Annotated in this window: 50 protein-coding genes and 1 pseudogene (2 of these 51 running past the window's edge); 17 read left to right on the plus strand and 34 right to left on the minus strand. The window is 72.3% G+C overall.

Features of this window, described 5'->3' with window-relative positions:
* Positions 1 to 706: the 5' portion of a lipid IV(A) 3-deoxy-D-manno-octulosonic acid transferase gene (waaA, locus tag K343_RS0105600; RefSeq protein WP_028007209.1), read on the minus strand. 575 nt of this gene lie to the left of the window's left edge; the window shows 706 of its 1281 coding nt (coding positions 1-706); its start codon is at positions 704 to 706; the stop codon falls past the left edge of the window.
* 64 nt (positions 707 to 770) lie between these two features.
* Here waaA and lpxL point away from each other — a divergent pair, with 64 nt between their 5' ends.
* From lpxL to K343_RS0105615, 3 genes are all read left to right on the plus strand, one after another.
* Entirely contained in the window at positions 771 to 1694 is a 924-nt protein-coding gene (gene lpxL, locus K343_RS0105605; RefSeq protein WP_028007210.1) for an LpxL/LpxP family Kdo(2)-lipid IV(A) lauroyl/palmitoleoyl acyltransferase, read from the plus strand.
* Positions 1695 to 1766: 72 nt separating this feature from the next.
* On the plus strand, positions 1767 to 2756 hold the full coding sequence (locus K343_RS0105610; RefSeq protein WP_028007211.1) for a L,D-transpeptidase Cds6 family protein: 990 nt from the start codon (positions 1767 to 1769) through the stop codon (positions 2754 to 2756).
* 40 nt (positions 2757 to 2796) lie between these two features.
* Positions 2797 to 3951 carry a L,D-transpeptidase family protein gene (locus K343_RS0105615; protein ID WP_245585130.1) on the plus strand — a complete coding sequence of 385 codons (1155 nt, stop codon included), beginning with the start codon at positions 2797 to 2799 and terminating at the stop codon, positions 3949 to 3951.
* 143 nt (positions 3952 to 4094) lie between these two features.
* Here the strand turns inward: K343_RS0105615 and K343_RS0105620 are convergent, their stop codons facing one another.
* The 3 genes from K343_RS0105620 to K343_RS0105630 are packed head-to-tail and all read right to left on the minus strand — an operon-like array spanning position 4095 to position 6313.
* Complete coding sequence (locus K343_RS0105620) at positions 4095 to 4982, minus strand: M14 family murein peptide amidase A (RefSeq protein ID WP_028007213.1); 888 nt, start codon at positions 4980 to 4982, stop codon at positions 4095 to 4097.
* A 16-nt stretch (positions 4983 to 4998) separates the two neighbouring features.
* Complete coding sequence (locus K343_RS0105625; RefSeq protein WP_043112197.1) at positions 4999 to 5655, minus strand: thiol:disulfide interchange protein DsbA/DsbL; 657 nt, start codon at positions 5653 to 5655, stop codon at positions 4999 to 5001.
* 22 nt (positions 5656 to 5677) lie between these two features.
* Positions 5678 to 6313: a c-type cytochrome gene (locus K343_RS0105630; protein ID WP_028007215.1), complete on the minus strand. Its 636-nt coding sequence runs from the start codon at positions 6311 to 6313 to the stop codon at positions 5678 to 5680.
* 180 nt (positions 6314 to 6493) lie between these two features.
* Here K343_RS0105630 and yihA point away from each other — a divergent pair, with 180 nt between their 5' ends.
* The 4 genes from yihA (at position 6494) to K343_RS0105650 (ending at position 13169) form a co-directional block, all read left to right on the plus strand.
* Positions 6494 to 7147, plus strand: a complete 654-nt coding sequence (gene yihA / locus K343_RS0105635) for a ribosome biogenesis GTP-binding protein YihA/YsxC (protein WP_028007216.1) — start codon at positions 6494 to 6496, stop codon at positions 7145 to 7147.
* Positions 7148 to 7465: 318 nt separating this feature from the next.
* Complete coding sequence (locus K343_RS0105640; protein WP_028007217.1) at positions 7466 to 8968, plus strand: efflux transporter outer membrane subunit; 1503 nt, start codon at positions 7466 to 7468, stop codon at positions 8966 to 8968.
* Positions 8965 to 10071, plus strand: a complete 1107-nt coding sequence (locus tag K343_RS21140) for an efflux RND transporter periplasmic adaptor subunit (RefSeq protein ID WP_051277990.1) — start codon at positions 8965 to 8967, stop codon at positions 10069 to 10071. Before K343_RS0105640 ends, K343_RS21140 begins: the two co-directional genes overlap by 4 nt.
* A gap of 2 nt (positions 10072 to 10073) precedes the next feature.
* On the plus strand, positions 10074 to 13169 hold the full coding sequence (locus tag K343_RS0105650; RefSeq protein WP_028007218.1) for an efflux RND transporter permease subunit: 3096 nt from the start codon (positions 10074 to 10076) through the stop codon (positions 13167 to 13169).
* Positions 13170 to 13742: 573 nt separating this feature from the next.
* On the opposite strand, the gene polA is transcribed toward K343_RS0105650, so the two are convergent.
* Genes polA through lptM form a run of 3 tightly spaced genes read right to left on the minus strand, consistent with a single transcriptional unit; the run spans position 13743 to position 18111 of the window.
* Entirely contained in the window at positions 13743 to 16568 is a 2826-nt protein-coding gene (gene polA / locus K343_RS0105655) for a DNA polymerase I (RefSeq protein ID WP_028007219.1), read from the minus strand.
* Positions 16565 to 17812, minus strand: a complete 1248-nt coding sequence (lysA, locus tag K343_RS0105660) for a diaminopimelate decarboxylase (protein WP_028007220.1) — start codon at positions 17810 to 17812, stop codon at positions 16565 to 16567. Before lysA ends, polA begins: the two co-directional genes overlap by 4 nt.
* A 59-nt stretch (positions 17813 to 17871) precedes the next feature.
* A complete protein-coding gene (lptM, locus tag K343_RS24750; protein WP_028007221.1) occupies positions 17872 to 18111 on the minus strand; it encodes an LPS translocon maturation chaperone LptM in 240 nt (79 codons plus the stop codon).
* 88 nt (positions 18112 to 18199) lie between these two features.
* Between lptM and K343_RS0105670 the strand changes: the two genes are divergently transcribed.
* Positions 18200 to 18874 (plus strand): alpha/beta hydrolase, encoded by a 675-nt coding sequence (locus tag K343_RS0105670; protein ID WP_028007222.1) that lies wholly within the window; start codon positions 18200 to 18202, stop codon positions 18872 to 18874.
* Positions 18875 to 18889: 15 nt separating this feature from the next.
* On the opposite strand, the gene K343_RS0105675 is transcribed toward K343_RS0105670, so the two are convergent.
* Entirely contained in the window at positions 18890 to 20350 is a 1461-nt protein-coding gene (locus K343_RS0105675; protein WP_043112199.1) for an aminotransferase-like domain-containing protein, read from the minus strand.
* Between the two features lie 148 nt (positions 20351 to 20498).
* Here K343_RS0105675 and K343_RS24350 point away from each other — a divergent pair, with 148 nt between their 5' ends.
* Positions 20499 to 20669: a hypothetical protein gene (locus K343_RS24350; protein WP_154662458.1), complete on the plus strand. Its 171-nt coding sequence runs from the start codon at positions 20499 to 20501 to the stop codon at positions 20667 to 20669.
* A gap of 13 nt (positions 20670 to 20682) precedes the next feature.
* On the opposite strand, the gene K343_RS0105685 is transcribed toward K343_RS24350, so the two are convergent.
* Together K343_RS0105685 and K343_RS0105690 are read right to left on the minus strand one after the other, a co-directional pair.
* Positions 20683 to 24081, minus strand: a complete 3399-nt coding sequence (locus K343_RS0105685; protein ID WP_028007224.1) for a translocation/assembly module TamB domain-containing protein — start codon at positions 24079 to 24081, stop codon at positions 20683 to 20685.
* Positions 24078 to 25814: an autotransporter assembly complex protein TamA gene (locus K343_RS0105690; RefSeq protein WP_154662459.1), complete on the minus strand. Its 1737-nt coding sequence runs from the start codon at positions 25812 to 25814 to the stop codon at positions 24078 to 24080. Before K343_RS0105690 ends, K343_RS0105685 begins: the two co-directional genes overlap by 4 nt.
* Positions 25815 to 25941: 127 nt before the next feature.
* Here K343_RS0105690 and K343_RS0105695 point away from each other — a divergent pair, with 127 nt between their 5' ends.
* From K343_RS0105695 to K343_RS0105705, 3 genes are all read left to right on the plus strand, one after another.
* Positions 25942 to 26736 (plus strand): glutathione S-transferase family protein, encoded by a 795-nt coding sequence (locus K343_RS0105695; RefSeq protein WP_028007226.1) that lies wholly within the window; start codon positions 25942 to 25944, stop codon positions 26734 to 26736.
* A 32-nt stretch (positions 26737 to 26768) separates the two neighbouring features.
* Positions 26769 to 27593: an AraC family transcriptional regulator gene (locus K343_RS0105700; protein WP_028007227.1), complete on the plus strand. Its 825-nt coding sequence runs from the start codon at positions 26769 to 26771 to the stop codon at positions 27591 to 27593.
* A gap of 62 nt (positions 27594 to 27655) precedes the next feature.
* On the plus strand, positions 27656 to 28630 hold the full coding sequence (locus K343_RS0105705) for a DMT family transporter (protein ID WP_028007228.1): 975 nt from the start codon (positions 27656 to 27658) through the stop codon (positions 28628 to 28630).
* A 16-nt stretch (positions 28631 to 28646) separates the two neighbouring features.
* Here K343_RS0105705 and K343_RS0105710 read toward each other — a convergent pair whose 3' ends face one another.
* Both K343_RS0105710 and ttcA read right to left on the minus strand, forming a co-directional pair.
* Positions 28647 to 29675, minus strand: coding sequence for a TraB/GumN family protein (locus tag K343_RS0105710; RefSeq protein ID WP_028007229.1), 1029 nt, complete (start codon positions 29673 to 29675; stop codon positions 28647 to 28649).
* A complete protein-coding gene (gene ttcA, locus K343_RS0105715; protein WP_028007230.1) occupies positions 29672 to 30544 on the minus strand; it encodes a tRNA 2-thiocytidine(32) synthetase TtcA in 873 nt (290 codons plus the stop codon). The genes K343_RS0105710 and ttcA overlap by 4 nt, the downstream gene beginning before the upstream one ends.
* Positions 30545 to 30696: 152 nt before the next feature.
* Here ttcA and K343_RS0105720 point away from each other — a divergent pair, with 152 nt between their 5' ends.
* Both K343_RS0105720 and K343_RS0105725 read left to right on the plus strand, forming a co-directional pair.
* Positions 30697 to 32352 carry a protein kinase domain-containing protein gene (locus K343_RS0105720; RefSeq protein WP_028007231.1) on the plus strand — a complete coding sequence of 552 codons (1656 nt, stop codon included), beginning with the start codon at positions 30697 to 30699 and terminating at the stop codon, positions 32350 to 32352.
* 114 nt (positions 32353 to 32466) lie between these two features.
* Positions 32467 to 34092, plus strand: a complete 1626-nt coding sequence (locus K343_RS0105725; RefSeq protein ID WP_028007232.1) for an OpgD/OpgG family glucan biosynthesis protein — start codon at positions 32467 to 32469, stop codon at positions 34090 to 34092.
* Positions 34093 to 34114: 22 nt separating this feature from the next.
* On the opposite strand, the gene K343_RS0105730 is transcribed toward K343_RS0105725, so the two are convergent.
* Complete coding sequence (locus K343_RS0105730; RefSeq protein ID WP_028007233.1) at positions 34115 to 34528, minus strand: amidase; 414 nt, start codon at positions 34526 to 34528, stop codon at positions 34115 to 34117.
* A gap of 191 nt (positions 34529 to 34719) precedes the next feature.
* Here K343_RS0105730 and K343_RS24355 point away from each other — a divergent pair, with 191 nt between their 5' ends.
* Both K343_RS24355 and K343_RS0105740 read left to right on the plus strand, forming a co-directional pair.
* Positions 34720 to 35088 (plus strand): hypothetical protein, encoded by a 369-nt coding sequence (locus tag K343_RS24355; RefSeq protein WP_028007234.1) that lies wholly within the window; start codon positions 34720 to 34722, stop codon positions 35086 to 35088.
* Positions 35088 to 36413: an aminotransferase class V-fold PLP-dependent enzyme gene (locus K343_RS0105740; RefSeq protein WP_028007235.1), complete on the plus strand. Its 1326-nt coding sequence runs from the start codon at positions 35088 to 35090 to the stop codon at positions 36411 to 36413. Before K343_RS24355 ends, K343_RS0105740 begins: the two co-directional genes overlap by 1 nt.
* A 7-nt stretch (positions 36414 to 36420) precedes the next feature.
* Here the strand turns inward: K343_RS0105740 and K343_RS0105745 are convergent, their stop codons facing one another.
* Both K343_RS0105745 and K343_RS0105750 read right to left on the minus strand, forming a co-directional pair.
* Positions 36421 to 36690: a DUF167 domain-containing protein gene (locus tag K343_RS0105745; protein ID WP_028007236.1), complete on the minus strand. Its 270-nt coding sequence runs from the start codon at positions 36688 to 36690 to the stop codon at positions 36421 to 36423.
* The gene (locus K343_RS0105750; protein ID WP_281169378.1) at positions 36690 to 38174 is read right to left on the minus strand and encodes a M20 family peptidase; all 1485 of its coding nucleotides are present in this window, start codon (positions 38172 to 38174) and stop codon (positions 36690 to 36692) included. The genes K343_RS0105745 and K343_RS0105750 overlap by 1 nt, the downstream gene beginning before the upstream one ends.
* Positions 38175 to 38264: 90 nt before the next feature.
* Between K343_RS0105750 and K343_RS0105755 the strand changes: the two genes are divergently transcribed.
* Entirely contained in the window at positions 38265 to 39635 is a 1371-nt protein-coding gene (locus K343_RS0105755; RefSeq protein WP_028007238.1) for a sensor histidine kinase, read from the plus strand.
* Positions 39636 to 39768: 133 nt separating this feature from the next.
* Here K343_RS0105755 and K343_RS0105760 read toward each other — a convergent pair whose 3' ends face one another.
* The 19 genes and pseudogenes from K343_RS0105760 to K343_RS0105850 all read right to left on the minus strand — a co-directional run.
* Complete coding sequence (locus K343_RS0105760) at positions 39769 to 41235, minus strand: nickel-dependent hydrogenase large subunit (RefSeq protein ID WP_020647948.1); 1467 nt, start codon at positions 41233 to 41235, stop codon at positions 39769 to 39771.
* A complete protein-coding gene (locus tag K343_RS0105765; protein ID WP_028007239.1) occupies positions 41232 to 42239 on the minus strand; it encodes an NADH-quinone oxidoreductase subunit B family protein in 1008 nt (335 codons plus the stop codon). Before K343_RS0105765 ends, K343_RS0105760 begins: the two co-directional genes overlap by 4 nt.
* Complete coding sequence (locus K343_RS0105770) at positions 42236 to 43705, minus strand: sigma-54-dependent transcriptional regulator (RefSeq protein ID WP_028007240.1); 1470 nt, start codon at positions 43703 to 43705, stop codon at positions 42236 to 42238. The genes K343_RS0105765 and K343_RS0105770 overlap by 4 nt, the downstream gene beginning before the upstream one ends.
* A gap of 78 nt (positions 43706 to 43783) precedes the next feature.
* Positions 43784 to 44833: a hydrogenase expression/formation protein HypE gene (gene hypE / locus K343_RS0105775; RefSeq protein ID WP_028007241.1), complete on the minus strand. Its 1050-nt coding sequence runs from the start codon at positions 44831 to 44833 to the stop codon at positions 43784 to 43786.
* 34 nt (positions 44834 to 44867) lie between these two features.
* A complete protein-coding gene (gene hypD, locus K343_RS0105780) occupies positions 44868 to 46007 on the minus strand; it encodes a hydrogenase formation protein HypD (protein ID WP_028007242.1) in 1140 nt (379 codons plus the stop codon).
* On the minus strand, positions 46004 to 46237 hold the full coding sequence (locus K343_RS0105785; RefSeq protein WP_020647943.1) for a HypC/HybG/HupF family hydrogenase formation chaperone: 234 nt from the start codon (positions 46235 to 46237) through the stop codon (positions 46004 to 46006). The genes hypD and K343_RS0105785 overlap by 4 nt, the downstream gene beginning before the upstream one ends.
* 2 nt (positions 46238 to 46239) lie before the next feature.
* Entirely contained in the window at positions 46240 to 48627 is a 2388-nt protein-coding gene (gene hypF / locus K343_RS0105790; protein ID WP_051277991.1) for a carbamoyltransferase HypF, read from the minus strand.
* 7 nt (positions 48628 to 48634) lie between these two features.
* Positions 48635 to 49483 (minus strand): hydrogenase nickel incorporation protein HypB, encoded by an 849-nt coding sequence (gene hypB, locus K343_RS0105795; protein ID WP_028007244.1) that lies wholly within the window; start codon positions 49481 to 49483, stop codon positions 48635 to 48637.
* Between the two features lie 44 nt (positions 49484 to 49527).
* A pseudogene (locus tag K343_RS0105800) lies at positions 49528 to 49869 on the minus strand (hydrogenase maturation nickel metallochaperone HypA/HybF); the annotation flags it as partial.
* Entirely contained in the window at positions 49862 to 50911 is a 1050-nt protein-coding gene (locus tag K343_RS0105805) for a hypothetical protein (protein ID WP_028007246.1), read from the minus strand. The pseudogene K343_RS0105800 and the gene K343_RS0105805, both read right to left, overlap by 8 nt.
* Complete coding sequence (hybE, locus tag K343_RS0105810; RefSeq protein ID WP_028007247.1) at positions 50908 to 51402, minus strand: [NiFe]-hydrogenase assembly chaperone HybE; 495 nt, start codon at positions 51400 to 51402, stop codon at positions 50908 to 50910. Before hybE ends, K343_RS0105805 begins: the two co-directional genes overlap by 4 nt.
* A complete protein-coding gene (locus K343_RS0105815) occupies positions 51389 to 51622 on the minus strand; it encodes a rubredoxin (protein ID WP_028007248.1) in 234 nt (77 codons plus the stop codon). Before K343_RS0105815 ends, hybE begins: the two co-directional genes overlap by 14 nt.
* Positions 51619 to 52497, minus strand: coding sequence for a hydrogenase expression/formation protein (locus K343_RS0105820; protein ID WP_043112200.1), 879 nt, complete (start codon positions 52495 to 52497; stop codon positions 51619 to 51621). The genes K343_RS0105815 and K343_RS0105820 overlap by 4 nt, the downstream gene beginning before the upstream one ends.
* 23 nt (positions 52498 to 52520) lie before the next feature.
* The gene (locus K343_RS0105825) at positions 52521 to 52997 is read right to left on the minus strand and encodes a thioredoxin domain-containing protein (RefSeq protein ID WP_028007250.1); all 477 of its coding nucleotides are present in this window, start codon (positions 52995 to 52997) and stop codon (positions 52521 to 52523) included.
* Entirely contained in the window at positions 52994 to 53320 is a 327-nt protein-coding gene (locus tag K343_RS0105830; protein WP_028007251.1) for a HypC/HybG/HupF family hydrogenase formation chaperone, read from the minus strand. The genes K343_RS0105825 and K343_RS0105830 overlap by 4 nt, the downstream gene beginning before the upstream one ends.
* Positions 53320 to 53973, minus strand: a complete 654-nt coding sequence (locus tag K343_RS0105835; RefSeq protein WP_028007252.1) for a HyaD/HybD family hydrogenase maturation endopeptidase — start codon at positions 53971 to 53973, stop codon at positions 53320 to 53322. Before K343_RS0105835 ends, K343_RS0105830 begins: the two co-directional genes overlap by 1 nt.
* 20 nt (positions 53974 to 53993) lie before the next feature.
* Positions 53994 to 54329 (minus strand): HigA family addiction module antitoxin, encoded by a 336-nt coding sequence (locus K343_RS23280; protein WP_028007253.1) that lies wholly within the window; start codon positions 54327 to 54329, stop codon positions 53994 to 53996.
* An 8-nt stretch (positions 54330 to 54337) separates the two neighbouring features.
* Positions 54338 to 55066 carry a Ni/Fe-hydrogenase, b-type cytochrome subunit gene (gene cybH, locus K343_RS0105845; RefSeq protein WP_028007254.1) on the minus strand — a complete coding sequence of 243 codons (729 nt, stop codon included), beginning with the start codon at positions 55064 to 55066 and terminating at the stop codon, positions 54338 to 54340.
* 29 nt (positions 55067 to 55095) lie between these two features.
* Positions 55096 to 55392, minus strand: partial view of a HupE/UreJ family protein gene (locus K343_RS0105850; protein WP_028007255.1) — the 3' portion only. Its footprint extends 285 nt past the window's final position; 297 of the gene's 582 nt are visible here — the last part of the coding sequence; the start codon falls outside the window, past its right edge — the gene reads right to left on this strand; it ends in the stop codon at positions 55096 to 55098.

The raw sequence follows: 55392 nt of genomic DNA on the forward strand, positions 1-55392 counted from the left end.
AGCGCGTGCCCGCGGGCCGGCCGCCGCAGCGCTCGCGCAGCCAGGCGCCGAGCGCCAGCTGCGCCTCGGGAATCGTCTGGTCGAACTTGATGTTGCCCATCACGCTGACGCGCGCCTCCGGCGCGCCGAGCGCGCGGAAGCGCTGCGCGTCGGCCTCGCTCTGCGCGGCGATGTGGGCGACGTCGGCCAGCGTCGCGCGGGCGAAGCCGGCGACGCGCGAATAGCCGCGGAACGAACGCGGCGACAGGCGCGCGTTGGCGATCGTCAGGGCGATGCCGCGCGCGGCGGTCGCGCGCAGCAGGTTCGGCCACAGCTCGGTTTCCATGACGACGACCTTGGCCGGCCGCACGCGCGCGAGGAAGCGCGCCACCACGTCCGGCAGATCGTACGGCGCATAGGAGTGGCGCACCTGCGCACCGAGTGCGGTGCGCACGCGCTCGGAACCGGTCGGCGTGGTCGTCGTCACCCAGACGCGACCCTCACCGTGGCGCGCGACCAGCGCGCGGATCAGCGGCAGCGCCGCCAGCGTCTCGCCGACCGAGACGGCATGCACCCAGACCGCGATCGGCTCGGCCGGCGCCGCCACGAAGCCGAAGCGCTCGCCCCAGCGTTGCCGGTAGGCCTGCAGCTCGCGGCTGCGCCAGAGCAGGCGCAGCAGCACGAAAGGCGTGAGCAGATAGAGAAGAACGGTGTAGAGGGCACGCATGGGTCGCAAGCCTAACGGCCGACCATGACCGCTACAATGCACGTTCTTTCCGGCATCGCTCCGCATGGCCGCCCCCACGCTCGAACCCCGCCATTTCCACCCGCGCTACTGGCCGACCTGGATCGGCATCGGCCTGATCTGGCTGTTGAGCTGGCTGCCGATCCCGCTGCTGCTGGCGCTCGGGTCCGGGCTCGGCTGGCTCGCCGGACACGTGCTGCGCGGTCGCCGCCGCGTCGTGCGCGTCAATCTCGAACTGTGCTTTCCCGAGCTGAGTCCGGCGGCGCGCGCAAAGATGGTCGACGCGCATTTCCGCGCGGTCGGCGCCGGGCTGTTCGAAGCGGCGATCGCCTGGTTCGCGCCGGACTGGCGGCTGCGCCGGCGCGGCGAGGTCGTCGGCCTCGAACACCTCGACGCCGCGCAGGCCGACGGCTCCGGCGTGCTGCTGCTGACCGGTCACTTCACGACGCTGGAGATCGGCGCGCGCTACCTGTGCCTTGCCGGCCGGCCGTTCCACGCCATGTACCGGCCCTACAACAACGCCGTGCTCGATTACTTCATGCATCACTGGCGCGAGGGCCGCTCCGGCCTGCCGGCGCTGCCGCGCGACGATCTGCGCGGCCTGGTCAAGGCGCTGCGCCAGGGCCATGCGATCTGGTACGCGCCGGACCAGACGCTGGACCGCCGCATCAGCGTGTTCGCGCCGTTCTTCGGCGTGCCGGTCGGCACCATCACGGCGACCGCGCGCCTCGCGCAAATGGGCCGCGCCAAGGTCGTGCCCTATTTCCCGCAGCGCGTCGGCGGCCGTTACCGCATCGTGTTCCTGCCGGCGCTCGAAGACTTTCCGAGCGGCGACGAGCTGGCCGACGCCACGCGCGTCAACCGCGCGCTGGAGGAAGGCGTGCGCCTGGCGCCGGCGCAGTACTTCTGGATCCATCGCCGTTTCAAGCGCGTGCCGCCGGGCACGCCGAATCCCTACAAGCGTCGCTGACGATCACACGAAAACGGACGGAATCGGCTGTTATAGTTGCGTGGATCGAGAATCAAGGGGATCGGGATACGCATGGACAGGTTTCGGCGGGCCGCCTGGGCGGCCGTACTCGCGGGCGGCCTGACGCTGGCCCCGGCGGCGTTCGCCGCCAACGTCGCGCAGGATGCGCAGGCGCTGATCGACGCCGGCAAGGCCGATGAAGCGCTCGGCAAGCTCAACGATCACCTCGCCAAGAATCCGCAGGACGCCGAAGCCCGCTTCACGAAGGGCCTCGCGCTGGTCAAGCTCGGCCGCAGCAAGGACGCGATTCGCGTCTTCGCCGACCTGACGCGCGACTATCCGCAGCTGCCCGAGCCGTACAACAACCTCGCGGTGCTCTACGCCGCGCAGGGCGACTACGACAAGGCGCGCGACGCGCTGCAGGCCGCGGTCGCCAAGCATCCGAGCTACGCCACCGCGCACGAGAACCTCGGCGACATCTACGCCGCGCTGGCCGGTGCCGCCTACGGCAAGGCCGCCGCGCTCGACAGCGGCAGCCCGAGCGCGCGGCGCAAGCTCGCCGTCATCAACCAGCTCGACACCGGCTATGACCTCGCCGCGGCGCCGCAGCCGGTGGCCGCCGCACCGGTCAGCGCCGCGCCGGCGCCGGTCGCGATCGCCCCGGCGCCGGCGGCCAGGCCGGCCGCCGCGCCCGAGCCGCCGCGGAGCGCCGAAAGCAGCGCGCGCCACGAAGCGGCGCTGGCGCAGGTTGCGGCCTGGGCCAAGGCCTGGGCGAGCAAGGATCTCGACACCTATTTCTCGCTGTACGCACCGGAGTTCACGCCCGAAGGCGGCATCTCGCGCGCCAGCTGGGAAGCGCAGCGCCGCGATCGCATCGGCAAGCCACAGCACATCGCCGTGCGCGTCATCAATCCGCAGGCCAGCGACATCGAGGACGGCGCCGTGCGCGTCAGCTTCCGCCAGGCCTACGAATCCGATTCGTTCTCCGACACGGTCAACAAGGTCATCGAGCTGATTCCGGCCGACGGCACCTGGAAGATCGTGCGCGAGTACACGCGCTGAGCACAGACCGGCGGGCAACGCTTTGCGGGGGCAGCGGGACTTGAAACGTCTGAGCACACGCGTGCGGCCGGCGCTGCTGGCCGCCGGCCTGTTCGCCGGTGCCGCGGCGGCGGCGCCGAGCGCGCCCGATCAGCAGTTCGGCGCCGTCATCGGCCTGCTCGACGCCGGCAAGGCCGAAGACGCGCTGCACAGCCTCGAGCAGCTCACACAGCGCGCGCCCGACTACCGCCTCGCACAGCAGTTCTACGGCGAGCTCAAGAGCCGGCTCGCCAGCGACGCGCGCGCGCCGCAGCTCCAGTCGCTCGCCGAGGAAGCCCGCCTGCGCCTGGCCAGCGAGCGCGCCGTACCGCAGGCGGGCACGATGCCCGACGCCGTGCTGCGGCTCGCGGCCAGTTTCAAGCATCTGATCGTCGTCGATCTGCCGCGCGCGCGGCTGTACCTGCTGCAGAACGATCACGGCCAGCTCAAGCTGCTGCGCAACCATTACGCGGCGATGGGCAAGAACGGCTGGGGCAAGCAGGCCGCCGGCGACAACCGCACGCCGATCGGGCTGTACCACATCACCGGCTGGATCGACGGCAAGAAGCTGCCGGATTTCTACGGCGCCGGCGCCTTTCCGCTGAACTATCCGAACCTCTGGGACCAGTTCAAGCGGCGCACCGGCTACGGCATCTGGCTGCACGGCGTGCCGAGCAGCACCGACACGCGACCGCCGCTGTCGAGCGAGGGCTGCGTGACGATGGCCAACGCCGATCTGGTCGCGCTCAAGCCGTACATCGAGCTCGGCCAGACGCCGGTGCTGCTCAGCGACGCGCTGAGCTGGCAGACGCCGGCGCAGACGCAGAAGGAGCGCGACGCCTTCATGGCGCGCATCGAGCGCTGGCGTCATGCATGGTCGAGCCTGGATACCGGCGCCTATCTCGCCTTCTACGGCAGCGAGTTCACGACCGAGGGCATGAAACGGCGCGACTTCGTCGCGCACAAGCGCCGCGTCAACGCGCAGAAGAAGTTCATCGACGTGCAGCTGTCCGACATCAGCCTGTACCGCTACCCGGGCAGCGACGGCGAGCTGATGCTCGCCGAATTCACGCAGCACTACCGCTCCGACAATTTCCGCATGGAATCGCGCAAGCAGCAGTTCTGGAAGCGCGAGGCCGACGGCCAGTGGAAGATCTTCCGCGAGGAAAGCCGCTAGGAAGCGCTGGAGAAGCGCCTGCATCGTCCTGGCGAGGGAGCCGCAGGCGACGGAACAGTCCGGCGGCGCACGACGCAGGCGGCGTAATTCGGACCTTCCCTGGTGGGCGCCGGCTTTAGGTCAGCGCCGGGCGAAGCGCCCGCTCACTCGCTCTTCCACGACTGGTCGTTGAGGCGCATGTACATCGGCGCCTGCTTCGGCAGGTTGTGCTGCAGCCAGCCGAGCATGTCGCCCCACACGCGCTGCGACTGCTGCGCGGTCGGCATGATGCCGGCGTGCGGCAGTTCGAGCGTGATCACCGGCAGGCCGAGATTGACGCCGGCGAAGTTGCCGAGCGAACCGGGATAGGTGCCGAGCTGGTGCAGGCGCAGATAGCCGAAGCGCGCCGGCGGCTCGTCGGGACCGTCGTAGTCGAGCACGCCGTACGGCGCATGCACGGACACGATCGCGTCCGGGCGGAACTGCTCGATCTGCTGCAGCAGCCAGCGCGTCTCCGGCTCCGACAGCGCCTTCGGGCCCGGGTAGCGGCGCGGATCGCGGCGCGTCTTCTGCTCCCAGTAGCGCAGCGCCTCGGCCTTCCAGTCGGCGGTCGGGAAATTGCGATTGAGATCGACGCCGCGCGCGTTGACGCGCGTCGCCGGCTGCGCCAGCAGGCCGTCGGGATTCGCGCAGGGAATGACGCGCCAGTGGAACGGCTGGAAGCGCTCGCCCTGGAGGCGCTGCATCCACTGGAACACGACGCTCACCGACGAGAACTCGTCGCCGTGGATACCGCCGATCAGCAGCACGCGCAGCGGCGGCGCGCGGCGCGATTTCGGCAGGTAGTCGCGGATCATCAGCGGCTGGCCGTTGACGCTGGCGCCCTGCGTCAGCTGCAGCCCGGCGTTCAGGCAGGTCTGCGCGTCGAGGCTGCCGAGCCGGCTGCCGAGCGCGCGGCAGGCGCCGTCGACGGTCGCCAGCGGCGCGGCCGGCGCGGACGGGGAGAGGCTGGCTGCCGCAACAAAAAGCCCGGCGACGAGCCGGGCCGGCACCCTGAAGCCAGGGCGCTTACTTCTTGATGCCACGTTCCTTGCGAACCTTGTCGATGAGGAAATTCACGACCTGGATCGTCGGATCGAGCCCGCCCGCCATCGCCGGGCCGGTCATGTACTTGCCGCCGATCACCAGCGTCGGCGTGCTGGTGACGCCGTAGGCGCGCGCCAGATTCTCGGCATTGCGGACCTGGGCGTCGACGACGAAGCCGTTGAAGGTGCCCGAGAATGCCTCCGGCGTGGTGCCGGCCGCACGCTGGAACAGCGCGGCGATCTGCGCTTCCGAGGCGAGCGGGATGTTGTCCTTGTGGAGCGCGTCGAACAGCACCGTGTGCATCGTCGGCAGCACGTTCAGCGCCTCGGCGGTGTAGTAGGCCTTGGAGTGCAGCAGGCCCAGCGGATGGCCGAGCGTGTTCGGGTAGCGCACGAAGGCGACGTCGGCCGGCTTGCGCTTCTCCCAGGCGGCGAGCGTCGGCTCGAACGCGTAGCAGTGCGGGCAGCCGTACCAGAAGAACTCGGCGACTTCGATCCGCTTCGGATCGGCCGGCGCCTGCACGGTGCGGACTTCCTTGTACTGCTTGCCCTCCTCGAACTTCGGCGGCTCGGCGCCCGAGCAGGCGAAGGCGGACAGCGAAAGGGCGACGGCGATCAGGCCGCGAAACGCGTGGCGCATGGATATTCCCGAAAAGGCGGATTTACTGGAGACCGTTGACGTACGAGGCCAGCGCAGCGATGTCTTCGTCCGTCAGCTTGGCTGCGACCGCCGCCATGATCTTCTGGTTCCCTTCCGCCGCATCGGCCTTGCCCGCTTCCTCGCGATAGAGCTTGAGGCGGGCGGTGACGTAGACCGAATGCTGGCCGCCGATGCGCGGATAGGCGGCGGTCGACACGCCGGCACCGGTCGGGCCGTGGCAGGCGGCGCAGGCCGGAATGCCGCGCGTCGCGTCGCCGGCGCGATACAGACGCTGGGCGACCGGAATCGCATCCTTGCTGGCGACGCCCGGCGACGCCGGCTGCGCCGCGAAGTAGGCGGCCAGATCCTTCATGTCGGCGTCGGCCAGCATTGCCGCCTGCGCGGACATCAGCGGATTCTGGCGCTTGCCGCTCTTGAACAGCTGCAGCTGTTCGAGGATGAAACGCGAGCTCTGCCCGGCGAGCTTCGGCCATTCCGGGTTGGCACTGTTGCCGCCGGGACCGTGGCAGGCGGTGCAGACCGCCGCCTTGCCGGCGCCGGCTTCGGCGCTGCCTTGAGTGTAGGGATCACGGGCGGCGCCTTCAGCGAAGACCGACAGCGGGGCGCACAGGACGGCAGCCAGCAAAACGCGCTTCATGCGACTCACTCCCCAGAAAGACGCAGCGGTCGGCCCGAGCGGCTGCCGCCGTAGCGATGTGGATAAGACGAAAAGTCCGAGGATTCTACAGGGTCTGCGCCGCGCTTTTCACGCCGCGCCGTGCGCCGCGGGACCGCCGTCGTTATGCTCCTGCCCCATTCTTCGCACACAGGCGATCCGATGCCGTCGTCGAGCAAAAAACCACCCGCGTCGCCGGCCGGCGATCGCGGGCAGCGCAATCCGTTCGCCGGCGCGCAGTTCCTGCTGTCCTGCGCCAAGCTGACCCAGCTGCCCGCCGACGGCCTGCCGGAGATCGCCTTCGCCGGCCGCTCGAACGCCGGCAAGTCGAGCGCGATGAACGCGCTCTGCGGCCAGAAGCAGCTGGCGCGCGTCAGCAAGACGCCGGGCCGCACACAGCTGATCAACCTGTTCAACGTCCCCGGCGGGCGCTTCGTCGACCTGCCCGGCTACGGCTTCGCCGAGGTGCCGAAGGACGTCCGCCACGGCTGGGGCCGCCTGATCGGCGATTACCTCGAAGGGCGCGCCAATCTGCGCGCGGTCGTGCAGATCATGGACATCCGCCACCCGCTGACGCCGTTCGACGTGCAGATGCTGGAATGGGCTGCGCACCGCGGCCTGCGCTGCCTGCTGCTGCTGACCAAGGCCGACAAGCTCAGCTTCGGCGCCGCCAAGTCGACGCTGCTGCAGGTCCAGAAGGCGGTTGCCGAACTGCCTGACACCGAGGTTCGGCTGTTCTCGTCGACGTCCAATCTTGGCCTCGATGAGGTCCGCATGCTGCTGCAGAGCTGGCTGAGCGCCGCCCCGCAGGACTGAATCTCGCGCGGCGGGCGCGCCTGCGCCGCCGCGACTGAGGACTTGCACCGGTTGCCAAGCCGCGCGCGGATCGCCAAAGCTAGCCGGCGGCACCGGAGTGGGTCGGCGCACCGTCGCTTCCTGTGAAAAGAGGCGAAGACGTGGCGAGATTCGCCACACCCGTCGCCATCACAACGTCGCCGTGTTGTTCCAAGCTCTTGAAAGGATTCAGGACTCATGCGACGGAACGATCTGGCATCGGCTGTGCTCAGCGATTCCATCCCAAACCACCCCGTCGCGCATCTAAGTGGCTGGATTCATCTCCTCGACTTCATGAACATGCAGATCCGCTCCGGCAGCCGATGGCTGCTGGCCAGTACGACCGCGCTGCTCTGCGCGTGCGCCGTCGGTCCCGATTATCGGGAACCGCCACGCGACCCCGCCGTCCCCGAGACCTGGCACGCGCGCCTGCCGCATGGCGGCGAGCGTGCGGCGATGACGCAATGGTGGCGGCAGTTCGACGACCCGCTGCTCGCCGAACTGGTCGAGACCGCGGAAACCCGCCACCCGACGATCGATGCCGCGCTCGGCGCGGTGCGCGAAGCGCGCGCCGCGGTGACCACTTCGCGCGCCGGCCTGCTGCCCGGCGTGCGCGCCAACGGCACGATGACGCGCAGCTCCGGCGCCGGCGACACCGGCGGCTCGGACGGCGCGCCGTTCACGCTGTTCAACGGCTCGCTCGATGCCAGCTGGGAGCTCGATCTGTTCGGCGGCACGCGACGCAACCTCGAAGCCAGTGAAGCCCGGCTGCAGGCGGCGCAGGCCGACTGGCACGAGGCGCGCGTGACGCTCGCCGCCGAAGTCGCCGACGCCTACGTGCAGCGCCGCTACTGCGAGCGCCTCGTCGCGCTGTACCGCGACACGCTGGCTTCGCGCCGCGAAACCGAGCGGCTGACCGCGCTCAAGCTGAAATCCGGCTTCGTCGCGCCTGCCGACGAGGCCCAGGCCCGCGCCGGCCGCTACGACAGCGAGAACCAGCTGATCGCGCAGGAAGGCGTCTGCCAGCAGAACCTGAACCGCCTCGCGCAGCTGACGGCACTGCCGGCCGCGCAGCTCGACGCGCGGCTGGCGCGCGCGCCGGCCGCCGACGGCACAGCGGCGGCGTACGGCGATCCGATCCCGGTGCCGCTGCACCCGGCGGTGCCGGACGTGCCGGCGGCGCTGCTGTCGCAGCGGCCGGACGTGATGTCGGCGGAACGCTCGCTGGCCGCGGCCAGCGCCGGCATCGGCGTCGCCGTCGCCAGCCGCCTGCCGTCGCTGAGCCTCGGCGGCTCGATCGGCATCAACCATCTCGCGCACAGCGGCGACGAAGTGCACAGCTGGTCGTGGTCGCCGCAGATCAGCCTGCCGATCTTCGAAGGCGGCGCCGGCCGCGCCCGCGTCGAAACGGCGCGCGCCCGCTACGACCAGGCGCTCGCGCAGTACCGCAGCAAGGTGCTGGTCGCGGTGCAGGAAGTCGAGGACGCGCTGACCCGCGTCGACGCCTCGGTGCGCCGCGCCGACGCCGCGCGCCAGGCCGAGACCAACTACAGCGTGCTGCTGGCCTCGCAGGAAAACCGCTACCGGCTCGGCGCGACCTCGCTGCTCGATCTCGAAGAGACGCGCCGGCTCGCACTGGCCAGCCGCGAAACGCTCGCCGCCGTCGAAGCCGAGATCAGCCAGTCGTGGATCGCGCTGTACAAGGCCGCCGGCGGCGGCTGGCGCGACGACGCCAACACATCCCCCACCGATTCGCGCGGCCCATCCGACGCCGCGCCGACCCCAGCAGGAGCTGGAGCATGAACGCCCGCAAGAAGGCCTGTCCCGCCCCCCGCCATTTCGCCCCGCGCCTGGCCATCGCACTGTCGCTGGCCGTCACGCTCGGCGCCTGCCACAAGCAGGAGACGGCAGCCGAGGCGCCGAAGCCGGTGATGACCGTCGAACTGGTGACGCCGCAGGCCCAGCAGTGGCCGCAGCAGCTGCCGGCCAGCGGCAACATCGCCGCCTGGCAGGAGGCGATCGTCGGCGCCGAAGTCGGCGGCGCACGTCTGCTCGAGGTCAAGGTCAATGTCGGCGACGTCGTCAGGAAAGGCGACGTGCTCGCGAGCCTCGATCCGGCGACGCTGCGCGCGCAGGTCGCGCAGCAGGACGCCAACGTCGCGCAGGCGATCGCCAACCTCGCCAAGGCGCGCGCCGACGCCAAGCGCGCCGAGGAACTCGACAAGACCGGCTCGATCAGCCAGCAGGAGATCGACCAGTACCGCACCGCCGCGGCGACCGCCGACGCCCAGCTCAAGCTGGCGCGCGCGCAGTACGACGTCGCCAGCCTGCAGCTGCGCTATGCGCGCGTCGTCGCGCCGGACGACGGCGTGATTTCCTCGCGCACGGCGACGGTCGGCGCCGTGGTCGGTGCCGGCACCGAGCTGTTCCGCCTGATTCGCGGCCAGCGCCTCGAATGGCGCGCCGAAGTGCCGGGCGACTGGCTCGGCCGGCTGCGGCCGGGCATGCGCGCCGACATCCGCCGCCCCGGCGACGGCACGGCGGTCGCCGGCACGATCCGCCAGATCGCGCCGACCGTCGACCTGAAGACGCGCAACGCACTGGTTTACGTCGACCTGCCGAAGAACGCCGGCCTCAGCGCCGGCCAGTTCGCCGAAGGCGGCTTCGAGCTCGCCGCGCAACCGGTGCTGAGCCTGCCGGAATCGGCGATCGTGCTGCGCGACGGTCACCGCTACGTGATGACGGTCGATGACCACAACATCGTCCACCAGCTGAAGATCGAGACCGGCGCGCGTCAGGGCGAGGCGATCGCCGTCAGCGGCGGGCTGACCACGGCGACGCGCGTCGTCAAGGCCGGCGGCAGCTTCATCGGCGACGGCGACCTGATCGGCGTGGAGGGCACATGAACATCAACTTCTCCGCCTGGTCGATCCACAAGCCGACGCCGGCGGTCCTGCTGTTCTTCCTCGCGACGGTCGCCGGCTTCTTCGGCTTCCGCTCGCTGCAGATCGCCAACATGCCGGACTTCGATTTCCCCGGCATCACGGTCGACGTGCAGCTGCCGGGCGCGACGCCGTCGCAGCTCGAGAACGAAGTCACGCGCAAGATCGAGGACGCCACCGCCAACATCCCCGGCGCGCGCCACGTCACCTCGACGATCGGCGACGGCTATTCATCGACGTTCATCGAGTTCGAGATCGAGAAGAACGTGCAGGAAGCGCTCGACGACGTGCGCGACGCCGTCACCGGCGTGCGCTCGGCGCTGCCGGCCGACATCCTCGAACCGACGATCCGCCGCGTGACCACCAACGGCGGCTCGATCGCGACGTACACGGTCACCGCCGACAACATGGACGCGACCGACCTGTCGTGGTTCGTCGACAATATCGTCAGCAAGGCGATCATGCCGATCAAGGGCGTCGGCAGCGTGTCGCGCTTCGGCGGCGTGTCGCGCGAGATCCGCGTCGAGCTCGATCCGGTCAAGCTGCAGGCCTACGGCGTCACCGCCGGCGAAGTGTCGCGCCAGCTCAACAACATGCAGCAGGAAGCACCCGGCGGCCGCGGCGATCTCGGCGGCCTCGAACAGGCCGTGCGCACGATCGGCACGGTCAAGACGGCCGACGACCTGCGCGGCTACAGCTTCCCGCTCGCCGACGGCCGGCGCGTGCGCCTCGACCAGATCGCGCGCGTGCGCGACACCGCCACCGAGCCGCGCCAGGCGGCGATCCTCGACGGCAAGCCGGTGCTGTCGTTCCGCGCCTACCGCGCGCGCGGCGCGGCCGAGGCCGACACCGCGAAGGCGATCATCGCCAAGGTCGAAGAACTCGGCAAACGCTATCCGCACGTGCACTTCGAGCAGGTCTACACCACGGTCGGACCGATCGAGCATCAGTACCACGCTTCGATGCAGGCGCTGCTCGAAGGCGCGATCCTCGCCGTCATCGTCGTCTGGATCTTCCTGCGCGACTGGCGCGCGACGCTGATCTCGGCGGTCGCGCTGCCGCTGTCGGTGGTGCCGACCTTCGCCTTCATCCACTGGGCCGGCTACACACTCAACACCATCACGCTGCTGGCGCTGACGCTGGTGATCGGCATCCTCGTCGACGACGCCATCGTCGAAGTCGAGAACATCATGCGCCATCTGCGCATGGGCAAGACGCCGAAGCAGGCCGCGCTCGACGCCGCCGACGAGATCGGTCTGGCGGTGATCGCGACCTCGCTGACGCTGGTCTCGGTGTTCCTGCCGGTGGCGCTGATGCCCGGCATTTCGGGCCTGATCTTCAAGCAGTTCGGCTGGACCGCGTCGATCGCGATCCTCGCCTCGCTGGTCGTCGCGCGCCTGCTGACGCCGATGATGGCCGCCTATCTGCTGAGCGGCGCAGCGGATTCCGAGCACGAGCACGAGGACGGCTGGGTCATGCGCCGCTACCTCAAGGCGGTGCGCACCTGCCTGCAGCACCCGTGGCTGACCTGCCTCGGCTCGGCAGCGTTCTTCGCCGCGTCGGTCGCACTGTTCGTCGTGCTGCCGAAGACCTTCCTCAATGCCGGCGATCAGGCGCTGACGATCGTCACCATCGAGGCGCCGCCGGGTTCGACACTGGCGCAGACGCTGGCGATGAACGACAGCGCCTACCAGCGCCTGCGCGATCTGCCCGAGATCCGCCACGTCTACACCATCATCGGCAACGGCGTGACCGCCGGCAGCACGGTGTCGAGCGGCGGCAGTGTCACCACGGCGACGCTGCTGATTCCGCTGACGCCGCAGAAGGACCGCAAGCGCTCGCAGCAGGAAGTCGAGACCGAGATCGGCCAGCGCCTGGCGAAACTGCCCGGCGCTCGCATCACGGTCGGCGGCAACGGCAACGGCCAGCAGCTGACGGTGCAGCTGACCAGCGAGGACCCGCAGATGCTGCAGGCCACCGCCGAGAAGGTGCTGCGCGACATCCGCACCCTGCACGGCCTCGGTGGCGCCACCTCGTCGGCCAGCCTGCTGCGCCCGGAACTGGTGATCCGCCCGGACTTCGCGCGCGCCGCCGAACTCGGCGTCACCGCCGAGGCGATCGGCGACGCCGTGCGCATCGCCACCTCGGGCGACTACGAGGTGATCCTGCCGAAACTGAATCTGCCGGAACGCCAGCTCTTCATCCGCACGATGCTCGATCCGGCCGCGCGCACCGATCTGGAAACGATCCGCCAGCTGCGCGTCGCCTCGAGCGCCGGCCCGGTGCCGCTCGGCAACGTCGCCAGCGTCGCCATCGAAGGCGGCCCGGCGCAGATCGACCGCTACGACCGCGCGCGCAACGTGACGCTGACCGTCAACCTGCAGGGCCGTCCGCTCGGAGAGGTCAACAAGCAAGTCGAGGCGCTGCCGTCGATGCAGCATCTGCCGACGCAGGTGCGGCGCGGCGAAGGCGGCGACGTCGAGTTCATGAACGATCTGTTCGGCAATTTCGCGGTCGCGATGCTGACCGGCATCTTCTGTGTGTACGCCGTGATGGTGCTGCTGTTCCACGACTTCGCGCAGCCGGTCACCGTGCTCGCGGCGCTGCCGCTCGCCGCCGGCGGTGCGCTGGGCGCGCTGGTGCTCGGCGGCATGAGCCTGTCGCTGGCGTCGCTGATCGGCCTGCTGATGCTGATCGGCATCGTCAGCAAGAACTCGATCCTTCTCGTCGAGTACGCGATCGCGGCGCGCCACCAGCGCGGCCTGTCGCGCCTCGACGCGATCATCGACGCCTGCCACAAGCGCGCCCGGCCGATCGTCATGACCACGGTGGCGATGGTCGCCGGCATGCTGCCGATGGCGCTGAACATCAGCGGCGCCGATTCCGGTTTCCGCGCGCCGATGGCCACCGCGGTGATCGGCGGCCTGATCACCTCGACGGTGCTGAGCCTGGTGGTCGTGCCGGTCGTCTACGAGATCGTCGACGACATCGAAGGCTGGATCGGCCGCCGGATCTTCCGCCGCAAGGCGCCGGCGCTGCCGGCCGAGCTGCACCTGAGCTGAGGCTGCCGGCCGAGCTGCATCTGAGCTGAGGCAGCCCGCCGCGCCGCGTACCGCTGCGGCGGGCCGCGGCCGGCCGCTCCGTCCGGGGTCCGGGCAATAAAAAACCCGATGGCCAGGGGAGGAGCCATCGGGTCATGCTTTCCGGCTTGGGGATGCCGGACCCGCCCAGGGAGTGGAGGCGGGGAGCGGGACAGGGAGTGATCCCACTCGCAAGATTGGACGCCGGCCGCCGCGGAAAAGTTCCGGCACGTTCCGAAGTTTTTTTCGCGAAGCCGGCGGCGAATGCCAAGCACCGGATTCGACAAATAAAAAAGCCCGGTGACTTGGGGGAAGCCACCGGGCCACGCTTTCCGGCCATGGGGGGATGCCGGACCCGCCCAGGGAGTGGAGGCGGGGAGCGGGACAGGGAGTATCGCCGCTCAGGGGATTAGATGTGGCCCCCGCCGGGGAAGTTCAATGGCGTCGTGCGATCTTTTTTTGCGGCGCCGCAATTCGCCCTGGGGCCGCAATGAAATCAAGGGTCTGCAGAGGCTGATGTTCGGGTCAGTCCGCGGTTCTGGAACTAAATTTCGTTCAGCTTCCGCTACTTGCGTGGCCGCTCGCGGCGTGGGCCGAATCCCACTCGGAACCGAAGCCGAAATCGGCGACCAGCGGCACATCGAGCTGGGCGATGCGCACCATGCGCGCGGCGATCAGCGGCGCCTGCTCGCGCAGCCGCGCCTCCGGACCTTCGAACACCAGTTCGTCGTGCACCTGCATGATCATGCGGATGTCCGGCGCCCGGCGCTGCAGATAGCGGGCGACGTCGACCATCGCCAGCTTGATGAGGTCGGCGGCGGTGCCCTGCAGCGGCGCGTTGATCGCGGTGCGCTCGGCGTACTGGCGCTGGGCCTGGTTGCTGGCGGCGATGTTCGGCAGGTACAGGCGGCGGCCGAACAGGGTCTCGACGTAGCCGGTCTCGCGCGCGCGCATGCGCGTCGTGTCCATGAAGTGCTTGACGCCCGGATAGCGGCCGAAGAAGCGATCGATGTAGTCCTGCGCCTCGCCGCGCGCAATGCCGAGCTGGCGCGCCAGGCCGAACGCCGACATGCCGTAGATCAGGCCGAAGTTGATCGCCTTGGCGGCGCGGCGCTGGTCGGTGCCGACCTGTTCGAGCGGCAGGCCGAAGACCTCGGCGGCGGTCGCCTGGTGAATGTCGAGCCCTTCGCGGAACGCCGCCTGCAGGCGCGGATCGGCCGAGAAATGCGCCATCAGGCGCAGTTCGATCTGCGAGTAGTCGATCGACACCAGCGCGTTGCCGGGCTCGGCGATGAAGGCCTGGCGGATGCGCCGGCCTTCGGCGTTGCGCACCGGGATGTTCTGCAGGTTCGGGTCCGACGAGGACAGGCGCCCGGTCGCGGCGACCGCCTGGTGGTACGAGGTGTGAATGCGGCCGGTGCGCGGATTGACCGCGAGCGGCAGCTGCTCGGTGTAGGTCGAGCGCAGTTTCTGCAGCGCCCGCCAGTCGAGGATCAGGCGCGGCAGCTTGTGCTCGGCGGCGAGGCTTTCGAGCACGTCCTCGGCGGTCGAGGGTTCGCCTTTCGGCGTCTTGCCGAGCACCGGCAGCTTGAGCTGTTCGTAGAGGATCGCGCCGAGCTGCTTCGGCGAGCCGAGGTTGAACTCGGTGCCGGCTTCCGCATAAGCCTCGCGCTGCAGCGCCGCCATGCGCTCGGCCAGTTCCAGCGAGATCTTGCCGAGCAGCGGCACATCGACCTTGACGCCGGTCTGCTCGATCTCGGCGAGCACCGGCACCAGCGGCATCTCGATGGTCTCGTAGACCTTGTTCAGCGCCGCGCTCGCCATCAGGCGCGGATGCAGCGCCTGGTGCAGGCGCAGCGTGATGTCGGCGTCCTCCGCCGAGTAATGTCCGGCGACGTCGAGCGCGATCTGGTTGAAGGTCAGCTGGTTCTTGCCCTTGCCGGCGATGTCGGTGAAGGCGATCGTCTTGTGGCCGAGATACTTCTCGGCCAGCGTGTCCATGTCGTGACGGTTGCCGGCGGCGTCGAGCACGTAGCTCTGCAGCATCGTGTCGTGGGCGACGCCGGCGACCTTCACGCCATGGCGCGCGAAGACGTTGAGGTCGTACTTGATGTGCTGGCCGAGCTTCGGCTTGTCCGCGTCTTCGAGCAGCGGCCTGAGCTGGTCGAGCACCCAGTCGCGCGGCAGCTGCGGCGGCGCGCCGAGATAGTCGTGGCCGACCGGCACGTACCAGCCGCTGCCGGCCTCGACGGCGAAAGCGATGCCGACCAGGTTCGCCTGGTTCGAATCGAGGCTGTCGGTCTCGGTGTCGACGCAGATCAGCTCGGCGGTGCGCAGCTTTTCGAGCATCGCCGCGAACACCGACTCTTCGGTGACCAGCGTCGCGACCGTCGCCTGCGGCGGCGGCAGCGGCGCGTCGGTCAGCGCTGCGGTCGGCGGCGCCTCGGGCGCTCCGGGCGCCGACGAGACCACGGAGGTCGGCACTTCCTGGCGTTCCGGCGCCGGCGGCAGCTCGCCGTTCTGCTGGCGCAGCTCGTCGATCCAGCGGCCGAAGCCGAGCCGCGTGTAGATCGCGGCCAGCTTGGCGACGTCCGGCGCGCGCGGCCTGAGTGCGTCGACCTGGATCGGCAGCGTCAGGTCGCAGCGGATCGTCGCCAGATCCCTGGCCATCGGCAGCTGGCCGAGCGCGGCGCGCAGCTTCTCGCCGATCTTGCCCTTGATCTGGCCGGCGTTGGCGACGACGTCGTCGAGCGTGCCGTATTCGTTGAGCCACTTCGCCGCCGTCTTCGGGCCGACGCCGTCGATGCCGGGAATGTTGTCGACGCTGTCGCCCATCAGCGCCAGATAGTCGACGATGCGCTCCGGCGGCACGCCGAAGCGTTCGATCACCGCGTCGCGGTCGAGGCGGCGGTTCTTCATGGTGTCGAGCAGGTGCACGCCGTCGTGCACCAGCTGCGCCATGTCCTTGTCGCCGGTGACGATCAGCACCGGCTGGCCGCGCTGCGCGGCCTGCGTCGCCAGCGTGCCGATGACGTCGTCGGCCTCGACGCCGGCTTCGGCGATCACCGGCAGGCCCATCGCCTCCAGCATCTCGACGATCGCCGGGTACTGCGCCTTGAGCTCGGCCGGCGTCTCGTCGCGGTTGGCCTTGTACTCGGCGTAAATCTCGTGCCGGAAGTTGGTGCCCGGCGCGTCGAAGATGACGGCGATCTCCTCCGGCGCGTAATCCTTGAGCAGGCGCCGCAGCATGTTGCCCATGCCGTACACGGCGCCGGTCGGCTCGCCGTGCGCATTCGACAGCGGCGGCAGCGCGAAGAACGCGCGGAACAGCCACGACGAGCCGTCGATCAGGATCAGCGGCTGGCGCGCGGCGTCGCTCACGGCAGCAGGCACTCGCCGCGCACGAGATCGTCGAAGGTCTCGCGCGCGCGCACCAAGTGCGCGGCGTCACCGTCGACCATCACCTCGGCCGCGCGCGGCCGGCTGTTGTAGTTCGACGCCATCGTGAAGCCGTAGGCGCCGGCGGTGCGCACCGCGAGCAGATCGCCCGGCGCGATCGTCAGCAGGCGGTCCTTGCCGAGCCAGTCGCCGGACTCGCAGACCGGACCGACGATGTCGTAGACCTGCGCCGGCGCGTCGTGGCGCTCGACCGCCGGCACGATGTCCATCCAGGCCTGATACAGCGTCGGCCGCAGCAGATCGTTCATCGCTGCATCGACGATCGCGAAGCGCTTGTCCTCGCCGCCCTTGAGACCGAGCACGCGGGTGACGAGCAGGCCGGCGTTGCCGGCGATCGCGCGGCCCGGCTCGGTCAGGATCCTGAGGCCGAGCGCTTCGAGTTTCGGCCGCAGCGCGCCGGCCCACTGCGAGGGCTCGATCGGCTGCTCGTCGCGATAGCGCACGCCGAGGCCGCCGCCGACGTCGAGGTGGCGCAGCACGATGCCGTGCCCGCGCAGGCGCTCGACCAGCGCCAGCACGCGGTCGAGCGCGTCGAGGAACGGCGAAACCTGCAGCAGCTGCGAACCGATGTGGTTGGCGATGCCGACGATCTCGATGCCGTCCATCGTCGCCGCCTGCCGGTACAGGCGCTCGGCGCTGGCGATGTCGACGCCGAACTTGTTGTTCTTCAGACCCGTCGAGATGTACGGGTGGGTCTTGGCGTCGACGTCCGGATTGACGCGCAAGGCGATGCGCGCGCGCTGGCCCATCAGCCGCGCGGTCGCGTCGAGCAGATCGAGCTCGTACTCGGACTCGACGTTGAAGCAGTAGATGCCGGACGCCAGCGCCAGGCGGATTTCGTCCTCGGTCTTGCCGACGCCGGAGAACACGACCTTGCCCGGATCACCGCCGGCGCGCAGCACGCGCTGCAGCTCGCCGCCGGAGACGATGTCGAAGCCGGCGCCGAGCCGCGCCAGCGTCTGCAGTACGGCGAGGTTGGAATTGGCCTTGACCGCGTAGCAGACCCAGTGATCGAGCCCGGCCAGCGCGTCGTCGAACGCGTGGAAATGACGCTGCAGCGTGGCCTTCGAATAGACGTACAGCGGCGTGCCGTAGCGTTCGGCGAGTTCGGCGACGGGCGTCTCTTCGGCGTGCAGCACGCCGTGGCGGTATTCGAAATGGTCCACGAGTCAGGGGCCTGGGGAAAAAACGGTGATGACGATGAAAACGCAAAAGGCGCGGCGTGCTAGCGCCGCGGCGCGGCATCCGGCTCATCCGGCTGATCCGGTGCCGACGGCGCTGCGGGCGCCGCGGCCGGCGGCGGCGACGGCGCCTCGGGCGCCGACTCGGCGGCCGGCACGACCTTGATCGGCGGGCGCTTGGCCTGGTGCTTCGGCGCACCCTGTTCCGGCAGATACAGCGGTCCGGTCTGCCCGCAGGCAGACAACAGGAGGGCGGCGCAGAGCAGGGCGATCGTCTTCGGCATGGGCGGCGGGTCCGACAGGCCGCAAGTGTAGCCTGCTTCGGCAGCGCGGCCATTGGCGAGCGCCGCCGCAGCGTCGACAATCCGGCCCATGCGCGCCCAGCACCACGCCAGCGAAGTGATCCTCGAGCCGGAACGCAGCGCGCGCGCCGCCGTGATCTGGCTGCACGGCCTCGGCGCCGACGGCAACGACTTCGTGCCGATCATCCCGGAGCTGGACCTGCCGCGCGATGCCGGCATCCGCTTCGTGTTCCCGCACGCGCCGGTGCGCCCGGTGACGCTGAGCGGCGGCCTGCCGATGCGCGCCTGGTACGACATCGCCGGCCTGTCAGCCGCGCAGAAACAGGACGCCGACGGCATCCGCGCCTCGGAGGCGGTCGTGCGCGGCTACATCGCCGGCCAGATCGCGGCCGGCATCCCGGCCTCGCGCATCGTGCTCGCCGGCTTCTCGCAAGGCGGCGCGATCGCCCTGCACACCGGCCTGCGCCTCGAAACGCCGCTCGCCGGCCTCGTCGCACTGTCCTGCTACCTGCCGCTGCACGAGTACCTCGAAGCCGAGGCCACGCCGGCCGGCCGGCAGATGCCGATCTTCATCGCCCACGGCCGCCACGACCCGATCGTGCCCTACGCCTGGGGCGAGAGCACCGCGCAGGGCCTCGCCGAGCGCGGCTACGACGTGGTCTGGCGCCGCTACACGATGGCGCACGAGGTCTGCGAGGAAGAAATCGCCGACATCGGCGCCTTCCTGCGCGAGCGGCTGCTCTAGCGTCGGCGGCCGCGCTCAGCCGCGCCCGGCGGCCAGCGCGTGCGCGATGCGGCCGAGCGTGGCGATGCCGGCGGCGACCGTCTCGCTCCACGGCATCGCGCAGTTCAGACGGATGTGATGCGCGTACTGCGCGCTCGCCGAGAACAGCGTGCCGGGCCGGATCGCGATGCCGGCCTGCGCGGTGCGACGGAACATCTGCACCGCGTCGACCGTGCCCGGCAACTCGATCCACAGCACGAAGCCGCCCTGCGGCCGCGACACGCTGGTGCCGTCCGGAAAAGCCTGCAGCACGGCCTCCGAGATGCGCGCGATCGAACGCGCGAGGCTGGCGCGCAGGCCGCGCAGGTGGCGCTCGTAGCCGCCGGTTTCCAGGTAGCGGCTGACGATCATCTGCGGCAGCGAGGCGGTCGCGCAGGACAGCGTGAACTTGCGCCGCGTCAGCTCGCGCGCGTAGCGGCGGCTGGCGATCGCGCCGACGCGGAAACCCGGCGACAGCGTCTTGCTGAACGAGCCGCAATGCAGCACCAGATCGGCCTCGTCGTAGACCTTCAGCGGCGTCGCGCGGCCGGCGACGAAGCCGAGCTCGCCGTAGACGTCGTCCTCGATCAGCGGAATGCCGGCGGCGTTGAGCGTGCGCACCACCTCGCGCTTGGCCTCGTCCGGCATCAGGCTGCCGGTCGGGTTGTTGAAGTTCTGCACGAACAGCGCGGCGGCGATGCGGTGCCGGCCGACGGCGCGGCGCAGGTCGTCGGGATCGATGCCGGTGAGCGGATCGTTCGGCAGCTCGACGACGCGCAGGCCGTGCTCCTCGGCGGCCTGCAGCAGGCCGTAGAAAGTCGGCGCCTCCATCAGCAGCGTATCGCCGGCGCGGGTCAGCGCGCGCAGGCAGAGGTTGATCGCCTCCATGCCGCCGGTGGTGATGACGATGTCATCGGCCGCGACCTCGGCGCCCAGCGCCGCGAGACGCCCGGCGAGCTGCTCGCGCAAGCGCTGGTAGCCCGGCGACATCTGATACGGGATCGCCAGCTCGGGCTCGTCGCGCAGCAGCTGGCGGGCGACGCGGTTGAGGCTGGCGACCGGCAGCAGCGAAGGCTCCGGCACCGAATCGCCGAAACGCAGCGACCCGCCGATGCGCGCCTGCAGGAAATCGGCGACCAGCTCGCCGGAGATCAGGCTCGGCGGCCCGCTCGGCGCCTGCAGCGTCTGCGGCAGCGGCCGGGCCTTGGGCGCGGCGCTGACGAAGTAGCCGGAGCGCGGCCGCGAGCCGATCGCGCCGAGCGCTTCGAGGTGCTCGTAGGCGCGCAGCACGGTGGTGATGCTGCGGCCGGTCTGCCGCGCCAGCTCGCGCACCGACGGCAGGCGGTCGCCCGGGCGCAGCCCGCCGCTGCCGATCTGGGCGAGCAGCTGCTGCGCGACGGCCGCGTAATGCGGCTCGCGAACGTCGATCGCAAGCGCGCCGTGCTGTACGTCATCCATCGCTCATTTCCGGCTGGTGCCGCGCTCCTTGCGCGGATCTGCGCGCATTCTGTGCTCGCTCTGTATCTTTTGAAAGCTCCGATCATGTATCTGTTATTGATCGCCGCGATGCGCAGAATAAGCCGGGCGCCGATCCCGGAGATGCGCCATGAGCACCGCCCCGCTGCACGCCCTGAAGAAGTCCGAGACCCGCCGCGGCCGCGCCGCCGCCGGCGCCGTCCGCCGGCCCGGCGCCACCGAGCGCCTGGCCTTCGCGCTGGCGCTCGCCGCGATCGCGCTCGGCGGCGCCGGCATCGCCCACGCCCTGCTGGCGCGCTGAGACAGGTGCGTCGCTACTTGCGCTCGAAGGTGTAGATCACGTCGCCGCCGGACTCGATGCCGGTCTCGGTGCGCACCTTGAAGCCGCGGCCGATGTCGTACTGCAGGCGGAAGGTGTGGCCGGGCAGGAACAGGCCGATGCCGTAGCTGATGAACAGTTTCGGCGTCAGATACTTGCCGACCGTGAACATCGCCTGATCGTTGGTCTGGCCGGGCTTGGCGCCGACGCTGATCTGGTCGATGCCGATCTTCGAGCCGAGCTGCTGCGCCAGCCATTCGCCGCCAACCAGACCGAGCGAAGTCGCGGCGCCGCCGACCATCTGCTTCTGGTCGGTGCTGGTGGTGTCGGTCAGCGGCTTGCCGAGCACCAGCCAGGCGAGCTGCTGCTGCTGCGGCATGGTCGGCGTCGAGAACAGCTTGAAGTCCGGCTTCCTCAGCGTGCCGCGCACGTAGAGGCCGACGGTGATCTCGTCGGTCGGCTTGCGCGTCGCGCGCACCTCCAGCGCCGGCTCGGTGACCGGCCCGCCGCTGAAGATCAGCTTGCCGGTCTCGATCGTCAGGTCCTGGCCGTAGGCCTTGTAGTGCCCGTCGACGAGGCTGATCTCGCCGCGCGCGCGCGTCGCCACGCCCGGCTCCTCGAGCGCCTGCACCGCGCCCTTGAGCTGCGACTTCAAACCGAAGCCCTCGAAGTGCACGTCGTCGCCGAGCTTGAGCGTGACGTCGGCGCTGATGCGCAGGTTGCGGCGCTGCTGCGCGCCCGGGTCGTCGCCGACCATGACCTCGTCGGCACTGGCCGACACGCTGCCGTCGCCGAGCGACTTCGGCGTGATCTGCGCGCGCGGCACCAGCACCGTGCCGGTGACGACCAGGCGCCGCTCGCCGAGCGTGGCATGCAGATCCGGCGACACCCACAGGCGCGCGTCGCTGGTTTTCAGCGCCTGGAAGTTTTCGCCGCGCGCGCGCAGATCGAACTTCAGCGGATCGACGCGCGGGTTGATGTCGCCGCTGACGCGCACCACACCGCCGTCCGAGCTGGCCTCGCCGTCGAGGCGCACGATGCCGTCGCCGGCGGCATCGGCGCGCAGGCCGATCTGCTGGATCGAGATGCCCGGCGTGACCAGATCGAGCTCGCCGTCGCGCAGTTCGGCGTGGCCCCGCAGGCGGGGATCGGCGAGCGTGCCGCCGAGCGCGAAATGACCCTCGGCGCGGCCGGCGGCGCGGTTGATCTCGGCGCTGACCAGGCGCAGCCAGGACAGATCGGGCATGTCGATGTCGAGCGTGCCGCTCAGCGGCCGCGCCGTGAACACCGCGGCCGGCGCCAGCAGCGCCTTGCCGCGCACGGCGCCGGCCGCAAACGGCAGATCGAGTTCGAGCCGGGTGCCGGCGGCGCCGTCGTCGTCGAGGCTCAGGCGCGCCGGCTTCAGCTCGATCGGCGGCAGACCGCCGAGCTGCCAGTGGCCGGCGCCGGTGGCGGCGTCGAGGCGCAGGTCGAGCAGGCCCTGCGGGCCGATCTCGGCGAGGCCGCTGGCCTGCAGCACGACGTCGACATTGGCGCCGCCGAGCAGCGGCTGCAGATAGGCGAGCGCGAAGTCGGACAGGCCGAAGTCGATGCGGCGGATACGGCCGTTGCGCTTGATGGCGGCGCAGGCGCGCGCGCTGCCGCTGTTCCAGCACATCGGTTCGAGCAGCACGTCGCTGGCGTCGGCACTGAGCGCCGCCGGCTGCTGCAGCGTCCACGCCGCAAGTTCCGGCGGCGCGATGCGGCCGCTGCGGATCTCGCCGCGCCAGGCCGGCCGCCTGGCATCGAGCGCGCCGTGCGCGGCGAGCTCGACCGTGCCCTGCCCGGTGTCGGCGCGCACGACGATGTCATGGGCCGCGGCCGGCCCGTGGATCGCCAGGCTCGCCGTGTGCAGCGGCACGCCGACGTCGCCGTCCTGCAGCGCCAGATCGAGGTCGAGCTGCCGCGCCGGATCGACGTCGGCCTTCAGTGTCGCGGCGGCGACGCGCAGGCCGGCGTAGCCGAGTCCGGCGGCGCGCGCGTCGGCGACGACGTGCGGCAGCGGCAGGGCGCCGCGCACCTGCACGCGGGCGTGCAGGCTGCCGGCGAGCCCCGGCCAGGCGTCCTCGAGGCGCGGCGCGTCGACGACGGCCTGCGCGTCCAGTGTCGGCAACAGCTGGCCGCGCGCGTCGAGCTTGACGCTGCCGCTCTGCGCCTTCAGCGTCTCGAAGCTCAGCACCGCGCCGGCGTAGCGACCGCGCGCCTCGGCGGCGAGCGGGTAGCCGCGCAGCGTCGAGCGTTCGAGACGCGCCGCGAAGCGCACGTCGGGCCGGCCGTCGGCGATCTCGGTACGCGCCTCGAAGCTGCCGTTGACGAGGCCCGGCAGCGCGTCGAGATAGCGCTCCGGGCGCAGGCCGGCGAAGCGGCCGCTGCCGTCGATGCGCAGGCCGTCGCGCCAGTCGACGTCGACGCGGGCGTGCAGCTCGCCGCCGAGCGCCTGCACGTCGAGCCTGGCGAGATGCACGGCGCCGAGCGAGCCGGTGCCGCTGGCGCTGAGCTGGAGCGGCAGGCGCGGCAGGCTCAGCGCGCCGTCGAGATCGAAGACGTAGTCGTCGAGGCGGCCGCGCCAGTGCGCCTGGCCGCCGGCGCTGGCGAGTTCGCCATCCGGCGCCGAAGCGCCGCTGCCGGCCGGCGGCCAGGCGATCTTCTGCCATTGCAGACGCAGGTCGCCGTCGCTGCCGTAGCCGAAGCGGCCTTCGAGCCGGGCGATCGCGAAGCCCTGCGCGTGCAGCGGCTGCAGCTCGACGGCATCCGGATGCAGGGTGGCGACGCCGTCGAGACGCGCGCGGCCGACCCAGGGCGTGGTCGCGGCGAGGTGCTGCAGCACGACGCGGTCACCGCGCCAGCTGCCGATCAGCGCAATGTCGTCGATCTCGATCGGCGCGCCGCCGGCGACGATGCGCAGCCGGCCGACCGCCGCGTCGCGCACCGCGAGCGCGAACGGCAGCTGCGTGATCGCGCCCTGGTCGGCGCCGGTCGCGGCCGGCGCCGCGGCCGGCGCCGGCTTGACGGTGATCTCGACGCTGGCCGCGCGCAGGCGTTCGACGTCGAGGCGGCGGCGCGCGAACTGCAGCAGGTCGGCGTCGAGCTCGGCGTCGCGGATGTCGATGTCGACGCTGTCGAGCGTGATCGACAGCCGCGCCAGCCGCAGCGGTCCCCAGGCGCTGCCGTCGACGCCCTCCGCGTGAATCATGCCGCCGGTCAGGCGCTCGGCGACGCGCAGGCCGAGCGTCGCGCCCGGCGCGGTGAACAGCACGAACACCAGCGTGCCGACCAGCAGCGCCAGGGCGATGCCGAGCGCGGCGCGCACGACCGCCAGCGCCAGCCACAGGCCGTGCCGCAGTGCCGCGCTCACAGGCCGATCCTCACGCCGAAGTGCAGACGCACCGGCGACTCGTCGCGATCGAGCGGGTGCGCCAGGTCGATGCGGATCGAACCGACCGGCGAGCGGTAGCGCAGGCCGGCGCCGACGCCGTAGTGCAGGTCCGGGGCGACGTCGTTGGCGACGCCGCCGCCGTCGCCGAACGCGGCGACGCCCCAGTTGCCGTAGACAGCGGTCTCGAACTCGACGCTGAAGGTCGTCAGGAAATTGCCGCCGATGATCTGGCCGGCGGCGTTCTCGGGCCCGAGCGACCGATAGCCGTAGCCGCGCACCGACTCGTCGCCGCCGGCGAAGAAACGCTGCGAAGCCGGCAGGCGCCCGAAATCCTCGACCCAGTTGGCGCCGTACTCGTAGCGCAGCAGCAGCCGCGAACGGCGCAGCAGCGGCCAGGCGGCCTTGGCGATCGCGTGCGCCTGCACGAAGCTGACGGTCGAGGCGACGTTGTAGGCGGCGCCGTGCACGTCGGCAAACAGCGACCAGCCCTGGCGCGTGTAGATGCTGTCGTCGAGATCGGCGCGGTTGAGCGTCAGGCCGGGCATCAGCAGGTCGGCGACCACGGCGTCGTCGGCGCCGAGATTCGAGTTCTCGTGCAGGTATTTCAGGTAGTAGCGGCGCTGCAGCTTGCCGGGCGCGCGCGCCAGCGCGATGCCGATGCCGCGCAGGTAACTGGTGCCGGCGTCGTAGTCCTGCTGGCTGATGTTGCCGGTGATCGAGAACAGCTCGCCGGCCTTGTTGCCGACCGGGATGCGGTATTCGGCGAGCGCCTGCTCCTTGATCGCCGAGACCTGCGTTTCGAGATGCAGGGTATGGCCGTGATCGTTGAGGCGCCGGAAGTCGGCGCCGACCGAGCCGCGCGGCCCGGTATCGGTGCCGTAGCCGAGACCGAAGTCGTAGCGCTGCGTCTTGCGCGGCAGGGTGTGGATGATGATCGGCACGCGATGATCGACCGCGGCCTCGCGGTCGGGCACGATCTCGACGTTGTCGAAGTAGCCGAGATCGCCGAGCGCGAACTGCGTGTCGAGCAGCTGCTGCGGATCGTAGACGGCGCCCGGCCGGATCGGCACGTAGCGGCGCAGGAAGCCGTCGTCGAGCGGGTGCGCTTCCTGCTGCACGACCGTGAACTCGCCGAAACGGTACTGCGGGCCGGTCTCGAAGTGCAGCACCGCTTCGGCGCTGTTGTCGGACGGTTTCACGCGCAGCTCCGACAGCACGTAGTGCGCGTCGAGGTAGCCCTTGGCGTAGGCGGCGCTCGACAGCACGGCCTTGGCCTCGTCGTAGTCGCTGTGCAGCAGCGGCCGGCCGGCGGCGAGGCGCCGGCGCATGCGCCGCTCCTCGTCGGCGAAGTCGCCGGCCCCCTCGCCGGCGATCTCGATGTCGACCGCCGCCAGCGTGGTGCGCGGGCCCGGGTCGATGACGTAGGTCGCCCGCCAGTTCGGCGCCGCGCCTTCCAGGCGCATGTCGATGAACGGGTTGTAGTAGCCGAACGGGCGCAGCGATTCGCGCAGCTCGGGACCGGCCTGGCGGTTCAGATGCTCGACCGCGGCCTGGTCGAGATCCTTGCGATGTGCCTCGTCGCGGATCGTCAGATAGGCCTCGGCGTTGCTCTTCATCTCGCCGCCGACGCCGCGCACGTCCACCTCGATGTCAGCCCTCGCCGCCAGCGGCATCAGCAACAGGCAGCAGAGGACGGCGCGGACAGGGAACACGGGCAGGGGATGGTGGTTCCGATCACGGCAGGACGGCACGGGCTGGCAGTATTATCCATCCGCACCCCGGACAAAACTGCGCGCCGCGCGCCGGGTGCCCGCGAGCCGATTCGCCGAGGATGTCCGAATGAACCCGATGACGTTGTATGTCGGCAGCAAGAGGCTGTCGTCGTGGTCCCTGCGGCCCTGGCTGCTGATGCAGCACCACGAACTGCCGTTCAGCGAGATCGTGATCCCGCTCGACACGCCCGAAACCCGCTCGCGCGTGCTCGCGCACTCGCCGAGCGGCCGCGTGCCGGTGCTGGTGCACGGCGACATCCGCGTCTGGGAATCGCTGGCGATCTGCGAATACCTGGCCGAGACCTTCGCGCTGCCGGGCGCCTGGCCGCTGCTGCCGGCGGCGCGCGCGCTGGCGCGCTCGATCGCGCACGAGATGCACGCCGGCTTCGCCGACCTGCGCCGCGAGCTGCCGTTCAACGCCTGCCGCGAGCCGGAGCGCACGACGATCTCGGCCGCCGCCGAGGCCGACATCGCGCGCGTGCGCCAGATCTGGCGCGAGGCGCGCCGCGAGCACGGCCGCGACGGCGAATGGCTGTTCGGCAAGTTCGGCATCGTCGACGCCATGTACGCGCCGGTCGCGGTGCGCTTCTTCATCTACGACGTCCCGCTCGACGGCGCCGAGCGCGACTACATGCACAGCGTGATCCTGCACCCGGCCGTGCAGCAGTGGATGGAGGCGGCGACGCTGGAAGCGCCCGACGCCGGCTCGCCGCTCGAACGCACGCAGGAAGTGCCGCTGGAGCTCGCCGCCGCCGAAGTCGCAGCGGGAGCGGCGCCGGCGCCGGCCGTCGAGCCCGCCGCCCAGGCAGCGCCACGGCCGGAGCTGCCGAAAGTGCGTTCGTTCCAGCTGCCGAGCGACTGAGCCGGGCCGTGGCCGGCGCCGCCGATCCGCGCATGCAGGGCGTACCGGACGCGTTCGAGCATCGCCCCGACCACGCCGAGTTCCGCCGCCCGGCGCACCGCGCCGGCGTCGAGCTGTACCGCGCGCACATCGTGCGCCATGCCTTCGAGCCGCATGCGCACGAGGCCTACGGCATCGGCGCGATCGAGGCCGGCGTCGAGCGCTTCCGCTACCGCGGCGGCGAGCATCTGGCGCCGCCCGGCTCGCTGGTGCTGATGAATCCCGACGAACTGCACACCGGCCGCGCCGACAGCGCAGACGGCTGGCGCTACCGCATGATCTATCTCGAACGCGAGGCCGTCGAACGCATCAGCGGCGAAACCGGCTGGTGGTTTGAGGACGCGGTGCGCGAGGACCGCGCCGCCGCCGGCCGGCTGACCGCGCTGCTCGACGGGCTGTGGCGGGCGCGCGAGCCGCTCGCCTTCGACAGCCTGCTGCACGGCCTGTGCGCGCAGCTGCGCCCGCACGCGCGCGTCGCACGACCGGCGCCGGCGTCGGCGGCGCCGCGCTTCAGTGCGGTCATCGACTATCTGCACGCCCACCTCGACCGGCGCCTGACGCTCGACGAGCTGGCCGCCGTCGCCGGCCTGAGCCCGTTCCACTTCCTGCGCGCGTTTCGCGCCCGGCACGGCGTCACGCCGCAGCAGATGCTGATGGCGCTGCGCCTCGCCGCGGCCAAACGCCGGCTCGCCGCCGGCCAGGCGCCGGCCGCGGTCGCCGCCGCCTGCGGCCTCGCCGACCAGGCCCACCTGACGCGAGCCTTTCTGCGCCGCTACGGCATCACCCCCGGCCATTACCAGCGCCAGCTGCGCGGCTGATCCGCGCCGACCGCAATCTGCGACAAGACCGCGGCCGGTCCGGCACCTAGACTGCGCGCGCCATGTGGATCGGAACCCTTTACGCGCTCGCCGCCGGCCTGATGTGGGGGCTGGTGTTCATCAACCCCGTGCTGCTGGCGGAATACCCGCCGGTGCTGCTGTCGGTCGGCCGCTACCTGGCGTTCGGCATGCTGGCGCTCGGCCTCGCCTGGTTCGACCGCGCGACGCTGCGCGGGCTCGCGCGCGCCGACTGGATCGAGGCACTCAAGCTGACCGCGGTCGGCAACCTGCTCTATTACTCGTGCCTGGCCGCGGCGATCCAGCGCGCCGGCGCGCCGCTGCCGACGATGATCATCGGCACGCTGCCAGTGGTCATCGCGATCGCCGCCAACCTGCGCGACGCGCATCGCGACGGCCAGCTGCCGTGGGCGCAGCTGGCGCCGTCGCTGCTGCTGCTGTCGGCCGGCATCGCCTGCGTCAACCGCGCCGAGTGGGAGGCGCTGCGCGCCGCACCCGGCGCCGATCTGCTGCGCTATGCCAGCGGCGCGCTGCTGGCGCTGGTCTCGGTCGCCTGCTGGACCTGGTATCCGCTGCGCAATGCCGACTGGCTGCGTCGCCATCCGGACCGCAGCCCGCGCGGCTGGGCGACCGCGCAGGGACTGGCGACGCTGCCGCTGGCGCTCGCCGGCTACGCGCTGCTGTGGCTGGCGATGCCGCAGCTGCGCGCCGGTTTCGAGATGCCGCTCGGGCCGCGGCCGTGGTTCTTCGTCGCCATGATGGTGACGATCGGCCTGTGCGCGTCCTGGCTCGGCACGCTGTGCTGGAACGCCGCCAGCCAGCGCCTGCCGACCGCGCTGGCCGGCCAGCTGATCGTGTTCGAGACGCTGGCGGCGCTGGCCTACGCCTATCTGCTGCGCGGCCAGTGGCCGCCGGCGCTGACGCTGCTCGGCGTCGCGCTGCTGGTCGCCGGCGTGCTGTGGGCGACGCGCATCCAGCCGCGCGCGCTGCCGGCCGCCGGACCGGTGGCCGGCGGCTGAGGGACCGGCGCGCCGCTCAGGGTCCGCGCCGCGGCAGCGGCGCGTCCGCCGGCTCCGTCGCCGCCGGCGCGCCATAGGCACGTACCTCGAAGCCGCGCGCGCGCAGCGCCGCCAGCAGGCCGTCGGCGCCGACCAGATGGGCGGCGCCGACCACCACCAGCTGCGGCGCGCTGCCTTCGAGGCGCGCGGCGAGGCCCGGCAGCCAGGCGCGGTTGCGCGCGGCGAGCAGGCGCTCGTAGAGATCCGGGAAATCGCGGCGCATCTCGACGACCAGGGTTTCGACGAAGGCCACGTCGCCGCTCTGCCAGGCCTTGAGCAGCGCCTCGGGCTGCTCGGCCGGATCGTCGGCCTCGTCGAGCGTCGCGGCGAGGAACTCGCGTCCCATCTGCGCGCCCATGCCGGAAAAAAGGCGCAGGTGCTCGCGCGGAGCCTCGAACCACTCGACCGTCTTGTTGTCGTCGACGGCGCGCTGGTAGAAGGTCTGGTCGAGCCCGAGCGCGGCGTCGAAGCCCTGCTCGTGGAAGCTGAAGACGTCGAAGGTCAGCGCGCAGAACCAGGCGGCGTACGGATCGCAGACGCTGGCCGACAGCCCGTAAGCGCGGGCGCGGGCCTGCACGCGCTCGTACAGCGCCTTCGGAATCTCGCCGGCGAGACCGCCGTCGACGCGCGCCGCGGCGAGCAGATCCTTCTGCATCTCCGGCGCGTCGAGCGCGCCGAGATCGCTTTCGAACACCAGCGTGTCGGCGCGCGCGTAGGCGTCTTCCAGCGCCTTCGGCAGCGGATGCGCGGCCTGCGGCAGCAGGTGCACCGAGCCGAGCAGGTAGTGCGTGGCGCCGCGGCCGCGCACTTCCCACAGGAACGGCGCCGCCGCGGTGGTCGGCGCCGCAGCCGCCGACGGCGCAGCCGGTGCGGCGGCCGGCGCCGGCGCGGCGGCACCGAGCAGCGCGAGCGCGAGCAGCAGGCCGGCCAGCAAAAAGCCCCCGCGGCCGGCGAGGCGACGGGGGCTGGCGTGTGACGCGCCGATCGGCAGCAGGCTGCGCATCATGGGGCGGCGTCCGCGCCGGGCATCAGCCAGTCGGTGCGTGCCGCCGCGTCGCCGCCGAGACCGGCGAAGTCGAACAGCTTCGGGTCGGCGAGCTGCGAGGGCGCGACATTGGTCAGCGAGGCGAACACTTGCTCGATGCGGGCCGGATGTTCCTTTTCCCAAGCGTCCATCATCCGGCGGACCTGCTTGCGCTGCAATTGCTCCTGCGAGCCGCAGAGATTGCACGGGATGATCGGGAAGCCCTTGAGCGTGGCGTACTCGGCGATGTCGCGCTCGCGGCAGTACGCGAGCGGCCGGATCAGCACGTTGCGGCCGTCGTCGGACTGCAGCTTCGGCGGCATCGCCGCGAGCTTGCCGCCGTGGAACAGGTTGAGGAAGAAGGTCGCGACGATGTCGTCCTTGTGATGGCCGAGCGCGATCTTGGTGTAGCCGTGCTCGGCGGCGTAGCTGTACAGCGCGCCGCGGCGCAGCCGCGAGCACAGCGAGCACATGGTCTTGCCTTCCGGGATCACGCGCTTGACGACCGAATACGTGTCCTGCTCGATGATGTGCCAGTCGACGCCGATCGACTGCAGGTATTCCGGCAGCACGTGCTCGGGAAAGCCCGGCTGCTTCTGGTCGAGGTTGACCGCGGTGATCGAGAACTTGACCGGTGCCTTGGCCTGCAGCTGCAGCAGGACGTCGAGCATCGTGTAGCTGTCCTTGCCGCCCGACAGGCAGACCATCACGCGATCGCCGTCGACGATCATGTTGTAATCCATGATCGCCTGGCCGACCTGGCGGCGCAGACGCTTGGCGAGCTTGTTCTGCTCGCGCTTGTCTTCGGGCGGGGCGACGCCGGCGGGGACGTCATCGGCAACGGCGGACATCGTGCAACTCGGTGGGGACGCAGCGCCCATTGTCGCACGGGGCGCGGCGCCGCTGAGGATTCCACCGGATACGGCCGCCGCATCGGGTTTGTTCAGAATCGGGGCCGGTGCCATCCCCCTCCGTCGTACCCGGCACCGTCCAGGGAGAATGCATGAGCGATGCAGCGGACTGCGCGCCACTGGCGCCGGGCGCACACGCGGGCGCGTGGCAGGTCACCGGCCTCATCGGACGCGACGCTTTCATCTGCCGCTACCGCGCCGACGACGGCCGACGGCAGGCCGTGCTGCACGAGCTGCTGCCGCAGACCTTCGTGCGCCGCGACGGCGACGCCGTGCAGCTGCGCGACGCCGAAGACCGCAGCACGCTGCGCTGGTGGCTGCGCAACTATCTCGACAAGGCCGCGGCGCTGGCGGCGCTCGGCCAGCCCGGGCTGGCGCGCGTGCTCGATGCCTTCGAAGCCGGCGGCACCGGCTACTGCGTACTCGAGGCCGCCGGCGACGACAGCGTGGCCGCGCGCGTGCGCCGGCACGGCGCGCTCGACTGGCATGAACTGCTGCCGGCGCTGCGCCCGGTGCTCGATGCGCTGGCGGCGGCGCACGCCCAGAATCTGGTGATCCGCGACATCGCGCCGGCCCAGCTCGTCTGGCGGCCGGACGGCCGGCTGGTGCTCGCCGGCTTCGGTCCGCTGCGCGCGCCGGTGCGCTTCCGTGCCCAGACGATCAGCTGCACGGCACCGCTCGCCTACGCCGCGCCCGAGGAACGGCACGCCGCCGGCAGCGTCGGCCCATGGACCGACGTGCACGCGCTGGCGGCCAGCTGCGCGTACGCGCTGTTCGGTCGCGTGCCGCCCGACGCGACGCGGCGCGACGGCGCACCGCTGCGCTTCGCGCTCGCCGATCCGCTGCCGGCCGCGTTGCGCGCCGTACTCGAAGCCTCCCTCGCCGCCGACGGCGGCGAACGGCCGCAGATCACCACCTGGCTGCGCGCCTGGCCGGCGCCGGCGGCCGGCCCCGCCGCGCAGGCAGCCCCGGCCGGCTCCGGCGGCGGCGTACCGCGGCTGGCGGTCGCCGCAGCGCTCGGCGCGATCGCCGTCGGCACCGCCGTCTGGCTGTCGCAGCAGGCGAACGCGCCGTCGCCAGCCCCGGCCGCGGCCGGGGCTCCGGAAACCGCCGCCACCGCCGCGGCACCGGCGACCGCCCCGGAGCCGGCGACGCCGACCGCCGCGTCCGGCGCGAACCCCGATGCGAACCCCGGCGCCGACTCCGGCCCGGCCGAAGCCGAGGCCGGCGGCGGCGCGCCGACACCTGAGGCGCGCGTCGCGTCGGAGCCGGCACCCGCGCCGCCAGCGGCGGCGGCGGCGGCCGCGCAGCCCATGGCGACGCCCGGCACGCGCCGCGCCGCCGCCGAGCCGCGGCAAGATGCTCCGGCGCGCCCGGCACCGGCTGCGGCGGCCGCCCCCGCCGTCGATCCGGATGCGCCGCTGCCGCCGCCGGCGCCGCTGGCGGTGACGATCACCACGCCGACGCTCAACGTCGCCGATCCCGCCGCCGAAGCCGAGGCCGAACGCCGCCGGCGCGCGGCCGCGCACCTCGCCCAGCTCGACGCCGAGAAAGCGCAGTGCAGCACCCATGTCTCCGAACTGCTCGGCGACCGTGCCATCACCTACGCCGACCTCGCCGCGATGCGCGGCGTCGAGCGGCTCGACGACGGCCGTCTGCGCACGCCGCGCCTGCGCACCGACGACGACCGGCAGGTCTCGCTGCTGGTCGACACGCACGGTTGCGTCGTCAACATCCGCCGCTACTGAACGCGGCGACGCCGGTCATGGACAGTTCATCGGCGGACCGCTAAAAATCGCGCGCCCCGGTGACGCGCGCCGCACGCCGCCTCGGCGCCCTTCACCGTCCAGGATCGCGACGTCATGCTCAGCCGCCGCCGCTTCATTGCTGCCTCCACCTCGATGGCCGCGCTCGCCGCGCTCGGCCTGTCGCCCGAATCGCTCGCCCGGCAGGGCCTGCGCCTCGGCAAGACGCGGCCGTTCTCGTTCGATGCGCTGGTCGCGCAGGCCCGCACGCTGGCCGCCGCCCCGTATGCGCCGCCGCCGAAGCTGCCGCGCGAGGTGCTCGAACGCATCGACTACGAGGCGCACGGCAAGATCCATTTCAAGACCGACGAGGCCCTGTTCGCGGACGGTCCGGGGCCGTTCCCGGTGACCTTCTTCCACCTCGGCCGCTACTTCCAGACGCCGGTGCACATGCACGTGCTCGACGCCGCCGGCTCGAAGACGCGCGAGATCGTCTACGACCCGGCCTACTTCGACATGCCGGCCGACAGTCCGGCGCGCGCCCTGCCGAAGGGCGCCGGCTTCGCCGGCTTCCGCTTCCAGGAAAGTCGTTTGAACGACGGGCGGCTCGGCGATCAGGAAAAGCTGCCGTGGCGCAAGAACGACTGGGTCGCCTTCCTCGGCGCCTCGTACTTCCGCGCGATCGGCGAGCTGTTCCAGTACGGCCTGTCGGCGCGCGGCATCGCCCTCGACGTCGCCCAGGCCGACCGGCCCGAGGAGTTCCCGAGCTTCACGCAGTTCCACTTCCTGCCGCCGCAGGACGGCAGCGACACGGTGACGGTCTACGCGCTGCTCGAAGGTCCGAGCGTCGCCGGCGCCTACCGCTTCGTCATGCAGCGCGAAAAGGCGGTGCTGATGGACATCGAGTGCGCGCTGTTCCTGCGCCGCGACGTCGCGCGCCTCGGCATCGCGCCGGCGACCTCGATGTACTGGTTTTCCGAAACCGCCAAGGCGACCGCGATCGACTGGCGTCCGGAAGTGCACGACTCCGACGGCCTCGCCATCTGGAACGGCCACGGCGAGCGCATCTGGCGGCCGCTGAACAATCCGCCGCGGACCATGGCCTCGGCGTTCGCGGACCAGAATCCGCACGGCTTCGGCCTGCTGCAGCGCGACCGCAACTTCGACCACTACCAGGACGGCGTGAACTACGACCGCCGCCCGAGCCTGTGGGTCGAGCCGCTCGGCGACTGGGGCGAGGGCAGCGTGCAGCTGATCGAGATCCCGACCGACGACGAGATCCACGACAACATCGTCGCCATGTGGGTGCCGAAGGCGCCGGCCAAGGCCGGCAGCGAATACCGCCTGAAGTACCGCCTGCACTGGCGCGCCGACGAACCGTACCCGACGCCGCTGGCGCGCTGCGTGGCGACGCGCCTCGGCAACGGCGGCGAGCCCGGCAAGCCGCGTCCGCAGGGCGTGCGCAAGTTCATGGTCGAGTTCCTCGGCGGCCCGCTCGAAAAACTGCCGTTCGGCGTCAAGCCGGAGGCCGTGCTCAGCGCCTCGCGCGGCAGCTTCTCGTACGTGTTCTGCGAGGCGGTGCCGGACGGCGTGCCCGGCCACTGGCGCGCGCAGTTCGACCTGACCACCAGCGGCGACGAGCCGGTCGACATGCGTCTGTATCTACGCAGCGGCGAGCAGACGCTGTCGGAAACATGGCTCTACCAGTACCACCCGTTCGCGCCGAGCAAGAGTCACGGCTGAGGCCGCGCGCCGGAGCGGCCGCTCAGCTGCCGTGTGCCGGCAGCTTCGGCGGCAGCCCTTCGACGGCCGCCGCGATCCCGAGCAGCGGCGCGTCCTGCCAGGCGCCGGCGACCAGCGACAGGCCGACCGGCATGCCGCCGACGAGCCCGGCGGGCACGGTGATGTGCGGGTAGCCGGCGATCGCCGGCGCCTGCGAAACCCCGCCGCCGACGAAGTGATCGCCGAGCAGCGGATCGAGTTTCCAGGCCGGCGCCGACAGGTGCTCGCGGCGCAGCAGCGCGTCGATGCCGTCGGGGCCGGCGGCCTGCAGGGCGCGGCGGCGCGCATCGCGATACGCCGCGTCGCTGAGCGGCCCGCGCGCCTGCGCGCCTGCGCGCCGACGCGAAGACGAACACCTCCTGGCCGAACACGGCGAGCTCGGCCGGCGTGCGCGCATTGAAAGCGATCAGCGCAGCGAGATCGCGCGGGCCGCCGTCGCGCGTCGCCGGACAGCGGGCGATGCCGTCCTTGAACTGGTATTCGGGCGCGGGCGCTGGCGTCGCCGGTCAAGCGCGCCACCCGCCGCGGTCCCGTAATAGGCTTTCCGCTGCTCCGCATCGCCCGGGCACCACGGGCAGGAAGGTTTCGATGTCCGCATGGATCACGACGCGCGCCTGGGAATCGGTGTTCGCCACCGCCCTGCTCGGCACGCTGCCGGCCTGGCTGCCGTTCGCGGCGGGCGTGCTGCTCGCGTCGCTGTGGCTCGGCGGCGGCACGCTGCGCGCACGCTGGCCCAGCTGGCTGCTGCGCGGCCTGGCGCTGCTGCTCGGCGCGGCGATCGTGCTGCTGGTCGTCGTCGGCAGCGTGGCGGCACCGCTGAGCGGCGACGCGCTGCTGATCGCGACGCTGCGCAGCACGCTGTACGGCCTGCTCGCCGGCGCCGGCGCCGGCATCGCGGCGCTGTGCGCCGTGCTGCTGATCGCGACCGCCTTGCCGCACCGCGCGGGGCTGCGCTGATGCGCCGCCGCGAGCTGTTCGCGCTCGGCGCCGCCGGCGTCGCCACCGCGCTGGGCGGCCGCCTGCTGCAGGCCGGCGCCACAGTACCGGCGGCGGCGCTGCCGGCCGCCGGCGACTGGGCCGCGGTACGCCGCGAATTCGCGTTCGCGCACAGCGCCGCGCCGCGCGTGCCGCTCAACGCCGCCAATCTGACGCCGCCGCTGCAGCGCGTGATCGCCGCCTACGACGAGGCTAACGCGGCGCTGGCGGCCGACGCCTCGTTCCATCACCGCCTGCTGTACCTGCAGACGCAGATCGCGCGGCTGCGCGCGCTGTTCGCGCGGCACCTCGGCGTCGCCGGCGAGGACGTCGCGATCGTGCGCAACACCACGGAAGCCAATGCGACGATCGTCAACGGCTTCGAGCTCGCGGCCAGCGACGAGGTCGTGCTCTGGGACCAGAACCATCACACCAACAACCGCAGCTGGGGCTATCGGCGCGCGCGCACGCCGTTCGTCTGCCGCGTCGTGCGCGTGCCGGCGCAGCCGCGCAGCGACGCCGAGCTGATCGAGCCCTTCATCGCCGCGCTCGGCCCGCGCACGCGCGTCGTCAGCTTCAGCCAGATCTCGAACATCAGCGGCCTGCGCCTGCCGGCGGCGGCGCTGTGCCGCGCGATCCACGCCTACCGGCCGGACATCTTCGTGCACGTCGACGGCGCGCAGGGCTGGGGCTCGACCGCGCTCGACCTCGCGGCGATGGACTGCGACAGTTATTCGAGCAGCGCCCACAAGTGGCTGATGGGGCCGCGCGAGATGGGCATTCTGTACGTGCGCCGCGAGCGCGTCGCCGCGCTGCGGCCGAGCACGGTCGGCTACGACTACGCCTTCGACTATCCGGAGGCGGCGCTGCCCGACGGCGCCACGCGCTTCGAGTGCCTGGGCCAGCGCAACGATGCGTCGTTCGCGGCGCTCGCCACAGCGCTCGAATTCCACCTCGCGCTCGGCGCCGAGACGATCGAGGCCCGCATCCAAGCACTCGGCACGCAGCTGCGCGAACGCCTGCACGCCGCCGGCCTGCGCCTGCAGACGCCGGACGACGAGCGCTACGCGCACGGCATCAGCGTGGTCGCGACCGACCAGCCGGCGCGCGCGGTCGCCGCCTTCCGCGCGCTCTACGAGCAGCACGGGCTGTACGCGGCCTACGTGCACGGCAACCGTGTGCTCTGCGACGTGGCGAGCGGCGAGACCGGCGAGCTGCCGCTGGCGCTGCGCCTGTGCACGCACGTCTACAACGACGAGCAGGATCTCGACACGGCGGTCGCCGCGCTGAAGACGGCGCTGGCCTGAACCGCGCTCAGCGCCGCGCGGCGTCGAGGCGCGCGCGCAGCTCGGCCTCGTCGAGCCCGGCGATCTCGAACTGCTTCTGGCTGTGGGTGTCGCCGCGCAGCAGCTGCACCGCCGACTTCGGCACGCGCAGCACCTCGGCGAGCAGTTCCTGCACCGCGGCGTTGGCCTTGCCGCGCTCCGGCACCGCCGTCACCGACACTTTCAGCGCTTCGCCGTGCCAGCCGAGCACGGCGTCGCGAGAGGCCTTCGGGCTGACCTTGACGGCGAGCCGCGCCATCAGCCGGGCGTCCCGCTCGCGTTGATCAGAAAGCGCTGGTAGAAGCGCACCATGTCGGCGAACTCGGCGACCGCGAGGCGCTCGTCGATGCCGTGGATACGTTCGAGATCGGCAGCGTCGAGGCGGCCCGGATTGAAGTTGTAGCGGGCCTCGATGACGTCGGCGTAATGGCGCAGGTCGGTCGCGCCGACCACCAGGCCCGGCACCACCAGCGCGTCGGGAAACACTTCCTCGACGCTGCGCCGCACCAGCGCGTAGCCGGGGCCGCTGGCGTCGGCCGGCGGCGAGGCCTCGTCGGCGAATTCGGCCTGCAGCCGCACCTCGACCGCCGGGTCGGCGATGGTGTCGACGACGTGGCGCTGCACGTCGGCGATGGTGTCGCCGGGCAGCAGGCGGAAATTGACGATCGCCAGCGCTTCGCCGGGCAGCACGTTGTCCTTGACGCCGGCGTTGAACACGGTCGGCGCCGTGGTCGTGCGGATCAGCGCGTTGGTGACTGGCGCCTGCGCGAGCTGGTCGAGCAGCAGCGGTCCGAACAGCCAGCGGTTGGCGATCGCCAGGCGCTGCGCGAACGGCAGTTGCGGCGCCAGCGTTTCGAGCATCGTCGCCACCGCCGGCGTCACGCGCGCCGGCATCGGCTGCGCCTCCAGCCGCGCGACAGCGCGCGCGAGACGACCGATCGCGGTGACTGGCGGCGGCATCGACGAGTGGCCGCCGCTCTCGTGCGCGCGCAGCTCGAACGAGGCGTAGCCCTTCTCCGCCACCATCACCGAGGCGACCGGCGCCGTCACACCGGCGACCACGCCGCGCGTGATCGCGCCGCCCTCATCGAGCGCGAACCAGGCGCGCACGCCGAGCGCCTTGAGCCGCGCCGCGATCTTCCTGGCGCCGTCGTCGCCGCCGATCTCCTCGTCGTGGCCGTACGCGAAATAAACCGTGCGCTGCGGCGCGTAGCCCTGCGCGAGCAGCGCCTCGACCGCTTCCATCTGCGCGATCAGGCTGCCCTTGTCGTCGAGCGTGCCGCGGCCCCAGACGTAACCGTCGGCGATGTCGCCGGAGAACGGCGCGTGCTGCCAGCGCGATTCGCCGGCGGCGTCGACCGGCACGACGTCCTGATGCGCGAGCAGCAGCAGCGGCGGCAGCGACGGATCGCGGCCGTCCCAGCGATAGAGCAGACCGTGCGCGCCGACCTTTTCGAGCGCCAGCGCGGCGTGCACGCGCGGATAGTGCTCGCGCAGCAGCGCCGCGAGCGCGTCGAAGGCGGCGTCGTTCGGCGCCTCCGGCGTCGCCGACACGGTCGGGATGCGGATCGCCGCCGCCAGTCGCGCGGCGGCGGCATCGGCGTCGACATTGACCGCGACCGGTGCGGCGCCGCGCGCGGCGGCGGCCGGCAGACGCGACAGGCCGACGAACAGTGCGGCGAGCAAGCCGCCGAGCAGAATGACGATGATCAACAAGATGCGGCGCATGGACCCTCCGGCCATCGGCGACGGCGAAGCTTATCGCAAGGGTCGCGCCACCCGCCGCGGCGCCGCCCTCTACAATGCGCGGACGATCGCGAGGCACGCGCGCCGATGGCCGATTCCCGAGAAGACGAAGGCAAGCAGCAGCGCCCGGCACCGGCGGGCGCGCTGCCGCTCGAAGGCGTCGACGAGGCAGTCTGGCTCGACGTCATCCAGCGCATGGACGAGGTCTATTCGCGCCTGGTCGAGGACGAAGTCGCGCTCGAACGCAAGAACGACGAGCTCGAACAGTCCAACCGCTTCATCTCCAGCGTGCTGGCGTCGATGTCCGACTTCGTCGCCGCCTGCGGCGACGACGGCTGCATCCAGCAGCTCAATCCGGCGCTCGCCGAACTGGTCGGCCGCAGCGCGACGGAGCTGCTCGGCACGCCGTTCTGCGCGCTGCTGCGCGAAACCGATGTCGAGCGCCTGCGCCGCTGCATCGCGCAGACCGCGCGCGAAGGCCGCAGCACCGAAACCCTGGACGTCGAGATGCACGACGCGCAGGGCGGCGCGGTGCCGGTCGAGATTCACGTCGCGCCGCGTCAGGACGCCGGCGGTGCGGTCGCCGGCCACGTGCTGGTCGGGCGCCCGGTCGGCGAGCTGCGGCGCGCCTACCAGCAGTTGCAGGATGCGCACGCCGCGCTCAAGAGCGCGCAGCAGCAGCTGCTGCACTCCGAGAAGATGGCCTCGCTCGGCCGCCTGGTCGCCGGCGTCGCGCACGAACTCAATAATCCGATCAGCTTCGTGCTCGGCAACGTGCACGCGCTGAGCCGCTACGCCGAACGCGTCGGCCGTTACCTCGAAGTGCTGCACGCCGAGCCGCTGTCGGCGGAAGCGCACGCGGCGCGCGCGCGCCTGAAGATCGACCGCGTGGTCGACGATCTGCCGGGCCTGATCGCCGGCACCGTCGAGGGCGCGCAGCGCACCGCCGAGATCGTCGCCGGCCTCAAGCGCTTCTCGGCGGTGAGCAGCGAGGAAGTGCGGCCGGTGGCGCTGCGCGAGACCGTCGAACGCGCCGTGCACTGGGTGCGCAAGGGCGCGGCGGCGCGCTTCACGGTCGAGCTCGACATCGACAGCGGACTCGTCGCGCTGGCCGCGCCGGGCCCGCTGCTGCAGGTGTTCATGAATCTGGTGCAGAACGCCAGCGACGCGACGGCGGCGGCCGGCGTCGAGACGCCGCGGCTGCGGATCGACGGCCGCCGCGTCGGCGACGCGATCGAGCTCTGCTTCGCCGACAACGGGCCCGGCGTGCCGGAGGCGCTGCACTCGCGCATCTTCGACCCGTTCTTCACCACCAAGCCGGTCGGCAAGGGCACCGGACTCGGGCTGTCGATCAGCTACGGCATCGTCGAGCAGTTCGGCGGCCGCCTGGCGCTGGTCGACAGCCCGGCCGGCGCCCGCTTCTGCGTGACGCTGCCGGCGGCGCGCACCGCCGCCTAGGCAAGCTCCGCAGCAGTTCATCCCTCGTCATGGCGAATCGCCGCAGGCGCCGAAGCCGTCCGGCGGCGTCTCCGCAGCGCCGCGGCCGCAGCGCGGCGACGAGGGGCTCATGCAGACCTTCGCCGGACCTGTCTCAGTGCACCGTGCAGACCATGCACGGATCGAACGAGCGCACCACGTGCTGCACGGCGACCGGCGTCGTTTCGGCGGCGCCGACCGGCGTGCCGGCGAGCGCCGCTTCGAGCGCGCCCGGCTGGCCGCGCGCGTCGCGCGGCGAGAAGTTCCAGGTGGTCGGCGCGACGATCTGGTAGCGCGCGATGCGGCCGTCGCGCACTTCCAGCCAGTGCCCGAGCGCGCCGCGCGCCGCCTCGTGGGCGCCGACCGCGCGGCCGTCCTGCAGGCCGCGCCGCGACACCGCGAAGAACGGCGCGCCGGGTTCGAGCGCGTCGACCCAGCGCTCGGCCCAGACCGCGAGCCGCGCCAGCTCCAGCAGCCGCGCCAGCACGCGATTGCGCACGTTGCCGCCGGCGGCCGCGGCATCGGCGCACAGCAGCGCATCGCCGCTGACGACGGCGCGCGCCAGCGCGCCGGTCTCCAGCACCGCGCCGCCGTAGCGCGGCGCCTTGCTCCAGCTGTAGGCCCCGGGCTTGTCGAGCTGCGGCTGCGTCTCGCCGAGCCAGGGATGGCAGGGCGCGTCGCCGGCGTAGTGCGAGGACGCCAGATCCTCGGCGACGCGCGCGAGGTCGAGCGGCTGCAGGCCGCCGTCGTAGAAGCCGGCGGCGAGCGGCAGCGTAGCGTCCGGCTGCGGGTAGGCGCCGTACGAGAGATAGCGGCCCGGACCGCGGCCGAGCGCCGGCAGGTCGAGATCGTCGGCGATGTCGAGGAACAGGCGCAGGTCCGAGGCCGGCGCCGCGGCCTGCCAGCGCCGCAGCGCGGCCGGCGTGTCGAGCGCGAGCACCGCCTCCAGCGCGTCGCCGAAAGTTTCGCGCTCGAGGTAGCGGCGGAATTCGCGGACCAACGCGCGCAGACGCAGCCGTTCCGACGCGTCGACCGCGCGCGAGCTGCCGCCGGGCTGCACCGACTGCGTGTGCGGCCACTTGCCGCCGAGCAGGCCGACGATCGTGAACCAGCGCTGGCGCGCGGCCAGCGCCGTGCGCGCCCGCGCGCCGGCCCCGGCCGCGTAGCGCGCCTGCACCTCGGCATGCCAGTCGCGCGCGGCGTAGGCCTCGCGCGCGAAGTCCGGCATGAAGAACAGATAGAAATGCGTGAGGTGGTCGGCGGCGTTCTCGACGCCGGCCATCAGGTTCAGCGCGTGGCGGCCGTTGTCCGGCATGCGCACGCCGGACAGCTGGGCGAGCGCGTCGGCGGCGGCCAGCGACTGCGAGACCGAACAGATGCCGCAGATGCGCGGCACGTAGACCAGCGCGTCGAACGGATCGCGGCCCGGCAGGATCTGCTCGAAGCCGCGGTACATCGGCGAGTTGACCCAGGCCTTGCGCACCGCGCCGTCGGCGATGTCGAGCCGCACTTCGAGATCGCCCTCGACGCGGTTGAACGGCCCGACGACCAGGCGCCGGCTGCGGCGGGCCGCCTCGCTCATCGGCCGCGGCGCACGGTCGGCTTGATCGCCGGCGGCAGCACGGCGTGATCGGCGACCGCGTTGTGACGCACGCGCGCCGGCGTCGCCGACTTCGACAGCGAGGCGAGCGCGACGAACCAGGCCTTCGGCATGTCGGTCGGCAGGCCGATCGGAATGCCGGCGATCTTCGGCGTCATGTGGAACGGATGCCCCGGGTCCTCGAAGCCGGGCTCGGTGCAGCTGATGCAGGCGTAGCCGCCGCGCGTGCACGAGCCGGCGCCGTTCCAGGCGCGAATGTTGCAGTCGCCATGCGCCTGCGTGCCCTTGCAGCCCATGTGCTCCATCAGGCAGCCGAGGTCGGACGGCTTCTCGGCGCTGGCCTTGAACTCGTAGAACTCGTTGCGCGTGCAGCCGTGGTGGACCAGCTGGTCGGCGTAGAAGCGCGGCCGCGCCAGCGCATCGAGCGCGGCGCCGTCCAGCGCGTCGCGCGCCAGCAGCGCCAGGGTTTCGATCACCCAGTCCGGATGCGTCGGGCAGCCGGCGACATTGACGACCGGCAGGCCGCCGCGCGCGCGGAAGTCGCGGCCGAGCGCGCCGCCGGGTTCGGCGCCCTCGTACTGCAGGCCGACCGCGTCGGTCGGGTTCGGCCCGCCGGCGCTGATGCCGCCCCAGGCCGCGCAGCTGCCGACCGCGACCACGTGGCGGGCGACGCCGGCCAGATCGCGGACCCAGTCGAGCATCGGCCGGCCACTGCCGGCCAGCTCGTGGAAGCGGCCGCTGCCATGCGGTCCGCGCAGCAGCGCGCCCTCGACGCAGAGCACGTCGACCGCCTGCTCGCCGCGCAGGCAGCGGCCGAGCAGGGCCAGCAGTTCCTCGCCGCCGGCCAGCGACAGCGACGGATGCCAGAGCAGCTCGATGCCGGCGTCGTCCAGCGTCGCGTACAGGTCCGGCGTGTCGGCGCAGAGCAGCGACATGCTGCAGCCGCCGCAGCCGCCGGACTGCAGCCACAGCACGCGCGCCTTCATTTCTTCGCCTCCAGACCGAGGCGCTGCAGCTTCTGGCGCAGGCCGACGCGCGACAGCTGCAGCTCGGCGGCGGCGCGCGACTTGTTCCAGCGGTGGCGCAGCAGGGTCTCGCGCAGGATCGCCGCCTCGATCGCGTCGAGGCGCTGCTGCAGCGGCCCGCCGCCGGTGATGCGCGGCAGGCCGGCGGCGGCGGCCGTCACCGGCGCGCGGCCGAGGCGCACCTTCGGCGACAGCGCGTCGGCCTCGACGCGCAGGGTGTCGGACAGCGCCAGCGCGCGGAACACCTCGTTGCGCAGCTCGCGGATGTTGCCGGGCCACGGATACGACAGCAGGCAGGCCATCGCCTCCTCGCTGAAGCCGTCGTGGGGCTTGGCCAGCTCGCTCGCGGCTTCGTCGAGCAGCATCGCGACGATCGCCTGCAGATCGCCGGGGCGCTCGCGCAGCGGCGGCAGCGACAGCGTCACCGTCGCCAGCCGGTAGTAGAGATCCTCGCGGAAGCGGCCGGCGCGGACTTCGGCTTCGAGATCGCGGTGCGTCGCCGCGATCACGCGCACGTCGACCGCCACCGCGCGCGTCGCGCCGACCGGCCGCACCTCGCCCTCCTGCAGCACGCGCAGCATCTTCACCTGCAGGCTCGGCGTGGTGTCGCCGATCTCGTCGAGAAACAGCGTGCCGCCGTTGGCGCGCTGGAACAGGCCGACATGATCCTGCAGCGCGCCGGTGAAGGCGCCGCGCTTGTGGCCGAACAGTTCGGATTCGAGCAGCGAATCCGGCAGCGCCGCGCAGTTCTCGCTGACGAACGGCCGCAGCGCGCGCGGGCTGGCCTGATGGACGGCGCGCGCCAGCAGCTCCTTGCCGGTGCCGGACTCGCCGAGCAGCAGCACCGAGAGATCGTGGCGGGCGATGCGCTCGGCGACGTCGAACACGGCTTCGAGCGGGCTGTCCTCGCCGCGTGCGATGGCGCGAAAACCGTAGCGCGCCTGCGCCGCGTCCTGGCGCTCGTGCAGACGCCGGCGCAGCACCGCCGGGCCGTCGCGCACCTCCAGATCGATGCGGCGCACGTCGTTCTGCAGACGTCGCGCCTCGACCGCGTCGCGCACCAGCTCGAGCAGCTGGTCGGGCATCCACGGCTTGAGCACGTACTGGTAGATGCCGGCCTCGTTGACGCCGGCGATGATGTCCTCGGCGTCGGTATGGCCGGAGATGATGATGCGCACGATGTCCGGCCAGCGCTCGCGCACCGCGCGCAGGAATTCGAGGCCGGTGGTGCCCGGCATGCGCTGGTCGCAGAGAATGACCTGCACGTCGCCGTCGTCGGCGTGCGTCTGCAGCACGTCCTGCGCCTCGTCGGCGGAGGCCGCGGTCCAGACCACGAAGTCGTCCTCCAGCGTGCGCCGGATCGCTTCGACCGAATGGCGCTCGTCGTCGACGACGAGAACGCCGGCTTGTTCGGGAGTCGTGCGCATCGTGGGTGGGGACGGAAGGCCCTGCCTGGGATCTGCGAAAGCGCGGCCATCATAACGCGGACCGCCGCGCCGCCTTTTTCAGCAAATGCGCGGCAGCTGCTCGCCGCTGAGCCAGTCGACGACGCGGCGGCCGCCGAAGCGCGTTTCCATTTCGACGAAGCCGTGCTCGTCGGCGACGACCTCGCCGATGCAGGCGGCGTCGGCGCCGAGCGGATGCGCGCGCAGCGCCGCGAGCAGGCGCGCCCCGTGCTCGGCCGGACAGATCGCGACCAGCTTGCCCTCGTTGGCGACGTACAGCGGATCGAGGCCGAGCAGCTCGCAGGCGGCGGCGACCTGCGGACGCAGCGGGATGTCCGCCTCGCGCAGGCGCATGCCGACGCCCGACTGCGCGGCGATCTCGTTGAGCGTGGTCGCCAGCCCGCCGCGCGTCGGATCGCGCAGCACCGCGGTCTGCGGCACCGCCGCGAGCAGCTCGGCGACCAGCCCGTGCAGCGCCGCGGTGTCGGACTGCACGGCGGTCTCGAAGCCGAGCGATTCGCGCGTCGAGAGGATCGCCACGCCGTGATCGCCGATGCAGCCGGACACGTAGATGCGATCGCCCGGCCGCGCGCGATGGCCGGCCGGACGCGGCGCGCCGGGCGCGATGACGCCGACGCCGGTCGTGGTGATGAACACGCCGTCGCCCTTGCCCTGCTCGACGACCTTGGTGTCGCCGGTGACGATGGCGACGCCGGCTTCGCGCGCGGCGCGCGCCATCGACGCGACGATGCGGCGCAGCTCGGCGAGCGGATAGCCTTCCTCGAGAATGAAGCTCGCCGCCAGGTACAGCGGCCGCGCGCCCATCACGGCGACGTCGTTGACGGTGCCGTGCACGGCGAGGCAGCCGATGTCGCCGCCCGGGAAGAACAGCGGCGTGACCACGTGCGCGTCGGTCGCCATCACGCATTCGCCGGCCGGCAGCGGCAGGCGCGCGCCGTCGTCGCCCTGGCGCAGCCATTCGTTGTCGAACGCCGCCGCGAACAGCTCGCGGATCAGCTGCGCGGCGGCGCGGCCGCCGGCGCCGTGGTTGAGATCGACGCGGCCGCGCTTGAAGTCCAGCGGCCGCACATAGGGTTCCGGAGCGCTCATGTCGTCTCTCCCGGCAGCGGATCGGTGGCCGCGCTCATGCCGCGCGCGCGCCGGCGTCGCGGAAGCGGCCGTAGGTGTAGTGCGCGGCGCAGGCGCCCTCGCTCGACACCATGCACGAGCCGACCGGCGACTCCGGCGTGCAGACGGTGCCGAAGATGCGGCAGTCCTGCGGGCGCTTGATGCCGCGCAGGATCGCGCCGCATTCGCAAAGCTTGTGATCGGCGACCGGCGTGTACTGCAGCGCGAAACGGCGCTCGGCGTCGAACGCGGCATAGCGGTCCGACAGGCGCAGCGCGCTCAGCGGCAGCTCGCCGAGGCCGCGCCACTCGAAGCTTTCGCGCAGCGCGAAGACCTCGTCCATCAGCGCCTGCGCGTGCAGATTGCCGGCCGGCGTCACCGCGCGCGTGAATTCGTTCTCGACCTCGGCGCGGCCGTCGTTGATCTGCCGCACCAGCATCAGGATCGCCTGCAGCACGTCGAGCGGCTCGAAGCCGGCGATCACCACCGGCTTGCGGTAGGCGGCAGCGAAGCGCGCGTACGGATCGGAGCCGATGACGATCGACACGTGCGCCGGGCCGACGAAGCCGTCGATCGCGGCCGTCGCCTGCGCCTCGTCGCCGGCGGCGTCGAGAATGTGGCGGATCGCCGGCGGCGTCAGCACGTGGCAGCACAGCACGCTGAAGTTGGTCAGGCCGAGGCGCGCCGCCTCGCGCACGACCAGCGCGGTCGGCGGCGTCGTGGTCTCGAAGCCGATCGCCAGGAACACCAGCTGCCGCTCGGGTTGCGCCTGCGCCAGCTTCAGCGCGTCGGCCGCCGAGTAGACCATGCGGATGTCGGCGCCGCGCGCCTTGGCCTTGAGCAGCGACAGCTGGTCCGAGGCCGGCACGCGCAGGGTGTCGCCGTAGGTGCACAGCGTCACGCCGTGTTCGAGCGCGAGGCGGATCGCCAGATCGACGCGGCCGATCGGCAGCACGCAGACCGGGCAGCCGGGGCCGTGGATCATGCGCACGTTGGCCGGCAGCAGATCGGCGACGCCGTAGCGCGAGATCGCGTGCGTGTGGCCGCCGCAGAACTCCATGAAGCGGTATTCGCGCCGCGGCTCGGCCTCGGCCGCCAGGCGCGCGGCGAGCTGCTGCGCGAGCGCGCCGTCGCGGAACTCGTCGATGTACTTCATGCGGCATCCTCCAGCGGGCCGGCGCCGGCTTCGGCGAACAGCGCCAGCGTGCGCGCCGCTTCCTCGGCGTCGAGCTGGCCGATCGCGTAGCCGACGTGGACGATCACGTAGTCGCCGACGCCGGCGTCCGGGGTCAGCGCGACCGAGATTTCCTTGTGCACGCCGCCGAGATCGACGACGGCACTGTCGCCGTCGCGGCGGACGATGCGGGCGGGCAGGGCAAGACACATCTTCAGTTCTCCTCGATGGGCGACGCGGCGAGGCGCCGGCTGGCGATCCAGGCCTGGCCGAGCGCCAGACCGCCGTCGCCGGGCGGCGCCTGCATCGCCTCGCACGCGGCGACGCCGGACGCGCGCAGGCGCGCCAGCAGCGCGTCGCGCAGCAGGCGGTTGATGAGACAGCCGCCGCCGAGCGCGACGGCCGCCGGACGCGACGCGAGCAGCGGCGCCAGCGCCAGCGCGGCGAGGCCGTCGTGAAAATCGAGCGCGGCGCGCGCGACCGCGTCGGCATCGTCGCGATCGGTGTCGAGCAGACGCGTCCACAAGACATCGAAGCCGGCGCCGGCCGGCAGCGGGCGCGGCACGACGCCGGCGGCGCGCGCACGCGCCGCGCAGGCTTCGAGACGCATCGCCGCGTCGGCCTCGTGCGCGTTGCGCTCGGCGATGCCGAGCAGCGCCGCGGCGGCGTCGAACGCGCGGCCGGCGCTGCTGCTCGGCACGCCGTGCAGGCCGCGCCCGAGCAGGCGCGCGACGGCCGGCGCCGCCGGCTGCGCGGCGTAGCGGCGCGCGATCTCGTCGCCGCGCCCGAGCCCGTGCAGCACCGCGGCCGCCATCCGCCACGGCTCGCGCGCCGCGGCGTCGCCGCCGGCCATCGTCAGCGCCGGCAGATGACCGCGCCGCGTGCAGGTGCCGTCGGCGCCGAGGCGCAGCCACTCGCCGCCCCAGATCGTGCCGTCGTCGCCGAGGCCGCTGCCGTCGAGGATCAGGCCGTCGAGCGCACCGTCGAGCGCGTGCTCGGCGCGCACCGCGGCGAGATGCGCGGCGTGATGCTGGACGGCGAACGCCGGCACCCGCCAGCGGGCGGCGAGCGCGGCGGCGGCGCGCGTGCTGTAGAAATCCGGATGGCGGTCGTGCGCGACCGCCCGCGGGCGCACGCCGAGGAAGCCGGTGAGGCGCGTCACCATCTCGTCGAGCGCGGCGCAGGCGGCGCGCGTGTCGAGATCGCCGATATGCGGCGACAGGAACGCCTCGTTGCCGCGCGTCACGCAGATCGCGTTCTTCAGCCAGCCGCCGCAGGCGAGCACCGGCGGCGCGTCGGCCGGCACGCCGTGCAGCACGATCGGGTCCGGCACGTAGCCGCGCGCGCGGCGCACGAACGGCGCGTGCAGGCGGCCCTGCGCATCGACGCCGAGCGGTCGGCGCACGCTGTCGTCGCAGCGCGCGACGATCTCGCGGTCGTGCACGAGATAGGCGTCGGCGAGGCCGCGCAGCTGCGCGAAAGCCTCGTCGTTGCCGGTGACCAGCGGCTCGCCGGCCGGGTTGGCGCTGGTGACCACGAACAGCGCGTCGCAGGCGGCGTCGCGCCAGCCGTCGCCGGCCGGGCGGCCGAGCCATTCGTGCAGCAGCAGCCAGTGCAGCGGATGCGCCGGCAGCATCGCGCCCCATTCGCCGAGCGCCGGCGCCAGCGCGGCGTCGAGCGCGTCGGCGGCGACGGCGGCGCGGCGCGGTAGCAGCACGATCGGCCGCGCCGGGCTTTCGAGCAGCGCGGCGGCGCCGGCGTCGACCGTCAGCCAGCGGCGCAGGCTCGCGGCATTGAGCGCCAGCACCGCGAACGGCTTGCCGGGCCGCCGCTTGGCGGCACGCAGGCGCGCGACGGCGGCGGCGCGCTGCGCGTCGCAGACCAGATGGAAGCCGCCGACGCCGCGCACGGCGACGACCGCGCCGGCGCGCAGCGCGGCGACCGCGGCGGCGAGCGGATCGGCGCTCGCCACGCGCAGGCCGTCGGCGTCGTGCCAGGCCAGCCGCGGCCCGCAGACCGGACAGGCGTTCGGCTGCGCGTGATGGCGGCGCTCGGCCGGCTCGTCGTACTCGCGGCGGCAGGCCGGGCACAGCGCGAACGCCGCCATGCTCGTCGCCGGACGGTCGTACGGCAGCGCGCGGACCAGCGTGTAGCGCGGCCCGCACTGCGTGCAGTTGATGAACGGATAGCGGTAGCGGCGATCGGCGGGATCGAACAGCTCGCGCAGGCAGTCCGCGCAGACCGCGGCGTCGGCCGGCAGGCCGGTCGTCAGCGCCGCGCGCGCATCGCTGTCGTCGATGCGAAAGCCGGTCTCGTCGGCGCGCGGCGGCAGCGCCTCGCAGCTCAGACGGTCGACGCGCGCCAGCGGCGGCGGCGCGGCGCGCAGCCGCGCCAGCAGCGCGTCGAGCTGCGCACGCGGCCCCTGCGCTTCCAGCCACAGGCCGTCGGCGCCGTTGCGCACCCAGCCGCTGAGACCGAGCGCGCGCGCCTCGCGCAGGCAGTGCGGACGGAAACCCACGCCCTGCACGCTGCCTTCGAGATGCAGGCGCCAGCGCGCCAGCTCGGGCACGGCGCGCAGCGGCGGGGCGGGAGCCGGCGTCATGCGCGCTTCAGACCGCCGCCTGCCGCGCCGCGAGCCACTGCAGCCAGCGCTCGAAGCCCTCGCCGCCGAACGCCGACAGCTCGATGATCTCGATGTCCGGATTGACGCGGCGCGCGGCGGCCAGCGCCGTGGCGACGTCGAAACGCAGATGCGGCAGCAGATCGCACTTGTTGAGCAGCATCAGCTGCGCCGCGGCGAACATGTCCGGGTACTTCAGCGGCTTGTCCTCGCCTTCGGTCACCGACAGGATCGCGACCTTGGCCGCCTCGCCGAGATCCCACATCGCCGGGCAGACGAGGTTGCCGACGTTCTCGACGAACAGCAGCTGCGGCGCGCCGCCTTCGAGCCCACACCACGCTTCGGCGACCATCTCGGCGTCGAGATGGCAGCCCTTGCCGGTGTTGACCTGCACGGCCGGCGCGCCGGTGGCGCGAATGCGGTCGGCGTCGTTCGTGGTCTGCTGGTCGCCCTCGATCACCGCCGCGCGCAGGCGGCCGTCGGCCTGCAGGCGGCGGATCGTCTCGACCAGCAGCGTGGTCTTGCCCGAGCCGGGGCTCGACACCAGATTCAGGCACAGCACGCCGCGCTGCGCGAAGGCTTGCCGGTTGGCGGCGGCGACGCGGTCGTTGGCGGCGAGCACGCGCGTTTCCAGATGGATCGCGCGCTCGGCATCGAGCCCCGGCACCGAGACGCCGGCCGGATTGCGCCCGTAGTGCAGATCGCGCGGCGCGGCGGCCGGTGCGGCGACGCCGGCCGCCGGCGCCTCGGCGACGAACGACAGTCCGTCGAGCGCCGCCGGCGTCGCCGCACCGGCCGGGCTCAATGGACGCTGATGACAGCCGCAGACGACGCACATGACGCGGGCTCCTGGTGGGCGGACGCGTCCGGCGCGTCCGGCAGGTCTTCGACGATCAGCTCGCGCACCGACAGCTCGGTGCCGCCGTTCGGCTGCAGCCAGCGACCGCCGCATTGCGGACAGTCGTCGAGGCGCGAGTGGATGGCAACATTGGCGGCGCAGTTCAGGCACCAGGCCCGGCCGGCCACTTCGTCGATCTCGATCGCGGCGCCGGCGAGCACACTGCCGGGCGCCAGCGCGTCGAGCGCGAAGCGCAGCGCGCGCACTTCGACGCCGGCCAGCGCGCCGACCGCCAGCACCACGCGTTTGACGCGCACGCGCGGCTCGCGCGCCAGCGCGTCCTCGACGAGGCGGATCACGCCGCCGGCCAGACTGACTTCATGCATGCGCGTCCGCCTCCACGGGGGCCTGCGTGTCGACACGGTACTCCACGCAGGGATCGAGGGCGGCGGCGAGCAGCGCGCAGACCGCGGGGGTTTCGGCAGCGGCCGCCGGCAGCGCGGCGAGGGCGCGGGCGGCGACGCCGCGCGGATGAAAGTTCCATTCGGTCGGCGCCAGCACGCGATAGCGGGCGATGCGCGCGCCGCTGGCGTCGAGCCGCAATTCGTGCACGAGCAGGCCGCGCGCCATCTCGCACCAGCCGAGGCCGTGCCCGGCGCCGAGCGCGACGCCGGCGGCGGCGAGCAGCGGCGCGTCGTCGCGCGCCGGCGCCAGCCGTGCGATCTCGGCCAGACGCGCGGTCAGCCGGTCGAGCGCGTGGCGCGGCGGCGGCAGGCCGGCGCGCGTCCAGCTGCCGGTCTCGCACGGCGCCGCGGCGGCGGCAAGCGCGGCGCCGGCGGCGGTCGGCGCCGGCAGCGGCGGATCGGCGTCGCGCAGCCACCGCCGCGCGCGCGCCGCCTGCGGCCGCAGCAGCGCGGCCGGCAGCGTCGCCGCGGCGGCGAGCCAGCGGTCGAGCGCACGGTCGTCGCGCGCCTGCCAGGCGGCGAGCCAGTCGGCGCCCGGCTGGCCGTAGACCTGGGCGGCCAGCCAGGCGCGGATCGCGGCGGCGTCGCCGTCGGCGCGCAGCGCCGGCGACGCGGCGAGCGCGGCCAGCGACGCGGCGTCGCCGGGGCCGGCACCGAGCCGGCGCGGCCAGTCGATCCACAGCCGGCGCAGATGTTCGGCGAGCGTCTGGCGGTCGAGCGCGTGGCGCAGCGCCGGCGCCGCCTCCGCGGTCGTGCCGCGCGCCGCAGCGAGCGCGAGCTGCGCGGCGAGCCGGTGCGCGCCGCCGCACAGTGAGAACAGCGCCGGCAGCAGCTGGCCGGCCGCGTCGGCCGCGCGCCCGGCCAGCAGGCCCTGCAGGTCGAACGCCGGGCGCGCGCCGATCGCGTCGCGCACCCGGCCGGGGCGCAGCACCAGCGAGCCTTCGGCGATCGATACCGCGCTCATGTCGGCCCCGGCCCGATCGCGCGCAGACCGGTCAGCAGCGCGCGCCGCGACGGCTGCGCCGGCGCCTCGGACGCGCGCCGCAGCTGCGCGAGCACGGCCAGCGCCAGCGCGCGCGCTTCGGCCTGGGTGCGGAATTCGTCCATCGGCGAGAACAGCGAGCAGGTCTCGAACGCGCCGAGCGCCGCCTCGTGCGCGCCGATGAAGCGGTAGCGCTCGCCGGCATAGACGTGCGTGCGCGTCGCACCGGGCGCGGCGACGGCGTCGGCGCGATCCGGCCACCAGACCAGATTCATGCACCACGGCGTCAGCAGCACGCCGAACCAGCCGCTCTCGCCTTCGGCCGGACCGGCGGCGCGCGCGAAACCGACCGCCTCGACGGCGAGCGCCGGATGCGCGAGGCCGAGCCCGGCCATGCGTTCGCGGCCGATCGCCTCGAACGCGGCGCACAGCTGCGCCGGCGCGTGCGGCGCGGCGTGCTCAGGCACGGTCATCGTCGAGCACCATGAACTGCTCGGCGTCGCCGTCGCAGCGCGGGCAGCGCCAGTACGCGGGCAGCTGCGCGAACGGCGTGCCCGGCGCGATCTGCCAAACCGGATCGCCCTCGGCCGGGTCGTAGATCCACCAGCAGATCTTGCATTCGAGGCGCGCGTCGTCCGGCAGGCGCGCACGGTCGCCGAGATAGCTGCCCTCGAAGCGCGGGGCGGCGCTCACGCCGCACCCTCCAGCCAGTGCAGCGCCTCGACCAGCCGCTCGCGCGAATCGTGCAGGTCCTCGACCGCGGCGCAGACCACGTCCGGCACGCCGCCGACTTCGAGCGTGTTGAGGATCACCTGATCCTGCGAGTTGTAGTAGACGACCTGCCAGCACGGCGCCAGCGCGGTGCGCGTGACGCGGCAGTTGCCGTAGCCGCGCGAAAGGATCGTCGTGCCGCCGCTGCCGAGGCGCTCGCCGAGATAGTCGAGATCGCCCGGCGACAGCGGCAGCAGCGTGAGATTGATGACCTGCGCGGCGCGCCCCGGCGTCCAGCGACGCAGATGTTCGGCGAGTTCGGCGAGGATCGCCGGCGCGTTCATGACCTCGGCCGGCAGCGCGGCGTCCGGCGCCGCCAGCGCCTCGACCGCCGCGGCCGCGGCCGGCGCCGTGTCGAGCAGCACGTTCGGCGCGAGGCCGACTTCGATCGCGTCGACGCCGTCGCCGAGCACGCGCCAGACGCCGGCGTACACCGACTCCTGCACGCGCAGCGCGCGGCCGTCGGCATCGATGCGCACGGCGACCTCGCCCTCGCCGAGCACCTGATGCAGCAGCGCGCGGTTGGCGGCATCGAGGCCGGCGACCGGCACCAGCAGGGTGCGGTGCCGCGCATCGTCGAGCACGGCGCCGAGCGCGGCGGCGACGCGGTGCAGGCAGACGCGCGCGTCGCCGAGCGCGGCGACCGCCTCCGGCTCCGGCAGCGACGGCGCCTGCCAGGTACTCATGCCGCGCGGCATGACCATGTAGTCGAGCGTGTCGTCCTCGACCTGACTGCCTGGGCCGATCACGCGGATCGGAATCGGGAACGGTTTGCTGGCGGGCTTGATGTCGGCCATGGCGGACTCGGTGCGGGTAGCGATCAGTGGCAGGCGCCGGACGGCCCGCCGACGGCGATGCCGGGCGACGGCGGTCGCGACGGCGCGCTGGCGAGAATCTCGCGAATACGCTCGACGTAGACCTGCCAGTCCTGCATGCCGTGCAGGGTGGCGACGTAGGCGCCGTCGCGCAGGAAGATCAGCGCCGGCCGCCGCGTCATGCCGTAGCGCAGGCCGAGCGCGCGTTCGGACGCCTCATCGACGACGCCGATGCGCAGCGCCGTGCCCTCGCGCGCGAACTGCGCGACCAGCTCGGGCAGCACGACGGCGACGTCGAGCACCTCCGGATAGCGCGCCGGCTGCGCCCACAGGAACAGCACCGCTTCGCCGGGCTGCGCGAGAAAGTCGTCGAGGCCGGCTTCGGACACCGGCTGCGCGGCCGGATGTTCGAGCAGGCGCTCGATCAGCGGCGGCACCGTCGGGCGCGGCAGCGCGGACAGCGGAATCGGTTCGGCATTCATCGTTCGTCACCGGACGCAGGGGACTGGCCGGTCAGCCGGGCCAGCGCGGCGGCGCTCTGCGCCGAAGGCAGTTCGAAACCGGCGTCGCCGGACGGCAGCGCGCCGCCGAGCGCCGCCTGCAGCAGGTCGAGCGCGGCGTCGATCTCGGCGGCGCGCGCCGCCGTCAGGCGCTCGACCGCGGAGTCCAGATGCACGAGCAGCCAGTCGCCGGCGGCGACCGCGCCGACCAGCGCCGTGCGCACGCGCCGCCACTCGCCGCGGCCTTCGACCTCGGCCCAGGCGGCGTCGGCGGCACGCACCTGCATCGGCAGGCCGACGCACATCAGGAGCGCTCCGGGAAGAAGCGCGCGTCGCCGACGCGGCAGGCATCGTCGGCCGACGGCCGTTCGGCCTCGTAGCGCTCGATCGCCAGATGCGGCAGCGTCACCGCCTCGGCGCTGTCCAGCGCCCGCGTGCGCGGCGCGGCCGCCACGCCCCAGCCGCGCAGGATGTCGAGCCCGCGGGCGACCGCCTGCGGCAGCACGGCGCGCACGCTCGCGCGCAGGCTGCCGCCGTAATCCTCCAGCTCTTCGGGCTGGCAGCCGATCAGCACCACCGAACGCGGATAGCGGCCGGTCAGGCGCGCCAGCGCCAGCACGTCGGCGAAGCCGGTCTGGTGCAGGCTCATCTTCTTCGCGCCGAGGTATTGCGGCACCTCGTCGTCGCGCACCTCGTGCAGCGTGCCGGGAGCGAGTCCGTAATCGACCGCGTCGAAGATCAGCAGGCGTTCGGCGGCCTGCACGTGCTGGATCAGATAAAGGCCCTGCGTGCCGCCGTCGACCAGCGCGACGCCGGGCAGCTCCCAGTCGCGCTGCAGGCGCTCGACGCAGCGCACGCCGAAGCCCTCGTCGGCCCACAGCAGATTGCCGATGCCGAGAACGATCACGGCGTTGTCACCGGAACGGTGGCAGGGCGGCTGGGGGGTGCAGGCATCCATCGCGAAAACTCCGTGGGACTTCAGCGGGCGGCGGGGGACGGCGCGGCGGCCGACGGCCGCGTGCGCCAGGCGAGATAGCTGTCGTGCTCGGCCTGCAGCGCGAGCCAGAACACGGCGCTGCTGCCGAACGCTAGCGCGAAGCGGATCGCGGTATCGGCCGAGACGCCGCGCCGGCCCTGCACGATCTCGTGCAGGCGGCGCCGCGAGATGCCGAGGCGGCGCGCCGCCTCGCTCTGCGTGAGCCGCAGCGGCGCCAGGTAGTACTTGTCGAGGAAGCGGCCCGGATGCAGACGCGCGCGCAGCGGCACGCCCGGCGGCGTGCGCAGCGGCGGCGCAGGCGGACGCGCGACGCGCATCGCCGCGCTCAGTCCTTGAAGGTGCGGTAGCCCGAGATCATCGTGCTGACGATGCTCTGGCGGCCCATGATGTCTTCGCGAATCGCCGCGTAGACGTGCAGGATGATGAAACAGACCATCGCCCACATGCCGAGGTGGTGCCAAGTGTGCACGTCCTGCGACTGCCCGAACAGCGGAATCACCCAGCCGAACAGGCGGTTCGCCCACGAACCGGCCTGCGCGCCCTCGCCGTACATCGCGAATCCGGTGACGATCATGAACAGGGTGCCGAGGAAGTACATCGAGAACATCGCCGCGCGCGCCAGCGGGTTGTGGCCGACGTAGCGGTTCGGCCGCTTCGAGATGAAGCCGTACCACTTGAGCATGCTCAGCACCTCGCGCCAGTACGCGGCCGAGAACACCGGCAGCGTGAACAGCTCGCGCGCGTGATGGTTGCCGACGAAGGCCCAGTAGAGGCGCCCGATCAGGCCGACCGCGAGCACGTAGCCGGATGCGAAGTGCGCAAAGCGGATGTAGCCCATCAGGAAGTGCGCGCTGGCCTCGCCCGGCATCGTCGGCAGGGGCGAGCCGATGAAATAGCCGGTCACGCACAGCACGACGATCGCCAGTGCGTTGATCCAGTGCCAGATGCGCACCGGCGCTTCGTAGACGTAGACGGAGCGGACCGCCGGCGCATGGCTGACGGCGGCTTCGTCGACGCCGGTGGCGTCGGCAGCAACGGTGGAGGCGGGCGTCATGGCGTTCTCCTCGTCGGGGACGGTGGCACTTAGCCGAACAGCAGCGCGAGGCCGCTGGCGCTGAGCACGGCGGCGGCGACACGGCGCAGGACCTGCTGCCCGCCGCGCAGGCCGGCGGCGAGGCCCCAGCCGGCCGCGTGCAGCAGCGCCGACATCAGCACGAAGCCGGCGACATAGCGGGAGAAGCCGGCGGCGAGCGGTGCCTCGGCACCGTGCGCATAGCCGTGCAGCACGCCGCAGACGGCGATCACCGCGAGCCCGGCGCCGGCCGGCGCGCGCGCTGCAGTGGCGAGCAGCAGGCCGAGCGCGATCACGCTCAGCGCAAT

Origin of the sequence: Solimonas flava DSM 18980 (assembly GCF_000426685.1) — a bacterium.
GTDB lineage: Bacteria > Pseudomonadota > Gammaproteobacteria > Nevskiales > Nevskiaceae > Solimonas > Solimonas flava.

What these genes read in the sequence shown, in the direction of transcription:
- lpxL (WP_028007210.1), top strand. Translation starts at nt 771, where the DNA reads ATGGCCGCCCCCACGCTCGAACCCCGCCATTTCCACCCGCGCTACTGG.
- K343_RS0105610 (WP_028007211.1), top strand. Translation starts at nt 1,767, where the DNA reads ATGGACAGGTTTCGGCGGGCCGCCTGGGCGGCCGTACTCGCGGGCGGC.
- K343_RS0105625 (WP_043112197.1), bottom strand. Translation starts at nt 5,655, where the DNA reads ATGCGCCACGCGTTTCGCGGCCTGATCGCCGTCGCCCTTTCGCTGTCC.
- K343_RS0105630 (WP_028007215.1), bottom strand. Translation starts at nt 6,313, where the DNA reads ATGAAGCGCGTTTTGCTGGCTGCCGTCCTGTGCGCCCCGCTGTCGGTC.
- yihA (WP_028007216.1), top strand. Translation starts at nt 6,494, where the DNA reads ATGCCGTCGTCGAGCAAAAAACCACCCGCGTCGCCGGCCGGCGATCGC.
- K343_RS0105640 (WP_028007217.1), top strand. Translation starts at nt 7,466, where the DNA reads ATGCAGATCCGCTCCGGCAGCCGATGGCTGCTGGCCAGTACGACCGCG.
- K343_RS21140 (WP_051277990.1), top strand. Translation starts at nt 8,965, where the DNA reads ATGAACGCCCGCAAGAAGGCCTGTCCCGCCCCCCGCCATTTCGCCCCG.
- lptM (WP_028007221.1), bottom strand. Translation starts at nt 18,111, where the DNA reads ATGCCGAAGACGATCGCCCTGCTCTGCGCCGCCCTCCTGTTGTCTGCC.
- K343_RS0105670 (WP_028007222.1), top strand. Translation starts at nt 18,200, where the DNA reads ATGCGCGCCCAGCACCACGCCAGCGAAGTGATCCTCGAGCCGGAACGC.
- K343_RS0105675 (WP_043112199.1), bottom strand. Translation starts at nt 20,350, where the DNA reads ATGGATGACGTACAGCACGGCGCGCTTGCGATCGACGTTCGCGAGCCG.
- K343_RS24350 (WP_154662458.1), top strand. Translation starts at nt 20,499, where the DNA reads ATGAGCACCGCCCCGCTGCACGCCCTGAAGAAGTCCGAGACCCGCCGC.
- K343_RS0105695 (WP_028007226.1), top strand. Translation starts at nt 25,942, where the DNA reads ATGAACCCGATGACGTTGTATGTCGGCAGCAAGAGGCTGTCGTCGTGG.
- K343_RS0105700 (WP_028007227.1), top strand. Translation starts at nt 26,769, where the DNA reads ATGCAGGGCGTACCGGACGCGTTCGAGCATCGCCCCGACCACGCCGAG.
- K343_RS0105705 (WP_028007228.1), top strand. Translation starts at nt 27,656, where the DNA reads ATGTGGATCGGAACCCTTTACGCGCTCGCCGCCGGCCTGATGTGGGGG.
- K343_RS0105710 (WP_028007229.1), bottom strand. Translation starts at nt 29,675, where the DNA reads ATGATGCGCAGCCTGCTGCCGATCGGCGCGTCACACGCCAGCCCCCGT.
- ttcA (WP_028007230.1), bottom strand. Translation starts at nt 30,544, where the DNA reads ATGTCCGCCGTTGCCGATGACGTCCCCGCCGGCGTCGCCCCGCCCGAA.
- K343_RS0105720 (WP_028007231.1), top strand. Translation starts at nt 30,697, where the DNA reads ATGAGCGATGCAGCGGACTGCGCGCCACTGGCGCCGGGCGCACACGCG.
- K343_RS0105725 (WP_028007232.1), top strand. Translation starts at nt 32,467, where the DNA reads ATGCTCAGCCGCCGCCGCTTCATTGCTGCCTCCACCTCGATGGCCGCG.
- K343_RS0105730 (WP_028007233.1), bottom strand. Translation starts at nt 34,528, where the DNA reads ATGCGCGCACGCCGGCCGAGCTCGCCGTGTTCGGCCAGGAGGTGTTCG.
- K343_RS24355 (WP_028007234.1), top strand. Translation starts at nt 34,720, where the DNA reads ATGTCCGCATGGATCACGACGCGCGCCTGGGAATCGGTGTTCGCCACC.
- K343_RS0105740 (WP_028007235.1), top strand. Translation starts at nt 35,088, where the DNA reads ATGCGCCGCCGCGAGCTGTTCGCGCTCGGCGCCGCCGGCGTCGCCACC.
- K343_RS0105745 (WP_028007236.1), bottom strand. Translation starts at nt 36,690, where the DNA reads ATGGCGCGGCTCGCCGTCAAGGTCAGCCCGAAGGCCTCTCGCGACGCC.
- K343_RS0105750 (WP_281169378.1), bottom strand. Translation starts at nt 38,174, where the DNA reads ATGGCCGGAGGGTCCATGCGCCGCATCTTGTTGATCATCGTCATTCTG.
- K343_RS0105755 (WP_028007238.1), top strand. Translation starts at nt 38,265, where the DNA reads ATGGCCGATTCCCGAGAAGACGAAGGCAAGCAGCAGCGCCCGGCACCG.
- K343_RS0105760 (WP_020647948.1), bottom strand. Translation starts at nt 41,235, where the DNA reads ATGAGCGAGGCGGCCCGCCGCAGCCGGCGCCTGGTCGTCGGGCCGTTC.
- K343_RS0105765 (WP_028007239.1), bottom strand. Translation starts at nt 42,239, where the DNA reads ATGAAGGCGCGCGTGCTGTGGCTGCAGTCCGGCGGCTGCGGCGGCTGC.
- K343_RS0105770 (WP_028007240.1), bottom strand. Translation starts at nt 43,705, where the DNA reads ATGCGCACGACTCCCGAACAAGCCGGCGTTCTCGTCGTCGACGACGAG.
- hypE (WP_028007241.1), bottom strand. Translation starts at nt 44,833, where the DNA reads ATGAGCGCTCCGGAACCCTATGTGCGGCCGCTGGACTTCAAGCGCGGC.
- hypD (WP_028007242.1), bottom strand. Translation starts at nt 46,007, where the DNA reads ATGAAGTACATCGACGAGTTCCGCGACGGCGCGCTCGCGCAGCAGCTC.
- K343_RS0105785 (WP_020647943.1), bottom strand. Translation starts at nt 46,237, where the DNA reads ATGTGTCTTGCCCTGCCCGCCCGCATCGTCCGCCGCGACGGCGACAGT.
- hypF (WP_051277991.1), bottom strand. Translation starts at nt 48,627, where the DNA reads ATGACGCCGGCTCCCGCCCCGCCGCTGCGCGCCGTGCCCGAGCTGGCG.
- hypB (WP_028007244.1), bottom strand. Translation starts at nt 49,483, where the DNA reads ATGTGCGTCGTCTGCGGCTGTCATCAGCGTCCATTGAGCCCGGCCGGT.
- K343_RS0105805 (WP_028007246.1), bottom strand. Translation starts at nt 50,911, where the DNA reads ATGAGCGCGGTATCGATCGCCGAAGGCTCGCTGGTGCTGCGCCCCGGC.
- hybE (WP_028007247.1), bottom strand. Translation starts at nt 51,402, where the DNA reads ATGACCGTGCCTGAGCACGCCGCGCCGCACGCGCCGGCGCAGCTGTGC.
- K343_RS0105820 (WP_043112200.1), bottom strand. Translation starts at nt 52,497, where the DNA reads ATGGCCGACATCAAGCCCGCCAGCAAACCGTTCCCGATTCCGATCCGC.
- K343_RS0105825 (WP_028007250.1), bottom strand. Translation starts at nt 52,997, where the DNA reads ATGAATGCCGAACCGATTCCGCTGTCCGCGCTGCCGCGCCCGACGGTG.
- K343_RS0105830 (WP_028007251.1), bottom strand. Translation starts at nt 53,320, where the DNA reads ATGTGCGTCGGCCTGCCGATGCAGGTGCGTGCCGCCGACGCCGCCTGG.
- K343_RS0105835 (WP_028007252.1), bottom strand. Translation starts at nt 53,973, where the DNA reads ATGGATGCCTGCACCCCCCAGCCGCCCTGCCACCGTTCCGGTGACAAC.
- K343_RS23280 (WP_028007253.1), bottom strand. Translation starts at nt 54,329, where the DNA reads ATGCGCGTCGCGCGTCCGCCTGCGCCGCCGCTGCGCACGCCGCCGGGC.
- cybH (WP_028007254.1), bottom strand. Translation starts at nt 55,066, where the DNA reads ATGACGCCCGCCTCCACCGTTGCTGCCGACGCCACCGGCGTCGACGAA.